Genomic DNA, 57,671 nt, shown 5'->3' on the forward strand with positions numbered 1-57,671 from the left:
GATACTTATCTTAGTATGAGAATTCGACATGGAACATTATTGGGTGAAATTAGAAGTGTATTTGAAAATTATTATCTCATTACAAAAAAAGAAGATACTTCTAAGGATTATAAGGATAATCTTTATTGGCAAAAGTTATTATCAAAATCTGAACTAGAATTATCAACATACTTTAATAAAACAATGTCTGATTTTTCCCAGAAAATTGATGCAATTTCAGATGAATTAAAAAATAAAAAGCTTCAAATTAAAACAGAAAAGAAAGAATCTGAAGGGTATTTTGATTACTCGTATGATAGTAAAGAGTTGTTGCAATTTTTCAAGAAAAGAATAGCTTCAATAGATAATTATGAGTTATTCTTCGAGGAAATTATTGCGATATTGTGGGAAAGGACAGAATCTAACCTAACTAGAATTAGAGAGGATATTTCAGAAAACATTAAGGAATTCATGGTTTCTTCATTGGTGAATTTATCAAAGGAAGTAGAGGCGATTTTTGATAAAAATGAGCATCCAGAAGTGAATGAACTAATTAGAAACATAACTCTTTGTCAAACAGACATTAAAAATGAGCTGGATAAGATTGCGGCATGGTTTAAAAGAACCAACAGCAAGACAATTAATGAATTCTATATTCAACTTCCTATTGATTCTACACTAACAACTTTAAAGAGACTTTTCAAGGAATATCAAAATTTAGATATTAGGTTTAATATTAATTGTAGCATTAAATTTGAAGGAGAAAACTTTCCGCATTTTTGCTATATTTTCCAAAATTTAATGCATAATATAATTGAGCATTCGGAATTGAACTGTGATGATTTAAAAGTAAATATTGCAATAAATGTATGTGAAAATGAAATATCTATTATCATTTTAAATAACTTCTCTTCAAATATTAATTTGGAAAGTAGGAATATAGAAATTCAAAAAACTCGTGACTTATTGCTTCAATCGCATGACAATGATAAAATTCGTGCTGAAAAGGGAACAGGATACTTAAAAATTCAAAAGACTTTAAAATCTGATTTATTAAGAGAATCCTTCAATATAATAATTGACCCTGTTGATGAGTCTAGAACTTATAGAACTGAAATAAATTTCAATTTAAACAATCTTCAAAAATTAGAGCAATGAAATTAATATTAATAGAAGATGATCAACATAAAGCAAAACAGATAATTCAGTTTATTAGTGAAAGTTTTACTGAGGCATCTATTGAACTAAAGAAATCATACCAATCTGGATTAAAGGAACTATTAACGCATGACTTTGACTTAGTATTATTGGATATGCAACTCCCAAATTTTGATATTAAACCAGGCGAAGATGGTTATAAATTTCGAAAATTAGCAGGAATTGATATTATGAGGGAGCTAACCAGAAAAAGAAAAAAATGTAAAATAGTAGTTATTACTCAATTTGAAACCTTCGGTGAAGGAGAGTTTTATATTGATTTAGCAAATTTAAAACAGATGCTAAAGTCCGAATTTTCAGCAATGTACATTGACACTATTTTTTATAGTCCTGATAATTCACTTTGGCAGAAAGAGTTATTAGAATTAATCCAAAATAAAATATCATGTTAAACATATTAGTTGTAGACGATAATCCGCTTAAAATTAAAGCTCTGAGAACACTTTTGGAATTTATTCCAGAGGTTACTCTATTAGAAACAGCAATGAATATAATAGGTGCAAAAAAAATATTATCAGAAAAGCACTTTGATCTATTAATACTTGATTTAGGACTACCGATGAGGGATGGTGATGATGCAAGTCCAGAAAATGGAATAAATTTTTTAGATGAAATAAACAAAAATAGAAGGTTAATAAAGCCATTCCATATTATTGGATTTTCTGAAGTAGATGACTACATAGATAGATTTAAACGTTCCTTTGAAGATGAACTATGGGCTCTAATAAAATATGATGTAAGTTCTACTAATTGGGAGCGACAAATAAAAAATAAACTTAATTATCTTATTCGGTCAAAATTAGATTTACAGAATCCCAATAACTTTGGATTCCAATATGATGTGGCTATCATTACAGCATTAAGAACTCCTGAATTGGATAGTGTTTTAAATCTAAATGCTAACTGGGAGTCATTTAAACTTGACAACGATGCTACTGAATATTTTAAAGGTATACTTATAAACGGTGAAAAAAGAATAAAAGTAATTGCAGCAAGTGCACCCCAAATGGGGATGGTAGCGTCTTCTACCCTTACACATAAGATTATTTTTAATTTCAGACCAAAATATATTGCTATTACGGGTATTGCTGGCGGTGTTAAAGGTCTCGGTAATCTTGGAGATATACTAGTAGCTGATATTTCATTTGATAGTGGAAGTGGAAAAATTAAGACTGATAAAGATGGAAATATTAAATTTGAACCAGATTTTAAATCAATTGAATTAGAGCCAGACCTTAAAGAATTATTTATTTCCTGTAAAGGAAAACGTGAATATTTAAATGAGATAAAATCTAAATGGCCAATTAAAGATATATCATATGAATTGAATATGCATATTGGTCCTTTTGCATCAGGAGCAGGGGTAGTAGAAAACAAAAAAGTTATTGAAGAAATTAAAGGACATAGCAGAAAACTCATAGGTATTGACATGGAAACCTATGGAGTTTTTTATACAGCAAAGAATTGTTCAAGACCTAAGCCAATGGCAGTCTTTTCCATTAAATCTATTTCCGATTTTGGAGACCCTGACAAAGATGACAAATTTCAACCTTATGCTGCATTTACAAGTAGTAGTTTCCTTTATCATTTTATCATTGAAAAGCTAAACTTTGATTAGCATTAATATTAAATAGACCCTGTGCAATCTGCAAGCACAATTAAAAACTGCACAAGCCAACACACGAGCATAGTTTTTAATAGAGCTTGCAGAGCAGACCCAAAAGAAAAATTGTTTTTAAAAAATTTCCAACGCTTCAAAAAAAAATAAAACACCCGACACACAGCCCGACAAAAAAACACTCGACAAATGACAATAACAGACGACACAAAAATGGTTGTAACCCACGACAGACAAGAACGCCAGCCTATAACAGCACCTACCCAAAAGGCGGGGTTTCGTGTTCCAAAGACAGTTTTGTGGTTAATCAAACATTAGTTTTTCAAATCAAGTTTTGTGGTAAAAGTCCCGCCCTTCGGGTAGCTGCAAAACGTTGGAGGTAATTGGACCGTGCCACTTAGACTACGACGTTTTTTTACAATGAATTTTCGGGATATTTTTTTGGGATGTTTAGAAGAATAAAGCATTTAGGCTTCAAGTCTTTCGATTGGGAATCGTAGAAAGTTCACTTTCAATACGTTTGACAACGTAAAAGACTTGGCTAAGTTATCGAAAATAAATGACAAAGTCAATACTATATTTATTTTTGCTAACTTAAACATCACCAAAAAAATAGAGCCCTAAAACCCCTATTATTGACTTCGCCTAGCAGGCTTGCTAAGCGCAATAAATAATTGGTTTCATTGAATAGCATTGTGTTGAAAAAAAAAGAGAGGAGTAGTCTATCCAACTCCGTTACTTAATTAAGCGATGGTTGTGCATAATTAAGTAACTACCCCAACAGCGGCTATGCAAAATGCCTTCCGCTTTTTTAGATAAAAATAGTACAAATTAAAAAATTTGGCTATTTTAGCTATCATTAGTGAAGCGGCGAAAGAAGGCACTTCGCATAGCCGCAAACGTTGGCGGTCAGTTTAGCAGTAAATCAGAAACTTCGCGTATGAAAAGAATAATTAGTATTTTAATTTTGTCATCTTTTTTGAGTTTCATTGCTTGTAAAAATTCGACAGAAAACGAAATAAGAAATAAATATATTGCTGAATGGAAATCGACAAAAAAACCAATTCCATATACTGCTACTTTAAAGATAAATAATGACAATACATTTGACTTTTTTAGTGGAGCTTGTATGTCACGCTCAAATTCTAAAGGAAAATGGAGAATTGAAAATGACACAATTATATTGAATAGTTTTAAACCCAAAAACTGTTGTTTTTTAATTGTTTTTGGTGGAAACTGCGAAAAATATGGAAAAATTGGCGAAAACTATATGTTTAAAAAATCATTTAAAGATTGCGATATAAAAACCGAAGATTTATATGATGTATTCGAAAACACTAAATTCTACATTAAAAACGAAAAACTAGTTTTTAAAAAGAGTAAGATAAATGATTGTGAAGATTTAGAAAAATGGAATAATGATTTTGTACTTGGAAAAACTAGTATGGAATAAAAAACCGAACCGCCAACACACGCTACAAGCAAGCTGGGCAATGGGTTTAATTTGAAAATAGTTTGTATTTGATACATTTGTTTTTAACTGAAATAATACGCATCTTTAATCCCAGCCTGCGTGTAGCGCGGGAACGTTATAGGGCAGTTGAGCCGAAATTCGTAAATTCAATAACTTAATGCAACATTTTTAATTTTTTAAATTTGTTGTATATGGAAAAGAAACGTAACAGATTAACCTTTGCAGAGCGTGTTATAATCGAGACTTTACTATCCGAAAAGAAGTCAATTTTATATATCGCTAGACAATTAGATCGTAACAGGAGTTCGATCCACAGAGAAGTCAAAAAATGGATTCGTATTCCTAGTGATAAATACCAAGCACATCTTGCCGATTTTTGCGCTAAAGAAGAGTATTTAAACAAAAGAAATCTTGACAAAATAAATACTCATTTTAGGCTAAAAGTGTTTGTATATAGAGGATTACTCAATGATCACTCACCGGAACAAATCGCAGGAAGTATCAAAGATTTATATCCAAATGACCCCATAATGTCTATTTCATATGAAGCAATATATAAGCATATTTACAAGCATAGACAATCTAGATTAGGAAGAAAATTAATCAAACTACTACCCTACAGCCATTCAAAAAGAAGAAATAATAAGAGATTTGGCTCTAAAAGATCTAGAATTAAAGATGCAATTAGTATAGAAATGCGACCAGATATAGACAACAGAAAACAGCTTGGTCATTGGGAAGGAGACCAAATTGTAGGTCTAGGACACAAAAGCGCAATTGCCACAATGGTTGAAAGAAAAACAAGATTTACTTATATCATTTTCCTAAAAGACAGAACATCAGAAACCATGACACAAGCCGTAGCAAAAACCTTAAACATCTTAATTCCAGAGGCAAGAAAAACAATGACGTACGATAATGGAATGGAAATGACTAATCATAAATGGCTTAAAGACAATACAGGAATGGATATCTATTTTGCTCATCCATATTCGCCTTGGGAAAGAGGCACAAATGAAAACACAAACGGGCTAATAAGACGATATTTTCCGAAGAAAACTGACTTTAATAACATTACCGAACAACAGCTAAATCAAGTTCAAAATAAACTTAATAATAGGCCAAGAAAAGTATTAGGATATAAAACACCAGCATACATGTTGGAACTAGAAATAAACAAGATCAAATACCTCAATTTAAAACCAAATTAGTATTTTTGATCATCACTAAAAAGACCAACTGTTGCATTAAGGTCTTGAATCCACCATTACGCAGGCAAATCCAATTAGAAAATAAACAGTTATTTCCGCCGCACGTTTACAAAGCAGAAGCGTGAAAATTGGAAGCGTGAAAATTGGAAGCGCCAGCAAACGTTGAAAATTGGATTCTAACGACAAGCATACGAAAAACGGAAGTGTGAAAATTGCACTTTGCCAACAGAAGCGTGAAAAGCTGAAGTGTGAAAAACGAAACTTACCAAGCGAAACTTTAAAAACAGACTCTAAAGAAAGTGAACAGACAAAGCAAACCTAAAATTGGGTCACTCCTACTCTAACGTAAAAAAATGAAAAAGTGTGAAAGCTGGAATTGGCCAACAGAAGCGTGAAAAATTTGCGGTTTAATAGTAATTTCGACTAAACAACCGCCCTATAACACACGCTACAAGCAAGCTGGGCAATGGGTTTTATTTGAAAATAGTTTGTATTTGATACATTTGTTTTTAACCGAAAGATTACGCATCTTTAATCCCAGCCTGCGTGTAGCGCGGGAACGTTGGAGGTAATTGGACCGTGCCACTTAGACTACGACGTTTTTTCACAATGAATTTTCGGGATATTTTTTTGGGATGTTTAGAAGAATAAAGCATTTAGGCTTCAAGTCTTTCGATTGGGAATCGTAGAAAGTTCACTTTCAATACGTTTGACAACGTAAAAGACTTGGCTAAGTTATCGAAAATAAATGACAAAGTCAATACTATATTTATTTTTGCTAACTTAAACATCACCAAAAAAATAGAGCCCTAAAACCCCTATTATTGACTTCGCCTAGCAGGCTTGCTAAGCGCAATAAATAATTGGTTTCATTGAATAGCATTGTGTTGAAAAAAAAAGAGAGGAGTAGTCTATCCAACTCCGTTACTTAATTAAGCGATGGTTGTGCATAATTAAGTAACTACCCCCAACAGCGGCTATGCAAAATGCCTTCCGCTTTTTTAGATAAAAATAGTACAAATTAAAAAATTTGGCTATTTTAGCTATCATTAGTGAAGCGGCGAAAGAAGGCACTTCGCATAGCCGCAAACGTTAGGCGTCATTGTACCGAAAAACGAAGGAAACAGAAAAATAAAAAATAAATAAATGGGAATATTTGACAAAATATTTGGTAAAAAAACAGAAAACAATTCTAACGAGATAATTACAATAATTCCTGAAAGGTGGAGTGTTTTAAGTGGGGAAAACAATGGAAATCAAATGTTGATTAGAAAAAATTCAGGACTTGATAAAATAGCGGGAAATACAAACTATTCTATGAGCTGTGGAATTGCATTCAAACTATTATTTCCTGATGAAAATGGATTGCCAAATATTGGAAACGAGCCAGAATTGAATGATTTGGAAGATGATATTTTTGAAATGTATGAAACTGATTTGAATTCAATTGTCGCTACAATAATTACAACTTCAGGATTTAGAGAGTTTGTTTTATATACAAAAAATGTAGAAGAATTTAATTTGAGATTAGAAAAGTTAAAGGCTAAATATCCAAAATACGAATTAACTAGCTATAACAGAAAAGATGAGAATTGGGAAACATACAAATCATTCTAAATAAAACAACGACGCCTAACAGCTAGTAAGCAATAGTCGGGAATCAGGCTTAATGGAAAAATGGTTTTGTATTTGGGAAATTAGTGATAATCCGAAAATAATTGCTTTATTTAGCCCGACCATCGCCTACTAGCAAGACGTTAGGGTGTATAGCTCCGTTGAAAAGACACAGCCGACATCAACCAGACGTTTTGCAACTGAAAAAATAGTAATGAACTAGCTAGCGTGCCGACGCAAATCAAGCTCAGAATCTGACATCGAAATGCGAAAGACAAGCAAATGTGAATCACTTTTCGGAAAACAGAAAGCGGAAAAATTTTTCGTTTTTATTTTGAGTTTTAATGGAAAAACATAATTCCGAAGACAAACAGAAAACTGAAAAGTTACCGAAATTGAAACATGGAAAAGTTGCCGACATTGGACTGGAAAATTGGAACGGATGAACTTTGGTGCTTTTCAAACGTGTCGCTACACACCCTAACACACGCTACAAGCGATTTGGGCAATTGGTTTAATGGGAAAATTGGTTTTGTATTTGGAAGTTTTGGCTTATCCGAAAATTAACGCTAATTTAGACCCAAACCGCGTGTAGCGCGGGAACGTTAGGGTGTATAGCTCCGTTGAAAAGACACAGCCGACATCAACCAGACGTTTTGCAACTGAAAAAATAATAATGAACTAGCTAGCGTGCCGACGCAAATCAAGCTCGGAATTTGACACTGAAATACTAATGACAAGCAAATGTGAATCACTTTGCGGAAAACAGAAAGCGGAAAAATTTTTCGATTTTTTTTTTGAGTTTTAATGGAAAAACATAATTCCGAAGACAAACAGAAAACTGAAAAGTTACCGAAATTGAAACGTGGAAAAGTTGCCGACATTGGACTGGAAAATTGGAACGGATGAACTTTGGTGCTTTTCAAACGTGTCGCTACACACCCTAACACACGCTACAAGCGATTTGGGCATTTTGGCTTAATGGGAAAATTAGTTTGTATTTGGAAGTTTTGGCTAATCAGAAAAATAACGCTAATTTAGGCCCAAACCGCGTGTAGCGCGGGAACGTTGGCGGTCAGTTGAACGCCGAACGTACGCAGAAAATATTCTAGCAAATTTGAATTTCTTTACGCACCAAAATTGAAAAAATAAAAATGGAATTTTAAATCCTAAATTACAGAATGAGCAAATCATACAAAATTCAAATATATTTTTATTCAATACTTATAATTAGCATAATTTGGTTATTTATATTTCCAAAGCCTATTAAAAATTTCGCTCCAATTATTTTTGGAATTCCAACTTTTCCCTTTTTTATATTTAATTTTCGTGATAAATTAGAAGATTTTAGTAGGACTCTTAAAAATACGCTCCCTGATTTATTCCAAAAATATGTTGTTGATTATGGAGTTTCAGCCGATAAAGGAGAAATCGTTGACATAGGATTATTATCAAAGAATGCAGATTTTGACAATTTAAAAGATGTGAAACTTTACGAAATGTATACTTTATGTAAACAATCAATAAGATTAGCTTTCCTCTCTTTTTGGATTATAGCATTATTAGGAATTGCAACAGTTTATCTATAGGAAAGAAAAAATCAGAAATATAAATATTGGAACTTGAAAATTAGATTTTGCCTGCAGAAACGTGAAAAGCAGAAACTTATTAATTGGTTTGAAATCGTAATTCCGACTAAAAACAACCGAACCGCCAACACACGCTACAACGGATTTGGGCAATTGGCTTAATGGAAAGTTGGTTTTGTACTTGGGATGATTTGGCAAATCCGAAAAATGGGCTTAATTTAGTCCCAAACCCGCTGTAGCGCGAGAACGTTGTAGGCAATTTTAAAAAACGATGTACAAGAAATTAACATATAGTGGAACAGAATGCAATAACTATTTGTATTTTTCATTTGATGCCGAATACTTCGACACAAAAGAAATTACGGAAAAACTAAATATTGAACCAACTTCTGTGATGATAAAGAAAGAACCTGTACCGAAATCTACAGCGTGGAAATATCAAATTGATGCAGGAAATGAAATTGATTTAGAAACTTTCCTTGAAAAGCTGATTGACATATTTGAACCCAAAATAGAAATCATAAACAATCTAAAAGACAAGTTGAATTTAACTACAAGAATACAGTTTGTGATTGACATAGATATTAATCCTGATTCGTCAACACCATATTTCGGACTAAATAAAAGAACTATCGATTTTTTAGCCAAAACCGAATCTAAAGTTGACTTCGACCTTTACAAAGCTGACACAATTGGAATATTGGAAAAACGGAATGAATAAAAAAACTGCCTACAACAGCTAGTAAGCAATAGTCGGGAATTAGGCTTAATGGAAAAATGGTTTTGTATTTGGCAAATTAGTGATAATCCGAAAATAATTGCTTTATTTAGCCCGACCATCGCCTACTAGCAAGACGTTAGGGTGTATAGCTCCGTTGAAAAGAAACAGCCGACAGCAACCAGACGTTTTGCAACTGAAAAAATAATAATGAACTAGCTAGCGTGCCGACGCAAATCAAGCTCAGAATCTGACATCGAAATGCGAAAGAAAAGCATGTGTGAATCACTTTGCGGAAAACAGAAAGTGGAAAAATTTTTCGTTTTTATTTTGAGTTTTAATGAAAAAACATAATTCCGACGACAAACAGAAAACTGAAAAGTTACCGAAATTGAAACGTGGAAAAGTTGCCGACATTGGACTGGAAAATTGGAACGGATGAACTTTGGTGCTTTTCAAACGTGTCGCTACACACCCTAACACACGCTACAAGCGATTTGGGCATTTTGGCTTAATGGGAAAATTGGTTTGTATTTGGAAGTTTTGGCTAATCAGAAAAATAACGCTAATTTAGGCCCAAACCGCGTGTAGCGCGGGAACGTTAGTGGCAAGCAAACCGAAAAAACTCAGAATACCGAAATATGAAAATTAGACTCTTAATACTTTTTACCTTTGTTTTTATTTCTTGTAAAAAGGAAGCAAAAGAAGCCACCGAAAAAAACCAAAATAAAGAATCTAATTCAGTAATAATAAGAGAAACCGAAGTTAAAAATAGAGATACAATCCAAATTTCTGAAAAACACAAAACAAACAAAATTCTGTGTGATTTAGACGGTGATAATCTGAATGACATTGTTGAAATTGTAAGGAGTACAAAAAACGGAAAAAGCGGTTTAAGAATAATCTTTGGGAACGGAAATAGAACTGATTATTTCGGAATGGGAAATAATATATTAGAACAAGGTTTTGATGAAATTGATTGGGCTGTAATTTTTAAAAAAGCACCGAAAAATGAAATCTATTGGAATAATGTGAATGAAGATGGAGAGATTTTATCCGAAGAAGAAATAAATGACGTTGATAAAATAAAACTGTTAAATGACGGTATTTATATGCACGCTGAAGAAAGTTGCGGAGGCGGAATAATATATCTAAAAAATGGAAAATATGAATGGATACAACAGGAGTAAATTGCCAGCCACTAACAGCTACTACAACGGATTTGGGCATTTGGCTTAATGGGAAAATGGTTTTGTATTTGGATGTTGAGTGATAACCGAAAAATAAATCTTAATTTAGAACCCAAACCCGCTGTAGTACCAGAACGTTGTGCGTAATTTTACCGAAAAACGAAAAAAAACCTAAAAATTACTTTAATTTGAGAATTGAACAATTAACATTTACTCGATTTATAGCTTCGATATCAATAGTTATTTTCCATTACGGACAAAATAGCTTTTTATTTAACAACCAATATGTTTCCTTTATTTTTAAACAAGCAAATGTTGGCGTCAGCTATTTTTTTATTTTATCTGGATTTGTAATGATTATTGCATATAAAAATCAGGAAAAAATAAATTTTGTAGAATACATTAAAAACAGATTAGCCCGAATTTATCCAGTATATTTATTAGCTATTTTTCTTATACTTGGAATTAAAATCTTTAGAAATGTAAATATTACAGATTTATTCCTAAACATATTTATGATTCAATCTTGGATTCCTCAAAAAGCACTAACAATCAATTATCCAGGATGGTCTTTATCCGTAGAATTATTTTTTTATATTACTTTTCCATTTTTAATAAACAAAGTATATTCTACACAAAAATTAAAAAATAACACGATTTGGATAATTTTATTTTGGATAATTAGCCAATTAGTATATCATTTAATTACACATAATAATCTTAAAATTCCTTATTATGAAATAAAAGATATTTCATATAATCCATTTATGCATCTCAACGAATTTTTGATTGGAAATTTAGCAGGTTTGTTTTTTATAACAAAACTAAAAAATAACCAAAATAACTATCTTCCTTATATATTATTAACAATCTTATTTCTAATATTTCTATTGAAATTTCCAATTGGTTTAAACTTTCACAATGGATTTCTTGCTATAATATTTGTTCCTTTAATATTCCTGATTTCTTTAAGTACTGACAAGATTACTAAAATATTCACCAATTATAAATTTGTTTTTTTAGGCGAAATTAGCTTTGGCATTTATATTTTACAAGCCCCTGTTTGGACAATATTTTCAGACTATAGAATGGAAAAATATTTTTCTATTCATAAAGAATCCGACTTTACAAGTTCGTTTATAATTAGACTTTTTATTTTAATTATATTGTCATCTTTAAGTTATGTATACTTCGAAAAACCATTAAGAAATAAAATAAAAAAAACTACGCACAACAGCTAGTAAGCAATAGTCGGGAATTAGGCTTAATGGAAATATGGTTTTGTATTTGGCAAATTAGTGATAATCCGAAAATTTGTTTTTACTTAGCCCGACCATCGCCTACTAGCAAGACGTTGTAACTAATTTTATGAGAAACCAAAAATTAACATTCATCTTTTTACTTTTAAATACATTTCTTGTATTGTCTCAAACTTCTATTCCTTCAGAGTTAATGAATAAACCAAGAACTGAAGAATTATACAGAACCAACGACAGTAATGTTAAAAATATGACTGTAAGTGAAACAAATTTTTTAAAAAATGAAACTTACACGAATAAATGGATTTATAATTATTCCAATGACTCCATAATTAATGGACGCCTTTTTAAAAATGAAGAGCTGAAATCAATTTTTGAATATATTATTGACGATAACAAAGAAATTATTGAGTCTAAAGTTGTTTTTTACCATAATTCACTAATAAATGATATATTACATATAAAGTATAAAATAACTGATAGTTCAAAAACATTAACCTTCATAAATGATAATTTAAATATAGTCTCCAAAATGATAGTTGAAATTGATAGTCTAAAATCTCCGACCAAGATAACTTCAGTAAGAAATGGGGAAATTCAAGCTATAGAAACGGCTGATTATAATTATAAATCAAACACCTATAACTATAAAGTTTACAATTATTCAAATGAAATAGTTTTAAATAAATTAGAATACTATAATTATAATTTTATAATTGATAAAAATGATTTTGGTGATATTGTAAAAATGATTTGGCCTCTTTCAAAAAATAAATCAATTACAATATTTGAATATAAATATGACAAAAACAATAATTGGATTAAGAGAATAAAAAAGATTATAGAAAATGACAAAGAAATTACAACAACGATTGTAAAAAGGAATATTATATATAAAAACTAGTTACAACAGCTAGTAAGCAATAGTCGGGAATTAGGCTTAATGGAAAAATGGTTTTGTATTTGGGAAATTAGTGATAATCCGAAAATAATTGCTTTATTTAGCCCGACCATCGCCTACTAGCAAGACGTTAGGGTGTATAGCTCCGTTGAAAAGAAACAGCCGACATCAACCAGACGTTTTGCAACTGAAAAATAATAATGAACTAGCTAGCGAGCCGACGCAAATGAAGCTCAGAATTTGACATCGAAATGCGAAAGAAAAGCAAATGTGAATCACTTTGCGGAAAACAGAAAGCGGAAAAATTTTTCGATTTTTTTTTTTGAGTTTTAATAGAAAAACATAATTCCGACGAAAAACACAAAACAGAAAAGCTACCGAAATTGGAACGTGGAGAAGTTGCCGACATTGGACTGGAAAATTGGAACGGATGAACTTTGGTGCTTTTCAAACGTGTCGCTACACACCCTAACACACGCTACAAGCGATTTGGGCATTTTGGCTTAATGGGAAAATTGGTTTGTATTTGGAAGTTTTGGCTAATCAGAAAAATAACGCTACTTTAGGCCCAAACCGCGTGTAGCGCGGGAACGTTAGGGTGTATAGCTCCGTTGAAAAGACACAGCCGACATCAACCAGACGTTTTGCAACTGAAAAATAATAATGAACTAGCTAGCGAGCCGACGCAAATCAAGCTCAGAATCTGACAGTGGAAGGCGAAAGATAAGCAAATGTGAATCACTTTGCGGAAAACGGAAAGCGGAAAAATTTTTCGATTTTTTTTTGAGCTTTAATGGAAAAACATCATTCTGACGACAAACAGAAAACAAAAAATTTACCGAAATTAAAACGTGGAAAAGTTGCCGACATTGGACTGGAAAATTGGAACGGATGAACTTTGGTGCTTTTCAAACGTGTCGCTACACACCCTAACACACGCTACAAGCGATTTGGGCATTTTGGCTTAATGGGAAAATTGGTTTGTATTTGGAAGTTTTGGCTAATCAGAAAAATAACGCTAATTTAGGCCCAAACCGCGTGTAGCGCGGGAACGTTGGCAGAGATTTTGGAGCAGAAAAAACGAAAATAAATAATATGAAAAAAAGTCTTTTAATTTTTATTTTATTACAAAGCCTAAATGTATTTTGCCAAGATAGTTTGGAAATTAATAAAAATTGGACGAAATTAAAACAACAACTAAAGTTACGAACGGAAATTACTTTGGAAATAACTAAACTACTTCAGAAGTCGAAAAAGATTGATAAAGTAGAATTAAAAAACACCGAACTTTATGCACAAGAATTAAAACTTATTTGTGGAAACAACATCTTAAATAAAAGTAAAGTAGATTTAACCAAAGAAAAGAATGGAAAATTAACTACATCGCTAACTCATACTTTAGTTAATTTAGAATTTGACACCAAACTTAAAAACAAGGAAGAAACGCAATCGCTAATTGACCAATTACTTATGATTGAAACACAACTTTGTATTGAAACTAATAAGTATAATAAAAGTTGTAAAGAATATAGTAAAGAAGAATTAATTTTCGACATTCACTGTGAAAATGAACCTCCAAAAGTAACACAAGAATAAAAACCATCTGCCAACACACGCTACAAGCAATTTGGGTATTTGGCTTAATTTGAAATTAGTCTTGTATTTGGAAGATTGGGCAAATCCGAATAATGGGCTTAATTTAGTCCCAAACTGCTTGTAGCGCGGGAACGTTAGGCGTCATTTTAACTAAAAACCGTAAATAAAATATAACTTCAAAAAAATGATAATGCTTTTTCAAACAAAAAATAAGCTAAATCCAAAAATATTAATAGCGATTACTATTACTATATTCCTAATAAATTGTTCGAAAAAAAAGGAAGAATTTGAGAATATGGAAATCGAATATAAGACTCAAGAACTCAATCTTGGTCATTACTTAATAACAATCCCATTCTCCTGGCAAAAATTAAGTGATGGCAGAATAATGAAATATTTAACAAGTGAAAAAGATACAATTATTATAAATTTAGGTCCAACAAGTCCTAAATATATGGAAGGATTTATGACTAAAGAAGTAGGAGATAGTATATTTTTAGTTGACCAAAAAAATCACAGCAAATTAGAGTTTGTATCATTAAAAAAAGATTACACCCCACAAAAAGCTGATAAAGTAGAACGCAAGAACCTTTTGATAAACAATTTAAGAGCAGCAATTTCAGTTACAAAAATAACTGGGATTGGAGTTACTGAAATGTCAATAGATGAGGACAAAAAAAATAATGTGAAAAAAATCGACATTTATGGAGAAAACTTAAAAAGAAATAGTGAATATGAATTAATTCACGCTTTTAAAACTCTAAGAAAAAATGAATAAAAAACGAACGCCTAACAGCCACTACAACGGATTTGGGCATTTGGCTTAATGGAAAGTTGGTTTTGTATTTGGGATGATTTGGCAAATCCGAAAATAGGGCTTAATTTAGTCCCAAACCCGCTGTAGTGCCAGAACGTTAGGCGTCAGTTTGCCAAAAAACGAAGAAAAACATAAAATTAAATGATAATATTTCTAATTGCTGGAATTCTAATTTTAGTTGCAATAATAATTGGAATAGTTTGGTTATGTTTTTGGATTCCGAAAAAATGTGGATATCCAAAATTCGGTAAATATTTCTCAATCTTAGTTGGAACTCTAATTGCAATATTTATTCTAACTGGAATTTTTGAAGATGAACTTTTTTCAAAAAATGACGCCAAAGAACTTTTGAAAGAGCAAAACATTGAATTAGTTGATGAATTTGAACTAACAGAAAACAAATCAATGTCTGGAATTGGAGATTATTATCACACTTTTACTTTGAAGATTACAAATCGAGATAAAAACAAAATAATTGAAGAAATTCAAAAGGCGAAGAATTTTAATAGCGATTTAAAAACTGAAAACTATTTCGAAAACCGAGATGATTATTACAACGGGCCAAAAAGGATAAAAAATTATGAAACTAAAAATCAATTTGTGAGAGAACTTTTTCAACCAAATGGAGATAATTATGCGCCAACTTGGAGAAAAATAGAAATCGACAAAAAAAGTAATTTACTAACATTTGAAGATATAGACAACTAAAAAACCGAACGCCTAACACACGCTACAAGCAAGCTGGGCAATTAGCTTAATATGAAAATAGTCTGTATTTGATGCATTTGTTTTTAACTGAAATATTACGCATCTTTAATCCCAGCCTGCGTGTAGCGCGGGAACGTTATAAGCCATTTTATGAAAAATCTGCATAAAATAACATTTTTCTTTTTCTTACTTCTTATTTCTTGTAAAGAAGAAACGAATTCTGTATTTCCTTTAACTGATTATGACACTGAGATGGAAATGGAAAAAGTATCAAAAGAAATGAACATTTTTGATGATATACTGAATAAGTTATACAGAGAATCTGAAAAAAATCCTAAAAAAACTTTACAGAAAATCGATAGTTTATTTAAAGCTAATGAAAATGAAAAAGACAAATATAAATCTCAAATAAAGGAAAACATTGCAGATGATTTAAGAATGTTTAAAGCTGAATTGCTTTATAATATTGGCGAATATGAAAAATCAATAGAAATTCTAAAAATTGGAACAAGTGGACACGATGAAATTGGATTAGTTTGTAATTATGTAAAACTTAAAAAGTTTGATAAAGCAAAAAGAATTCTTGACAGTATTCCGAATTACACTTTTAATACATTTATTTATGCTAATTTTTATGAATCAATTGGAAAAAAAGATGAAGCATTAAAAATTTATAAAACCATACAAAAAGATAAAGGAATTAATCATTTTGTGTATTATAAACTAGCTGTTGAAAGAATAAATGAATTACAAAAGCAAAATCCAATTTTATTAAATAGTATCTATTACGAAACTGGAAGACCCGATTTCGAGGTTTGTGACGCAGACAATGAAAACAGAACTAAAGTTATTGAATTAGTTAGAGAACTTCCAGAAGTAAAAGACAAATTTGAAAAAAATGCAGGAATTGGAATTGTGGAAGCGCCAAAAGATAATGATAAAAATTATTATTGGGTAAGATTTTATGAAGACAATTCATTGATTTTCAAAACAGAATACAATTTCTTTATTTATCAAAAAACTTTTGAAATCAAATATTTTGACAAAAAAAATAATAAAGTTTTAAGTTTAGCGGAATGGAGAAAAACCAAATAAAAAAAACGGCTTATAACAGGCGTTTGGCAAGATTGCGAATTTTGTAGTAAATTCACGTATATTTCTCGCAAGAAATTTTATCTTTAACAGAAAATAATCGGTTCCGAAGTTCGCAACATCGCCAAGCGCCGGGACGTTATGCCTAATTTAACAACCAACGATGAAAATAATAACCTCAATATTTATAATCCTTACTTTTTTTGGTTGTCAAAAATCATATGAAAAAGAAGAAGTCAAAGCAATTGAAGACATTACAAATGATTATCTTAAAAAAAATCATTTAGACAAATATTATTTAAATCCACCCGATTTCTTTGGAAAACCAACACCTAAAGCAAATATTGACACACTTGATTTTAAAGTGTATTTATCAGATGCTTTAATGCCAATAAACCAAATACGAGAAGACAATAAATGGATGTTTAAAAATAATGATTTGAGCAAATCTGATTCGATCATTTTTTATGGCATTATGAATTCAAAAAAATTTAAAGAACTTGAATATCGTGAATATGATAAATCAAAAATAAAGCTTATAAAACCATATAAACAATTTAACGAAGATGTTAAGCCAGAAGATGATTATTCGAAAATACTTTTTTCTAGAGTTTGCTTCGATGAGAAAATGGAAAATGGAATTGTAGTAATAGATTATTTAATTGGAAATGAAAGCGGATATACAAATGGCTATAATATGTCTTTGCTTATAAAAAAGAAGAACAATAAATGGAGCTATGTAAGCAGAAGATAAAATAAACTAGGCATAACACACGCTACAAGCAATTTGGGTATTTGGCTTAATTTAAAAATGGTTTTGTATTTGGGATGATCTTGCAAATCCGAAGAATAGGCTTAATTTAGTCCCAAACTGCTTGTAGCGCGAGAACGTTAGCAGTAATGCACCCGCTGAATCAAGAATCTAATAAATTATTATGAACTTAAGATTGTTTTTTCTTTTAGTTATTATTGAATCGCTTTGTGTGATTGTTGGATTTTTTGGACTTATTTTATTTTTCTTTCTTTATTTTGGTTCCGGCGCTGGAGCGACTTCTGATAAAGCTATGTTGACGGAAAATATTGCGTTTGTAATCCTATTTTCATTGCCACTGCTTTTTGGAATTTTTAAAGACAGAACTTTAACAGAGAAATTTAAATCCAAAAGTTATTTATACTCAGGCTTGCTCGTAACAATAGTTAGCGGAATATATTTTGGACTGAATATTTAATTGCACTTTTTCTAACAGCTAAAAGTGGACGGAATACATCAATAAAATTGAAATAAAACTGAAATGAAATTTAACTTTGTCAAACCTACTTTAATTTCTTGCGCCATTGGAATTTTTATTCCAGGTTTTACAGCAATTTTATTTTTTTTGTTTCAACTATTGACTGACAAAATCGGCATTGATTGTAGCACTTCTTGGAAATCAATATGGATTTTAACAAGTCTTATTTCTGTAGCGTTGCCATTTGTTTTCATAGAAAATATTAAGAAAACTAATAATCCAACTTTGACAAAACTGACATTATTTAATTTTATCGAATATATTAGTCTACAAGCCTGCTTAGCTCAATTTTTTACTGACTCAAAAACAATATGTTATGGTTCTGGTGGGCAAAATGGAATTGAACTCGTGTTTACAGCTTGGATTGCTTTACCTATTTTGGTTTGCATAAGTTTTGTATTTAAGCATAAATTGGAAAATCATATTGAATAAATGCACTACTGCTAACACACGCTACAACGGATTTGGGCAATTGGCTTAATGGAAAATTGGTTTTGTATTTGGGATGATTTGGCAAATCCGAAAATAGGGCTTAATTTAGTCCCAAACCCGCTGTAGCGCGGGAACGTTGTGCGACACTTTCGAGCGACAGAAAACCGAAAATAAGAACTAAAAATGAAAGAGAATATTTGGGATTTTTTAAACATTATTTATGTTGATTTTTTTATTGGTTTTGGCTTATATTCAATACTTTATTTAATTGTTTCGCTATTTATAAAAAACAAAGCTAAAATTAATTTTGTGGATAAGATAGCGACCAATTTGGTTGTTTTTGCTGGAATTATATATTTTACAAGCTGGATAATTGGAATATATTTTACATTTCAAGAAATAACTGAAGAAGAAAAACAAAGTGTATTAAACAGAATGTTTGGAAAGTATTGGTTTGGTTATTGGTTGCAACCAATATTATGGATTTTTACAACACAAATTTTAAGAATTGACAAAATAAGAGATTCAAAAATATTACGCTTTATTTTTAGTTTAATATTCATACTTTCGATTGAGCGATTCATAATTATTCTAACTTCAATTCATCGAGATTATATAGGAACGAGTTTTGAAATGGAAATTTTTACCTTTTTAAATGTTGAATATGTCTACCAAATTTTAATCAAAATTATAATGTATTTATTATTTGCAGTAATTCTACATTTTACAACTGAACAATTAAAAAAAATAAAATATCATAAAAATGGAAAAGAGAAGTAATAAATGGAAAGTTGGATTTTGGATTTATTTTGCAATTTCAATAATTTCAATTCTTTATTTATTTGTAAAAAATAATAGTAATGAAGTTACTTTGGCATTTACAAAAATGGATAAAATTCTAATTGAACAGGATTTTAAAATGATTTCTGAAATTGTTAATAAAACAGATTTATCAAAAACAGAAATTTTGAACGAAATTGTAAAAGACAAATTATATAAAATAGAAAATACAGAAAATAACAAAATTGAAGTTGGAAAAGTAATTTTAAACTTTGAAAAAGAAAAATTAGTAAAAATTGAAATTAAAAATAGTGAAGTTGATCTTTTACTAAATGGAAAATAGTAGTAAATAAAAAAGCGATCGCACAACAGCTAGTAAGCAATAGTCGGGAATTAGGCTTAATGGAAAAATGGTTTTGTATTTGGCAAATTAGTGATAATCCGAAAATAATTGCTTTATTTAGCCCGACCATCGCCTACTAGCGGGACGTTATGTGCAATAAAAACGAAACAACGAATGGAAATAACAAAAAATCAGAATGACGCAGTTAACGACATTGTAGAAATGGTAGTTGATGTAATTGGAAACGGATCGAGAGAGCTAGATACAACTGAAGCAATTTCAAGTACAGCAAGACTAGCTGGAAGCTTCCTATTTAGGTCATTTGATTTCAACATAGCTGATGCAAAACCAGGCACAGTTATGCTTTCTGAAGAAGCAAACATTAAAGGACCACAACTTGTTAATATTACTCATGCTGTTCTACAAAATTTTGGAATCCAAATTGACAATGACAAAATGTCCAATGGAAGTCAAAAACATGCAGGAAGTAATTTTGTTGACGTTATTGGTAAAATTCAAAACCCAGCATTAACCATTATGAAAATGAGGGAATTGAGTTTCGAACAAATGGCACAATCTACAGCAATTGTAACAGCCTTTATTATACAACAAAGTGGTAATATTGCTCCCGAAGAAGGGTTTGGAATTGCCATATACCATTATATTGAAGGTTCAAAGACCTTCCCCCAGAATTAGGAGAAACAATAAAAAATAGTGACTTAAAAAATGGAGAAGATCAAAAAATAAGTGAAACTCAACCAAAACCTTGGTGGAAAATATGGTAAAATTTACTGCACATAACAGCAGTTACACAAGATGCAAGGATTTAGTGGAATTGCCGTTTCGCATAGAACTTTTTACTTAAATAGAAAATATGCAGTCACGAAGCCTTGCACCTCGTGTAGCTGCGGGACGTTAGTGGCAAGCTTACCTCAAAATCGATAAAAAATTAAAGAACCGATATTTTAATTATTCAATAACATTATTCTCGTTATAATTTTTAAGAAATTCCCTCGTATCTAAAATAGGCAAATAAAATTTATTTATAAATGACCCAGCTGTTTTTGCTATAATTATGCCTCGACCAGAAGATATTGAAATGCCAGCTACAGTTTCCAAAATTACGTTAGGAAAATTAATACCATCGTTTTCAATTTTAACTAAATTTTTAAGATTTTGAATATGGAAATCAAAAGAACCCTTATAATCTAATAATGAAGTTTTCATATCACCATCATCTTTTTGATAATCATATAAAACATTTAAATTTACCGTCATAACTTCTTTCTCAAGATTATGAGAAAACTTTAATCCAACAGAAATCTTTAAAAAGTTTTCATCGAAATTATTTATAAAATCTTCATCAGGTTCTTTAAAGTTAATTTCTTCAATTTTTACCTTAATCAATTTTAATGCAAATTCTAAATCAGACATAACTTTTAATTATAACATTTATCTTTTTTCGTAAAACTAACATCGTCAAAAATGTTTAGTTTTCCACTATATTCCCATATTTTTGAGAAATCATCATCATTGTTATTTGAATTTATTTTTCCCTTAATTTGATATGGAATCGAATAATTTAATTCAATGTTTACTTGTTTTGTTAATTCCGTTTTTAATCCAATAGAGTCATTCAATATGTAATGATTTACATTTTCATACTCTAAAAGTGGAACTTTATCAAATGCTAAAGCTAAATCGACTAATTTACTTATTTTATGGTCAAAATTTCCGTTTAAGATTTGACTAATGTATCCTTTAGAAACTCCTAATTTTTCTGCTAATTGCGTCTTTGTAAGGTTATTTTCTTTTCGGTAATTTTCAATCATTTCAAATAAATCTAATTGAATTTTTGAAATCCAATACTCTTTACTTTTAATTAATTCTTTTCTTTTCATAATTTCTGATAACGTTTCTCCTATTTGAATAAATATAACAAATCTGAAACTTAATCTTTAGTAATTAGACTACTTTTTTTTAGGTATTAAAGAATCTAAATACTGCTTTTTTAACGAGCGAAACCTATTTATATCGTCCTTTTGATTATTTTTGAATCCACCTAAAACTATTATTTTACCATTAGTTTGTTGGATTGCATAAACTCTTAAGTGCTTACTTTTAAATTCATACTCCTTAACTTGTTGTTTTTTTGGCGTAATATCTTTAAACTTAGTTTGTGGTAAAGTTTTATTATTTGCAACATATTCCATATAAGTTAGTAATGTTTTAAATTCACTAATATACGTTGTATCACTTAAATCAGCTTCGAACTTGTCAAGTTGTTTTTGACCATTTACTTCAAGCTGATTAAATGTTTGTTTACCATTTATAGACTCAATATCTTTAAGTGCAAATTTAGACATAAATATGTTTAGCTACAACTAAACTTGTGTTTTTAATAAAATTTTATATTACGCAAGATAAAAAATTAAATCTTACAGAAAAACAATATTAAAATAAAAAGCCAGCCACTAACACACGCTACAAGCAAGCTGGGCAATTGGCTTAATTTGAAAATAGTTTGTATTTGATACATTTGTTTTTAACCAAAAGATTACGCATCTTTAATCCCAGCCTGCGTGTAGCGCGGGAACGTTACCAGCAATATTCCCAAAAATGACGAAAAATTATTATAAATACTTACCGATTTCTAGATTAAGTTACTTGGAGGACGAACTTTTAAGATTTACGCAACCTGGGGATTTAAACGATCCTTTTGAATGTTTACCCAAAAAACCGTCCGCAGAAGAATTAAATAATTTGATTAATTCATTAATTCCCAAAAATGCAAGTAAAGAAGCCGAACTAATAGTTAGAACAAAATTCGATTCTCATTATTTAGATGAACTTTACAAAGCACAATGCGAAAAAGTAAATGAAGATATAGGAATTTTTTCATTATCCAAAGATTGGAAAAGTTCTCTTATGTGGGCTCATTATACTGAATCTCATAAAGGATATTGCGTTGGTTTTGATTCTGATAATATTTTTTTTAGTGATTATTTAAGTGAAAACAAAGAGAACTTTAAATCAATAAAAGAAGTTATATATTCTGAAAAAAGGGTAGAAATTCCAATGATTTTAGGTCAAGTACAAGATTATTACGAACCTTACATTACGAAAAGTGTAGATTGGATTTACGAAGAAGAAATTAGATTATTAACTAATCTAAAATCACGTGATAAATTTGAAAAAAAGAAACCTTTCGACCTTTATCTTTTTAAAGTTCCTCACTCTGCAATAAATGAAATTATTTTAGGAGCAAATATTGAAAGTGACAATGAAAAGGTTATAAAAAAGTTTGCACTAGAAAATAACATACAAATATTCAAGTCGAAAGTATCAAAAACAACTTTTGATATGGAAAGAGAATAAATACTGCTGGTAACAGGCGTTTGGCAAGATTGCGAATTTTGTAGTAAATTCACGTTTATTTCTCGCAAGAAATTTTATCTTTGAAAGAAAATAATCGGTTCCGAAGTTCGCAACCTCGCCAAGCGCGGGAACGTTAGCCGTCATTTTAACAGATTAAGGAGAAAATGAATCGATTTATTTCATATGAAGGATTACCAATTAACTCTGGAGGAGCTCATAGTTTGGGCAAACAAACAGCATTAGAAAACTACACCCAAACTATACAATTTCTAAATCGATTTGCAGATACAAATAAACCTATCAATATTGAGTTGGTTTTATATCAATCAGAAAAAAAACAATACGATACTTTAAAACTTATAGCTAAATTAAGTTGGAAGTTTGGGATACCAAAATTCAAAAATGACGGCTTATTAAATAGCTGGAGTTGGAAATTATCCGAAAACGAAATTGAAAAAGGTTTTGAAATTTTTAAATTAAATAAAGAATTTCCAGAAAACTCAAAAGAACCGTTAGTTTTGAGTTTCTTGTGGTATTTTAGTTTTATTGACCCAAAAACAAAGCAAATTTTGCCTAACCAAGAGAAAATTCCTGAACTAGATTTTAGACTTAAAAATTCTCGTATATATTTAAGAACATCAAATAAATCGACAATATCTGTTTGGTTTGCTTTTCCATTCGAACAACTTGGTAAGTATGAAACAGAATATATTAACGACTTAAAATCCTGTTTGCCTTTTAAACTTTCTGAAAAACATTGGAGAATTTGGAAAAAATCAGAAAAGGGAAATTGGATTCCAAACAAAACCGACATAAAAAACGCCGGCTAACACACGCTACAAGCAAGCTGGGCAATTGGTTTAATTTGAAAATAGTTTGTGTTTGATACATTTGTTTTTAACCGAAAGATTACGCATCTTTAATCCCAGCCTGCGTGTAGCGCGGGAACGTTATAGGGCAGTTGAGCCGAAATTCGCAGGCAAATCCAATTTGAAAATAAACAGTTGTTTCCGCCGCAAGTTTACAAAGCAGAAGCGTGAAAATTGGAAGCGCCAGCAAAGGTTGAAAATAGTATTCTAACGACAAGCAGACGAAAAACGGAAGTGTGAAAACAGAAGTGTGAAAAACGAAACTTACTAAGAGAAACTTGAAAAGCAGACTCTAAAGAAAGTGAACAGACGAAGCAAACCTGAAATTGGGACTCTCCTACTCTAACGTGAAAAATGAAAAAGTGTGAAAGCTGGAATTGGCCAACAGAAGCGTGAAAAATTTGCGGTTTAATAGTAATTTCGACTAAACAACCGCCCTATAACACACGCTACAAGCAAGCTGGGCAATTGGTTTAATTTGAAAATAGTTTGTACTTGATACATTTGTTTTTAACCGAAAGATTACGCATCTTTAATCCCAGCCTGCGTGTAGCGCGGGAACGTTGTAGTGCATTTTAAAAATAACGATGAACCAAGAAATAACAATTTGTGATGAATGCGAATCTGAATATCATAAGGATAGTTCGGAAATGATGGGTCTGTGCCCCGATTGTGCTCATAATTTATACGGATATCCGAATTGTGAACACGAATTTGAGAATGGGAAATGTATCAAATGTGGTTGGAATGGAAAGACATCGGAATACTTGAAAAATAGAGAGACGAAAGATGGAAATTAAATATTGCTGGAGATGCAAAATGGATATTCCAATGCTTGATAAAGAAGAGTTCGCAATCGCATCTAAATTATACTCCAAAGGATTTAGAATTGGAAATGAGAATATACAAGACAGATTTCAAGAATTATTGGATTATTATAACGACCTAACTGGATTTGGAGAGACTGAGCCGAATGCAATAATGCATCACGCAATTGAACAGATTGGACCCGATTGCAAAAATTGCGGAAAGCCATATAGAACACCCAAAGCCATTATTTGTGTTGCGTGTGGGAATAAAAGAAATATTGCGGAATAAAAAAACGCACTACAACACACGCTACAAGCAATTTGGGTATTAGGCATAATTTAAAATTGGTTTTATATTTGGAAGATTTGGCAAATCCGAAAAATGGGCTTAATTTAGTCCCAAACTGCTTTTAGCGCGGGGACGTTGGAGGTAATTGGACCGTGCCACTTAGACTACGACGTTTTTTCACAATGAATTTTCGGGATATTTTTTTGGGATGTTTAGAAGAATAAAGCATTTAGGCTTCAAGTCTTTCGATTGGGAATCGTAGAAAGTTCACTTTCAATACGTTTGACAACGTAAAAGACTTGGCTAAGTTATCGAAAATAAATGACAAAGTCAATACTATATTTATTTTTGCTAACTTAAACATCACCAAGAAAATAGAGCCCTAAAACCCCTATTATTGACTTCGCCTAGCAGGCTTGCTAAGCGCAATAAATAATTGGTTTCATTGAATAGCATTGTGTTGAAAAAAAAAGAGAGGAGTAGTCTATCCAACTCCGTTACTTAATTAAGCGATGGTTGTGCATAATTAAGTAACTACCCCCAACAGCGGCTATGCAAAATGCCTTCCGCTTTTTTAGATAAAAATAGTACAAATTAAAAAATTTGGCTATTTTAGCTATCATTAGTGAAGCGGCGAAAGAAGGCACTTCGCATAGCCGCAAACGTTAGCGGTAATGCGCGAGCAGAATCGTAAATTCAATAACTTAATGCAACATTTTTAATTTTTTAAATTTGTTGTATATGGAAAAGAAACGTAACAGATTAACCTTTGCAGAGCGTGTTATAATCGAGACTTTACTATCCGAAAAGAAGTCAATTTTATATATCGCTAGACAATTAGATCGTAACAGGAGTTCGATCCACAGAGAAGTCAAAAAATGGATTCGTATTCCTAGTGATAAATACCAAGCACATCTTGCCGATTTTTGCGCTAAAGAAGAGTATTTAAACAAAAGAAATCTTGACAAAATAAATACTCATTTTAGGCTAAAAGTGTTTGTATATAGAGGATTACTCAATGATCACTCACCGGAACAAATCGCAGGAAGTATCAAAGATTTATATCCAAATGACCCCATAATGTCTATTTCATATGAAGCAATATATAAGCATATTTACAAGCATAGACAATCTAGATTAGGAAGAAAATTAATCAAACTACTACCCTACAGCCATTCAAAAAGAAGAAATAATAAGAGATTTGGCTCTAAAAGATCTAGAATTAAAGATGCAATTAGTATAGAAATGCGACCAGATATAGACAACAGAAAACAGCTTGGTCATTGGGAAGGAGACCAAATTGTAGGTCTAGGACACAAAAGCGCAATTGCCACAATGGTTGAAAGAAAAACAAGATTTACTTATATCATTTTCCTAAAAGACAGAACATCAGAAACCATGACACAAGCCGTAGCAAAAACCTTAAACATCTTAATTCCAGAGGCAAGAAAAACAATGACGTACGATAATGGAATGGAAATGACTAATCATAAATGGCTTAAAGACAATACAGGAATGGATATCTATTTTGCTCATCCATATTCGCCTTGGGAAAGAGGCACAAATGAAAACACAAACGGGCTAATAAGACGATATTTTCCGAAGAAAACTGACTTTAATAACATTACCGAACAACAGCTAAATCAAGTTCAAAATAAACTTAATAATAGGCCAAGAAAAGTATTAGGATATAAAACACCAGCATACATGTTGGAACTAGAAATAAACAAGATCAAATACCTCAATTTAAAACCAAATTAGTATTTTTGATCATCACTAAAAAGACCAACTGTTGCATTAAGGTCTTGAATCCACCAATCAGAGCATAGAACAACTATCTTTAACAATGAAAACAAATAGTAATAAAATAAATTCAATTATAAGCGAAGAAGATCACTTCCGCATTGAATCTATTTGCGAAAGATTGAAAGGTTCAGTCTCTATTGTTGAAATTATTAATTGGTTGAAAAATTTTAAAGAATTTGAAGTAAACAAAGCTTTATCTATTCTTGAAAAACTTGAATACATTTCAGAAAATGAAATAATTGAATTTTATGATGTAGGGCTAAAAAAAATATTAGAAGATAATAATGATGATATAATATTACATGCGGTTTCCGAATATGGAAAAAGCAGTACTTTAATGGTATATTATTTTAAAAAAACTCCTACATTCAAAAAATTTGAAAGCAGAATAGATTTCTATTTTCACTATAACAATTTTAAACATAAATTAAAAAAAATTAATACAAATACAAGTATAATTTTTCTTGATGATTTTTCTGGCTCTGGAAAACAATTTAATAATTATTATAAGACTTTTGTTAAACCACAAATAACTAATAATAAATATATCAATAAACTTTTTTTTCTCACTCTCTTTTTTTTACCAAAAGCAAAAAATGCTATTTTTAAATCACATCCTGAAATAAATCTAATTGGTGAGATTAGAAATCCCGCTTTTCTTAATAATGGTTCCGTATTTGGATATAGAAATTCTATGTTGCCTTTTAGAGATTTATGTTATAAATATGGCAAAGATTTATTTTCAACTTATAATAAAGAAACTAAAACTAATGAATTACACCCACTAGGATATGGAAACAGCCAAGCTTTGATTGTTTTTGCATATAATGTGCCTAATAATACACTTCCAATTATATGGTCAAGTAGAAATTGGATTCCATTATATCCAAGAGTTCCGAATCTAAAGATTTCCAGATCTAAAACTATTAGAAAAGAATTAGCTCACGAAATGGGATTAATAAAAAATTCAGAAATAGCTAATGTATTATATTCAGGAGAGAATGATTTAGGTTGGAAGACTGTTAACTTTATAACCAAAACTGATTTTGTAACTTACTCGATAATTAAAATGTTAAAACAGAAAAGAACAATTCCTGTAATTTGTCAAATTTTAGGTATTACAGAAAATGATTATGTCGATTTAATTACAGAAAAAAAAGATCTATTCGAAGACAATAAAACTTTGACTGAATATGGAAATAGTGTATATTTAGAAATTAAAAATCAATTAAAACTTGTAAAAAAAGAAATATCAAAAAATGATTTATCATTTGAAATAAAAAATTCAGAATATTTACCTAAAAATTTTAAAGGAGTGACATAATAGATTTAGCTATTTTTTTACTTTATGTAAAAGCTGTAGACTAGTTGTCTATAGATGTTTTTAATGTTAGCTTATATCGTTTAAATAGTGAAACACTAAAGGTTCCACTACTCAAAGCAGAGCTTTGTCAAATGAAATCGTAAATTCCGTTATGTCCACTTCTTTATACAAAACCGTAGAATTAATTAATAATAGCGACCATAGTTTAGAATATAAAACTCTATTAATTAATTATTCCCAAGATTTAACTTCTAAAAACTTACCAATAATCTTTGATGCATTTCATTTAGCAGTTATGATTGGTATTCAACCCTATAGAATAATTAATCTAATAAGAGATAGAGATGCTCTTTATCATACATATAAAATTAGAAAAAAAAGTGGTGGATATCGTTGGATTATGAGTCCCCAAAATGATTTGAAAAATATTCAAAATTGGATAAAAACAAATATTCTAGAAAAAGTAGAAATTCATGAATCAGCTAATGGATTTACAAAAGATAAATCAATTATTACCAATGCAAATGAACATATAGGAAAGGAAATAGTACTAAATATAGATTTATACCGTTTTTTTGACACAATTACAGAAAAAAGAGTTTATGGTTTGTTTAAAATGCTGGGTTATACAGAAAAACTATCTTACGACTTAGCTAGACTTATGTGTGTTAATGCACCAAAAAAATATTGGAAGGAAATCAAAAAAGAGAATAAACTAAATAAAAAAATAATAAAATTAAAATCTCCTGTTTTACCTCAAGGAGCGCCAACAAGTCCTATAATTTCAAATTTATTGGCTAAAAACTTAGACATTTCAATATTTGAATATTGTAATAAATCAAATTTATCATACACAAGATATGCAGATGATATGACGATTTCTGGCGATAAAAAAGATTTGCCTAATTTGAAACTTATTAAAGGTATTATTCGAAAAAATGGATTTACAGTTAATATAAAGAAAATAAAATACATTTCAAATCATAAAAAGCAAACCGTAACAGGTATAACCGTCAATAATGGCCTCTTCGTAGATAAAAAAATATTAAAAGAAGTAAATCAAGAGTTATATTATTGTATAAAGTTTGGTTATATAAATCATTTGAAATTTAAGTTTCAAAATTCAAAAATTAAATCAAATTATAAGGATTGGCTATATGGCAAGATCTGTTTTATATATTCTGTCGAAAATAAAACTGGAGAAGAATTATTTAAAAAATTTAATCTGATTGACTGGAGTATATAAAAGCACTACCGCTAACACACGCTACAAGCAAGCTGGGCAATTGGTTTAATTTGAAAATAGTTTGTATTTGATACATTTGTTTTTAACCGAAAGATTACGCATCTTTAATCCCAGCCCGCGTGTAGCGCGGGAACGTTATGCCGCATTGCTCCGTTGAAAAGACACAGCCGACATCAACCAGACGTTTTGCAACTGAAAAGATAATTATGAGCTAGCGAGCGTGCCGACGCAAATCAAGCTCGGAATCTGACAGCGAAATGTGAAAGACAAGCAAATGTGAATCACTTTGCGGAAAACAGAAAGCGGAAAATTTTTTCGTTTTTTTTTTTGAGTTTTAATGGAAAAACATCATTCTGACGACAAACAGCAAACGGAAAAGCGACCAAAATTGAAACGTGGAAAAGTTGCTGACATTGGGCTGGAAAATTGGAAAGGATGAACTTTGGTGCTTTTCAGACGTGTCGCAACGCTGCATAACACACGTTACACGCGATTTGGGCATTTGGCTTTATCTGAAAATTGGTTTTGTATTTGGAAGTTTTGGCTTATCCGAAAAATAACGCTACTTTAGACCCAAACCGCGTGTAGCGCGGGAACGTTATAGGGCAGTTGAGCCGAAATTACGCAGGCAAATCCAATTTGAAAATAAACAGTTATTTCCGCCGCACGTTTACAAAGCAGAAGCGTGAAAATTGGAAGAGCCAGCAAACGTTAAAAATAGGATTCTAACGACAAGCAGACGAAAATCTGAAGTGTGAAAACGGAAGTATGAAAACGTAAGTGTGAAAATTGGACTTTGCCAACAGAAGCGTGAAAAGCTGAAGTGTGAAAAACGAAACTTACCAAACAAAACTTGAAAAGCAGGCTCTAAAGAAAGTGAACAGACGAAGCAAACCTGAAATTGATTCACGCCTACTCTAACGTGAAAAATGAAAAAGTGTGAAAGCTGGAATTGACCAACAGAAGCGTGAAAAATTTGCGGTTTAATAGTAATTTCGACTAAACAACCGCCCTATAACACACGCTACAAGCAAGCTGGGCAATTGGTTTAATTTGAAAATAGTTTGTACTTGATACATTTGTTTTTAACCGAAAGATTACGCATCTTTAATCCCAGCCTGCGTGTAGCGCGGGAACGTTATAGGGCAGTTGAGCCGAAATTCGTAAATTCAATAACTTAATGCAACATTTTTAATTTTTTAAATTTGTTGTATATGGAAAAGAAACGTAACAGATTAACCTTTGCAGAGCGTGTTATAATCGAGACTTTACTATCCGAAAAGAAGTCAATTTTATATATCGCTAGACAATTAGATCGTAACAGGAGTTCGATCCACAGAGAAGTCAAAAAATGGATTCGTATTCCTAGTGATAAATACCAAGCACATCTTGCCGATTTTTGCGCTAAAGAAGAGTATTTAAACAAAAGAAATCTTGACAAAATAAATACTCATTTTAGGCTAAAAGTGTTTGTATATAGAGGATTACTCAATGATCACTCACCGGAACAAATCGCAGGAAGTATCAAAGATTTATATCCAAATGACCCCATAATGTCTATTTCATATGAAGCAATATATAAGCATATTTACAAGCATAGACAATCTAGATTAGGAAGAAAATTAATCAAACTACTACCCTACAGCCATTCAAAAAGAAGAAATAATAAGAGATTTGGCTCTAAAAGATCTAGAATTAAAGATGCAATTAGTATAGAAATGCGACCAGATATAGACAACAGAAAACAGCTTGGTCATTGGGAAGGAGACCAAATTGTAGGTCTAGGACACAAAAGCGCAATTGCCACAATGGTTGAAAGAAAAACAAGATTTACTTATATCATTTTCCTAAAAGACAGAACATCAGAAACCATGACACAAGCCGTAGCAAAAACCTTAAACATCTTAATTCCAGAGGCAAGAAAAACAATGACGTACGATAATGGAATGGAAATGACTAATCATAAATGGCTTAAAGACAATACAGGAATGGATATCTATTTTGCTCATCCATATTCGCCTTGGGAAAGAGGCACAAATGAAAACACAAACGGGCTAATAAGACGATATTTTCCGAAGAAAACTGACTTTAATAACATTACCGAACAACAGCTAAATCAAGTTCAAAATAAACTTAATAATAGGCCAAGAAAAGTATTAGGATATAAAACACCAGCATACATGTTGGAACTAGAAATAAACAAGATCAAATACCTCAATTTAAAACCAAATTAGTATTTTTGATCATCACTAAAAAGACCAACTGTTGCATTAAGGTCTTGAATCCACCATTACACAGGCAAATCCAATTTGAAAATAAACAGTTGTTTCCGCCGAATGTTTTCAAAGCAGAAGCGTGAAAATTGGAAGCGCCAGCAAACGTTGAAAATTGGATTCTAACGACAAGCAGACGAAAAACGGAAGTGTGAAAACGGAAATGTGAATATTGCACTTTGCCAACAGAAACGTGAAAAGCTGAAGTGTGAAAAACGAAACTTACCAAGCAAAACTTGAAAAGGAGACTCTAACGAAAGTGAACAGGCGAAGCAAATCTAAAATTGGGACTTGCCTACTCTAACGTAAAAAATGAAAAAGTGTGAAAGCTGGAATTGACCAACAGAAGCGTGAAAAATTTGCGGTTTAATAGTAATTTCGACTAAACAACCGCCCTATAACACACGCTACAAGCAAGCTGGGCATTTGGCTTAATTTGAAAATGGTTTTGTATTTAATACATTTGTTTTTAACCGAAAGATTACGCATCTTTAATCCCAGCCTGCGTGTAGAGCGGGAACGTTAAGCGGGAGTTGAAAGCCGAAATTACGCAGAAGAAATCCATTAGAAAACAAGCATTTGTTTCCGCAAGAAATTGACAAAGCTGAAGCGTGAAAATTGGAAGCGCCAAAAGAAGCTGGAAAGTTGAAACCTGAAAAGCAGAAGTGTGAAAATTGGAGTGGAAAAACAGAAACTCGGAAAACAGAAGCGTGAAAATTGGAAACGTGAAAATTGGAATCTGACAATAGAAACTTGGAAAAAAGAAGCGTGAAAATTGGAACCAAATAACAGAAAACTAAAAGCAAATGTGGAAGTTGAAAATAGCAAACCGAAATACAGAAGCGTGAAAAATTTGCGGTTAAATTGTAATTCCGACTAAACAACCCCCGCTTAACACACGCTACAAGCAAGCTGGGCAATTGGCTTAATTTGAAAATAGTTTGTATTTGATACATTTGTTTTTAACCGAAAGATTACGCATCTTTAATCCCAGCCTGCGTGTAGCGCGGGAACGTTGTGCGTCATTTTACCGCAGAAGCGAGGAGAAAAAAAACAAATTATGGAAATTACTCTACATAAATTATCAGTTGATACTGATTCTTTACCTTACGATGAACTAATTAAAGCATTTACAAATTTTGAGTTCACAAATGAATCTTATTATACGGAAGAAAAAATAAAAGGTGGTGGTGGATATAACTGTGTTGAAATTAAGATTATTGTTGAAAATAAAAATCCTAATTATGGCGCTTTGAGACTTATTTGGGAAGTTTCAGATAAAGAAATTTCAATGGAATTTTTTGACGCAATTGTTTCTACAATTAAAAATATTTCAAAAGATTGCAATAATTCTTTAGTTTTTAGAATTGTTGGAGGTTCATATGATATAGTAGATGGTAGTAGAAGAAAGTTCGAATATGCAACATTTAACGCAATTGCTAAATTAATTGATTTCAAATAAAAAAACGAACGCACAACAGGCGTTTGGCAAGATTGCGAATTTTGTAGTAAATACACGTTTATTTATCGCAAGAAATTTTATCTTTGATAGAAAATAATCAGTTCCGAAGTTCGCAACCTCGCCAAGCGCCGGAACGTTAGGCGATATCTTACCAAAAACACTCAAACTATGGAAATAATTGTACTAGAAGGGCATTCAAACAAAGGAAAAACGACAACGATCGGTTTATTACACCAAATATTATTGCAAAATGGAGGGACATCAACTAATAAACAACCTCTTGGTGGAGATCAAAATGATTTTTCTGACATTGTAGTAAACTATAAAAATCTAAAGATTGCAATTTTTACTATGGGAGATAATTCGACTTCCATATCCCAAGCAATTGTACAATATGACAGTTTAGGCTGTAACTTCTTTATCTGTTCACTAAGTACCGGAACTCCAAAAATAAGAGCTCATAATAGAATAAATCAATATCAAAATACTAGAATTCAAAAGACGCTTTCATCTCAAAATATATCTGAAAACCAAGCTAACAATAATGATGCGAATCAATTATTTCAATTGATCTAATATGGTATTAACAAATCTAAAAGAACTATACAAAAATTTAAAAATAAACAACGAAACATACTATTTATTCCATTTTACAAAAAACAGTGTTCGCTTTGAAATTCTATTTGATATTTTCCAAGTACCATTTCAATTGCATTTTTTACAAAAAGATACTAGTTTTTCTTTTTATGTAATAGTTGAAAAAGGATTTACAATCAATGAAATTTTAAATAGAGGAACTTACAAAGAACTCTGTGAAACTTTAAAATTAAAATTTGAGACAGGTAATCCATTCAGTCCTAAATCTTTCTTTGAAGAATTTAATTTAAAAATCCCTATCTATCAAAATAGAGAAAAAAAAGAACGAGAATTATTTCCATTTTATCAGAATAATATTGAGGAATCTGAAAAACTCTATTATGATGGAACTATCGAATGGAACAAAATAAAAAACGGCAAAACTGTAACCAATAAAAATCTCGAAAAAACGAGAATTCTTTATCCTGAACTTTATGAATGGAGCAAACGAGAAAATATTAGTATAAGATATACACACACGAGAAAAAATAATGAAAAAAATCTTATAAATATGATAAAAAAAGACATCGCCTAACCGCCGTTTGGCAATATGGCGGGTTTAGGTTTAATTTTAAAGTTGGTTTTGTGTCTGAAAGTTCAGTCATTAACCGAAAGTTTAGGCTTCCTTAATCCGCCACATCGCCAAGCGGCCTAACGTTAGGGTATATAGCTCCGTTGAAAAGACACAGCCGACATCAACCAGACGTTTTGCAACTGAAAAAATAATAATAAACTAGCTAGCGTGCCGACGCAAATCAAGCTCAGAATCTGACATCGAAATGCGAAAGAAAAGCAAATTTGAATCACTTTGCGAAAAACAGAAAGTGGAAAAATTTTTCGCTTTTTTTTTTGAGTTTTAATAGAAAAACATAATTCCGAAGACAAACACAAAACCGAAAAGTTACCGAAATTGAAACGTGGAAAAGTTGCCGAAATTGGACTGGAAAATTGGAATGGATGGACTTTGGTGCTTTTCAAACGTGTCGCTACACACCCTAACACACGCTACAAGCGATTTGGGCAATTGGTTTAATGGGAAAATTGGTTTGTATTTGGAAGTTTTGGCTAATCCGAAAATTAACGCTAATTTAGTCCCAAACCGCGTGTAGCGCGGGAACGTTAGGGTGTATAGCTCCGTTGAAAAGAAACAGCCGACATCAACCAGACGTTTTGCAACTGAAAAAATAATAATGAACTAGCTAGCGTGCCGACTCAAATCAAGCTCAGAATCTGACATCGAAATGCGAAAGACAAGCAAATGTGAATCACTTTTCGGAAAACAGAAAGCGGAAAAATTTTTCGTTTTTATTTTGAGTTTTAATGGAAAAACATAATTCCGAAGACAAACAGAAAACTGAAAAGTTACCGAAATTGAAACATGGAAAAGTTGCCGACATTGGACTGGAAAATTGGAACGGATGAACTTTGGTGCTTTTCAAACGTGTCGCTACACACCCTAACAAACGCTACAAGCGATTTGGGCAATTGGTTTAATGGGAAAATTGGTTCGTATTTGGAAGTTTTGGCTAATCCGAAAATTAACGCTAATTTAGTCCCAAACCGCGTGTAGCGCGGGAACGTTAGCAGCAACCACAAAACGACAATGACACAAGAAAAGATTTCCGTTTTTTTTGATACAAATTCTTATCGACAGATTGTTTTAGAGAAAACTGAAACAGAAATTGTTAGTCTATTCAAGGAACTAAATGTTGCCGAAAAAGGAAATAATATTGAGGCAATTTCTACTTTCACAGTAAATTTGGAATTAATGGCAAATTTGGTCGAAGATGAAAGTGGTTTGAATCATAAAAATTGTTTAAACAGTTTACAATTTTTAAGTAATCACTGTTACGATTCAGAGAAAGATGAAATTAGAATTTGTGCAATCCCTTTTTTCCAAGTTTCAGCAATGATGTTCGGAGCTTTGCCGATTGACTTCGACAAAAGTTCAAAAAAGTTCTCAAAACTTATAGAATCGTTTAAATCATTTGAAAATAAAAAACCAAAGATTAGTAAAGAAGTTTATGAATTCGTGAAAAATAATTTACAAAAGCACGAATTGGGTTTTGCTACTACTTTGTCCGAGTTGCTTTCTGCTGCTAACCTAGCAATGAAAAAAAATTATCCAAATTTAAATTCAAAAACTAGACGGAAAAAACTTATTGATCATTTTAAAGCTGATTCTTATGCTCAACATCTAGCTTTACAAACATTGAAAATTATTTCTGAAAATTTAGAAATAAAATTATCTGACGAAGAACTCCAAAATCGTGCATACTTCTTGAGAACAGAATTACCAATCTCTTCAGGATTTTTTCAATGGATTCTCTGTAAAATGATTGAAGACAACATTGATATTTTTTCAAAAAGTTCGAAAACTAAAAGATGGAATTGGTTATGGGATTATCAAATCTCATACGTGATTTCAAACAATACAATAAACGAAGGGAAAATGTTAATTATAACATCAGACAAAGAAATGATTGAAGTTTTAAAATTAAACAATTTAGAAAATAATGTAATGACCATCTCTGAATATTTAAAATTTCTAAACATAAACAATGGCAGCTGCTAACAGGCGTTTGGCAAGATTGCGAATTTTGTAGTAAATTCACGTTTACATTTCGCAAGAAATTTTATCTTTGATAGAAAATAATCGGTTTCGAAGTTCGCAACCTCGCCAAGCGCCGGAACGTTAGGGTGTATAGCTCCGTTGAAAAGACACAGCCGACATCAACCAGACGTTTTGCAACTGAAAAATAGTAATGAACTAGCTAGCGTGCCGACGCAAATCAAGCTCAGAATCTGACATCGAAATGCGAAAGACAAGCAAATGTGAATCACTTTGCGGAAAACAGAAAGCGGAAAAATTTTTCGTTTTTATTTTGAGTTTTAATGGAAAAACATATTCCGAAGACAAACAGAAAACTGAAAAGTTACCGAAATTGAAACGTGGAAAAGTTGCCGACATTGGGCTGGAAAATTGGAACGGATGAACTTTCGTGCTTTTCAAACGTGTCGCTACACACCCTAACACACGCTACAAGCGATTTGGGCAATTGGCTTAATGAGAAAATTAGTTTGTATTTGGAAGTTTTGGCTAATCAGAAAAATAACGCTACTTTAGACCCAAACCGCGTGTAGCGCGGGAACGTTGGAGGTAATTGGACCGTGCCACTTAGACTACGACGTTTTTTCACAATGAATTTTCGGGATATTTTTTTGGGATGTTTAGAAGAATAAAGCATTTAGGCTTCAAGTCTTTCGATTGGGAATCGTAGAAAGTTCACTTTCAATACGTTTAACAACGTAAAAGACTTAGCTAAGTTATCGAAAATAAATGACAAAGTCAATACTATATTTATTTTTGCTAACTTAAACATCACCAAAAAAATAGAGCCCTAAAACCCCTATTATTGACTTCGCCTAGCAGGCTTGCTAAGCGCAATAAATAATTGGTTTCATTGAATAGCATTGTGTTGAAAAAAAAAGAGAGGAGTAGTCTATCCAACTCCGTTACTTAATTAAGCGATGGTTGTGCATAATTAAGTAACTACCCCCAACAGCGGCTATGCAAAATGCCTTCCGCTTTTTTAGATAAAAATAGTACAAATTAAAAAATTTGGCTATTTTAGCTATCATTAGTGAAGCGGCGAAAGAAGGCACTTCGCATAGCCGCAAACGTTGGCGGTAATATTATCCGAACGAAACAGAAAAAATGAAATTTGATAGAAACTTAACTTTTAAAATTGGAATAACACTTGTCATTATTAGTACATTTTTTATTTCAATTCTTCCTGGCTCACTTTATTTTTATGGAATACCATTTTTTGTTTTTATTTTAGGTCTAATTTTAGTTTGGTTAGGTAAAAGAAAAATTATTTCTAAGATTTTATACACAATTACTCCTATCCTATTCTTTTTTACATATCAATATTTTTGGAAAGAATATAAAACTATTGAGCCAGAAACATTTTTAATTCCTGAAAATTATCGTGGATGTGTAAGAATCAGATTCAATTCAAAATGTGGAGAAGAAATACAATATGAAAATAAGCGTAGAATATACAAAATCCCAAAAGACGGAATATTATTAACAAAATTTAAAGATGAACAAGGTTTTATAAATTATGAGTTTTATCTAGTAGACAAAAATGGTAAACGTCTAAAAATTGAACAACTTGATGTAAGAGATTTTAACGAAGAATGGACAACCGAAAAAAACCCAAAAGAACCATCAAGAAATAAATTAGCAATTTTTCACGCAGGTAGAACTTATAGTGATGGTAGTTCTGAATTTTATGTTTCAACATACAAAGATTTAGACTCACGCTTTGGGTTTAATTATACACAGAAATTTGACAGTATAATGACAAAGAAAATATCGAATTGTAAATAAAAATACTACCGCCAACACACGCTACAAGCAATTTGGGTATTAGGCTTAATTTAAAATTGGTCTTGTATTTGGAAGATTTGGCAAATCCGAAGAATGGGCTTAATTTAGTCCCAAACTGCTTGTAGCGCGGGAACGTTATAGGGCAGTTGAGCCGAAATTACACAGGCAAATCCAATTTGAAAATAAACAGTTGTTTCCGCCGAATGTTTTCAAAGCAGAAGCGTGAAAATTGGAAGCGCCAGCAAACGTTGAAAATTGGATTCTAACGACAAGCAGACGAAAAACGGAAGTGTGAAAACGGAAATGTGAATATTGCACTTTGCCAACAGAAACGTGAAAAGCTGAAGTGTGAAAAACGAAACTTACCAAGCAAAACTTGAAAAGGAGACTCTAACGAAAGTGAACAGGCGAAGCAAATCTAAAATTGGGACTCGCCTACTCTAACGTAAAAAATGAAAAAGTGTGAAAGCTGGAATTGACCAACAGAAGCGTGAAAAATTTGCGGTTTAATAGTAATTTCGACTAAACAACCGCCCTATAACACACGCTACAAGCAAGCTGGGCATTTGGCTTAATTTGAAAATGGTTTTGTATTTAATACATTTGTTTTTAACCGAAAGATTACGCATCTTTAATCCCAGCCTGCGTGTAGAGCGGGAACGTTGGCGGTCAGTTTAGCAGTAAATCAGAAACTTCACGTATGAAAAGAATAATTAGTATTTTAATTTTGTCATCTTTTTTGAGTTTCATTGCTTGTAAAAATTCAACTGAAAACGAAATAAGAAATAAATATATTGCTGAATGGAAATCGACAAAAAAACCAATTCCATATACTGCTACTTTAAAGATAAATAATGACAATACATATGACTTTTTTAGTGGAGCTTGTATGTCACGCTCAAATTCTAAAGGAAAATGGAGAATTGAAAATGACACGATTATATTGAATAGTTTCAAACCCAAAAACTGTTGTTTTTTAATTGTTTTTGGCGGAAACTGCGAAAAATATGGGAAAATTGGCGAAAACCATATGTTTAAAAAATCATTTAAAGATTGCGATTTAAAAACTGAAGATTTATATGACGTATTTGAAAACACTAAATTCTACATTAAAAATGAAAAACTAGTTTTTAAAAAGAGTAAGGTAAATGATTGTCAAGATTTAGAAGAATGGAATAATGATTTTGTACTTGGAAAAACTAGTATGAAATAAAAAACCGAACCGCCAACACACGCTACAACGGATTTGGGCAATTGGCTTAATTTAAAAATGGTCTTGTATTTGGGATGATTTGGCAAATCCGAAGATAAGGCTTAATTTAGTCCCAAACCCGCTGTAGCGCGAGAACGTTACCAGCAAGTAGCCAAAATTGCACAAAAAAAAACAACTAAATTACTATGAATCTTTATAAAAGTATTTGCAAAATATTTGGTATTGAATTCGACAAGACCGAAGTATTTGAGCTTGTTAAAAATGCTAAATCCAAATATCTTGATACGTTGAAAAACATAGAAACAATTCTTAGAAAAGGGGAATTATTTGGTCAAGCAAACGTAGTGGAAAACTTAATGCAGAATTTAGAAACAGAAGATTACCAAATTTTTATAGATGATATTAATAGTGTGAATATGTGGGGTGGATCAGGTGCAGTGTGGGAAGTTTATTTTGAAAATAAAAATCTACAACGAAAATTTAATTTTGAAATGCTTGAACTAATAAATATAATGGAAAAAACTATGGTTTTAGGAAGCGGAATCAAACCTTTGAAAAAACTATTCGAAAAAGAACTTTAAATAGCTATGGAAAATAGAAATGAACTAATTACAAAGTACGAAAGAAACTTAAATCTTATTGCAGAATTTAAAATTGTTTACCGAAGCTTTCTAGACAAAACCAAAACATGGGATAAAGTTGCTTTTCCTGACTCTAATATTACAAACAGACAATATCTAGAAACTCTTAATCAGGTTTCTGAACAAGAATACTCCGAACAACAACACCAAGCAATAAAAACAGTTTTTATTCATGATGATGCAATTAAAGATTACATTATCAATCTTGAAACTCAATATAAAAATCTAAAAGCTCTTTTTGACGAAATATCCATTAGGAATAAAAACCTAATTGAATAAATAACCAGCTGGTAACACACGCTACAAGCAATTTGGGTATTAGGCTTAATTTAAATATGGTTTTGTATCAGCAATATTTGGCAAATCCGAATAATGGGCTTAATTTAGTCCCAAACTGCTTGTAGCGCGGGAACGTTAGCCGTCATTGTACTGCAGAAACCAAAAAAATAAATGAACATACTAAAAAAAGGAGAATTTTTCGGAACACATTACCAAAAGTCAACTTTTGAAAATATCATTATAACTGACACAGAATACACACATAGTAAAGTAGATTGGCATTATCACGAAAATCCATATTTTACTTATTTACTTCAAGGCAAACTCTTTGAATCCAACAAAAAAGAATCCTATTATTTAGAACCTGGAAGTTTGTTATTTCACAATTGGCAAGACGCACATTACAACTTAAAACCACCCGAATATACAAGAGGATTTCATATTGAATTGAATGAAAATTGGTTTTTAAATTACGATATTAAAATAACTGACTTTGAAGGAAGCATAAATATAAAAAATCCTTTGGCTAAAAATTTGATGAATAAAGTATATGTTGAATCCAAAATAAAAGACCAATATTCAAATTTAGGCATTGAAACATTAATGATTGAAATTTTTACAAACATAAAAGAAAACAAAAAAATAAGTGCTAAAAAACCTGATTGGGCAAATAAACTTCAGGAACTTTTAATCGAGGAACGAATGGATTACTCCTTAAACAATCTAAGTTCCATTTTAGGGATTCATCCCATTCACTTATCCAGAGAGTTCAACAGATATTTTGGCACAAGCCTAAGCAATTATATTAGGTTATTAAAAGTCAATAAAGCTTTTTGTTTAATTGCTTCCAATAAAATTTCGATGACAAAAATCTGCTATCAATGCGGATTTTATGACCAAAGTCATTTTATTTCAAGTTTTAAGCGAATCTATAATACAACTCCAACAAAATTATTTAGAAAAATGTGATAATGTTAATTTTATACAATTTTGATAAAATTCAAAAACTCATCTTTGCAAATCATCATTAATCAATCAAAAAATGAAATTTCAAAACATCATCATCTTTTTCTTTATTCTTTTTTCGTTTTCTGTCAATGCACAAGATATGGCAGAATATACAGATAATTGGGAAGGAAAAATCGAAAATTCCAAAACTTTCAATTTAAAAGTTGAAATAAATAATTTAGGATTTGAAAAAGCTATTTTCAAAATTTATAACAATAAAAATATTATTGATTTTCCATTTAATGCGACTACTATTAATCAAATAAAAATTCCATTTGCTGAAAATTTATTTTTTGAAGGTATTCTGTCTAAGGATAACAAAGAAATTAATGGCTTTATTAAATCTGGTTTATTACTTTATCATTTAAAACTAACAAAGTCAAACAACAATTCTTATATAGGAGATTGGAATATTTTGATGGTAACCGAACTAAAATCACAAGATTTTTATTTAAGTGTAGAAAATGGTTCTAAAAATGAATATCAAGCGTATCCCATTTTAGGCGACAATCGTTTTACAGGAACTTGGTGCGATAATTTCCAAAAAGAAAATGATGTTATATCCTTTTCTGATTTTAAAACCGGATTACAATTTAAAGGAAAATTAGAACCTAATACAATTCAACTAGGTATATATTTAGGAACCCATTTAATCACAGAAATAGATTTAAAAAAATCCAAAGCCGATTGGAAAATTGGTGGTTTTGAAACAGATAATAAAACTTCTATTCTAAAACTTACCGAAATGGAGAATCTTATTTTAAAGGATTCATTACCCAATACTCATTCGGTTTTAATTTCGAGAAATGGCAAACTTATTTATGAAAATTATTTTGATGGTTATACCGCAAATATACCACACGATATGCGTTCATCAGCAAAAAGTATTTCATCAGCCATAGTTGGTATTGCTTTAGATAAATCATTATTCAAAAGTGTTAATCAATCTGTTTTTGATTTTTTACCCACAAAATATCAAGCTCAAAAGGACAGTTTAAAAGCGAAAATAAATATCCAAAGCCTTTTAACAATGAGTTCAGGATTAGACGCCATTGATTATGGTATAAATGCAAATTCAAAATCTCCTGCAACTGAAGAAAATTTTCAAAGAGCAAAGGATTGGATAGCAACAATATTATCTGTACCAATGATAAATACCCCAAATACAAAAGCAAATTATGGTTCTGCAAATCCTTATTTACTGGGAATTGCTATGGATTCAATAATTACAGAGCCTTTAGAATTATTTATGGATAAATATCTGTTTCAAAAACTAGATATTTCAAACTATATCATACAAGCTGATTTGAATGGAAATCCATATTTTGGCGGTGGAATGTATCTTACTTCTAACGATATGCTGAAATTTGGAGAACTATATCTTAATTATGGTAAATGGAACGCAAAACGTATTATATCTAGTAAATGGATAAAAAATTCCTTGAAAAATTATCGAGTTTTAGAAAACACCAAAGACAAAAATGGATACGGATATTTATGGTGGCACAATACCTATCAAGTTAATGGAAAAAGTTTTGAATCTATTGAAGCTAGAGGAGCTGGTGGTCAATATATTTTTGTTATTCCCAGTTTAAAAACCGTTGCAGTTATCACATCTGGAAATTTCAGAAACGGAAAAACACAACAGCCAGAAATGATTTTTGAAAATTATATCTTGCCTTATCTTAAAAAATAAAAAACAACGAACGGCTAACACACGCTACAAGCAATTTGGGTATTAGGCTTAATTTGAAATTGGTTTTGTATTTGGAAGATTTGGCAAATCCGAAGAATAGGCTTAATTTAGTCCCAAACTGCTTTTAGCGCGGGAACGTTGGTGGAAAGTGTACCGAACCGACGCTGACAAACAAACTGACAAAAAATGAACATAGACAAATCGAAAATTTTGAACAACATTTGCTATACAGAACTTGTTTATGGACGAATAAATAAAAAACTGAAAACAACCTTTTCAAAAAGCGAAATTGAAAGAATAATTTACAAATTACTTGCCGAAACAGATGAAGGTAATTTTATGAAAATTGGAAAAAACTATTACGCAACAAACCCAGAAAAACAAATAAGAGTAACCATAAACTCAAACAATTACAGAATAATTACAGTAGATAAAATATGACAAACGGATTTAAAATAATTGGAATTTCGACAAGAACAACTAATAAAGGCAATCAATCCCAACAAGACTTGACAAATCTTTGGGGACAGTTTTATGCTCAAAATATATTTGACAAAATACCAAACAAGGTTTCTGACAATGTTCTTTCAATTTATACAGACTACAAAAGTGATTTTACAGACGAATACACAACAATAATAGGAGTTCCTGTTTCGACACTTGACGAAATTCCTTCCGAACTTATTGGACGAGAATTTAATGCTGACAATTTTCAAAAATTTGTTGCCAAAGGAGAAATGCCAAATGCTGTGGTAAACGTTTGGCTTGACATTTGGAAAAGAGACAAAGAATTAGACCGTAAATATTCGTATGATTTTGAAGTTTACGGACAGAAATCTCAAAACGGACAAAATTCGGAAGTAGAAATTTATATAGCGAAAAAATAACACCAGCCACCAACAAGGTATTGCCAAAAGCGGGGCTGAAGTTCTTCGATTGAACTTTTGTTCAAGGTTCAAGATTAGTAATTCTATTGAACTTTAGTGCTAAAAACCCCCGCCTTCGGCAATACCCGACCGTTGTATGCTATTTTACAGAGAAACTTCGAAAATAAAGAACATTTACTAAAAACAAAAATGAATAAAACACTACTCTTATTATTTAGCTTTTTATTATTTAGTTGTCATTCGAAATCTCAAAATAACATTGTGGTAAAAGAACCCGAAAAACATCAAGAAATAACCAAAACTAAACTAACTGGAAACCAAATTGTATCCGAATTAGAAAAACTCAATTTTTTCAATCTTACCGAAAAAAAAGATTTGAAAGAAACAAAAGCTGAATTTGAGAAATCGTATAATGAATTAAATTTCTTTGAAGGCAAAATGAAAGGCGAAAGCTTAATATTTACCGACAATAGGTTTTATTTTATTGATGCAGAAACTCTATTTGAAGGTGGTGGTTTAATTCAGTATTTAGAAACTGTAAAAAAATCATTTGACAAACTAAACTTGAAACTTGAAATTTCAGATGAATTTAATAATCAAACTGAAAAACACTGGACCCATACAATAAAACTGAACGGAAAAGAATACATTGCCTATGATGATGACTTTGGAGACAAAGATTGGGGAATTTCGTATGTCAACTTTATAGAAATGCTGAACGACCAGCTAAAAACACAGAAAAGTAACGAAAGATTTTATCCAATTAGTTCTGGAAATGACGGCAGAATGGTTTTGCTAACAAAAGAACAATTTGAATTTGTAAAGGCAAATTATCCAATTGACAAAGAACACCCGAAAGAAATAAATGAGTGGAAAAGTGGTTACGGATTATAAAAAACAGCATACAACAGCTACTACAACGGATTTGGGCATTTGGCTTAATGGTAAAATGTTTTTGTATTTGGCAGTTTGGTGATAACCGAAAAAAAAATCTTAATTTAGAACCCAAACCCGCTGTAGTACCAGAACGTTAGTGGCAAGGCTAAACCAAGCCGCTGTCTAAAACTTTGAAATCAATCCAATGTCTGTAATCATCTGAATCAACCCAAATTTCTAATTCAACTTGGTACATTTTACCACTTTCCATTTTTTCAATAAGTTCTATTAAACAACTACCTTCTTTTTTAAATAAAAAATCTTCGAGCATTTGCCAATTTGGCAACCATCCGTTGATGAAAATAGAATTTGGGTCGACTAAATAATCATCATCTAAACTAATCATTTCAAAGGTTAATTTTGTGTTTCCTTTTTTCATATCATTAAATTCTGTTAAAAGCCCAACCACTAACAGCTAGTAAGCAATAGTTGGGCATCGTGATTAATTATTAATTGTTTTGTACTTGTTGTTATTTTTTCTAGCCTGAATAATTAGGATTTCTAACCCCAACCATCGCATACTAGCGGAACGTTGGAGGTAATTGGACCGTGCCACTTAGACTACGACGTTTTTTCACAATGAATTTTCGGGATATTTTTTTGGGATGTTTAGAAGAATAAAGCATTTAGGCTTCAAGTCTTTCGATTGGGAATCGTAGAAAGTTCACTTTCAATACGTTTGACAACGTAAAAGACTTGGCTAAGTTATCGAAAATAAATGACAAAGTCAATACTATATTTATTTTTGCTAACTTAAACATCACCAAAAAAATAGAGCCCTAAAACCCCTATTATTGACTTCGCCTAGCAGGCTTGCTAAGCGCAATAAATAATTGGTTTCATTGAATAGCATTGTGTTGAAAAAAAAAGAGAGGAGTAGTCTATCCAACTCCGTTACTTAATTAAGCGATGGTTGTGCATAATTAAGTAACTACCCCCAACAGCGGCTATGCAAAATGCCTTCCGCTTTTTTAGATAAAAATAGTACAAATTAAAAAATTTGGCTATTTTAGCTATCATTAGTGAAGCGGCGAAAGAAGGCACTTCGCATAGCCGCAAACGTTATGTGATACCAAACCAAAAAACAACTAAAATAAGATATAAGATATATGAGTTTTTTCAAAAATTTATTCGGTGGAAGAAATAAGGAAGTTGAATTGTCGACAAAAGAATTTACCGAAGAGGAATATAATGTCGATTACGAATTAAAAGAACAAGGATTAGAAAGTGTATTAGGTAAAATGCACGGAATTGTTGGTCACGCAATAATTCCATTTTCAGTTGGAGGTGCAGTTGATATGTATTATTTCAAAAATCATATTAAGGGGACTGGATTCGCAACAATGGAATTACTAAATCCTGATGGATATGGACCAAAACCGAACAGAATTGGAACTTATGAATTAGTTGGTTTTACAAAATTGGATTATAACGAAAATGAAGAAAACCAAACTGAATTTAATACAATCGAAAGACGCTTTTGTGGAATATTTACCACTATTGAAAATTATGCTTCGCAAGCAATTTTAAATCCTAAAGAAACAATTGAAGTTCCAAATGGAACTGATGAAAATAATTGTCTGATTTTAGATAATTATAGACCTGACAACAAAGAATTTAAAATTGGGGAAAGAAGCCATCATTTACTGTTATGCTTAGAAGTTTTTAGAAGCGAAATGGAATTTGCTAGAAAAAATGGAAGTGACAAATTAATCAATTTGCTAAAAGAAAAAGGATTTTATCCCTACAGCGATTTAGATAGGAACCCCGTTGTCTAAATTGGCATCACATAACACACGCTACAACGGATTTGGGCAATTGGCTTAATGGGAAAATGGTTTTGTATTTGGGATGATTTGGCAAATCCGAAAATAGGGCTTAATTTAGTCCCAAACCCGCTGTAGCGCGAGAACGTTATGCGTCATTATGAAAAACACGACCGACATAGAAAACGCAATTGAAACCATTAGCGAAAATTATTCGCACTTGACTGTAGACTGTAAAAACGACTTAAAAAACTCGTGCAAATTATTATGTTTTGACAAATTATCACTAATTGTAAAAGAAGGACAGTTTGCGGACAAAATGTATTTTATTGTTAGTGGTTGCGTAAGAGCATTTTACTATAAAAACGACAAAGAGATTACAGATTGGTTTGCTTTTGAAGGCGATTTTATGAGTTCTATAAACAGTTTCTATCAAAACGTATCAAGCAAACATAATATTGAATTACTTGAAGAAACTACTTTTTTAGAAATAACAAGAGAAGCTATTTTCACACTTACAGACAAACACCATTGTTTTGAGCGATTAGGGAGAATTGCGGTAACAAAAACAATGCTTCAACTACAAGAAAGAATAGTTTCTATACAATTTGAGACGGCACAACAGAAATATGAAAGTCTTATAAATATGCGTCCAGATATAGTTCAAAGAGTACCGTTAACATATATCGCATCTCATTTAGGTATAACACTTGAAACTTTAAGTAGAATTCGTAATCCCAAAAATCGAATTTGATTTACATCAAATAGATTTCGTTACTTTTTATAGAACTTTGCAAAAAAATAAATGAAATGAAAAAAATAAACATTCCAATTCTACTTGCAAATATTTTGACTGGGTTAGCCTTTTTAGCCCACACAATTGGTGGAGATATAGAATTAACAAGCATTAGACCTGACATAAATATAAATAATTGGGCAGAAAAGCAACAAATTTGGACGATGGCAAGGTGCGGTTGGCATTGGATTTCTTTTGACTTACTTTTTGCTTCTATTGCTCTTGCTCTCATAAATTTTACCAACTATTTTGAGAATAAAAAGACAATTTTACAATTGCTTTCAATCTATTTTTTTGGGTATGCAATAGTTTGGTTCATTGTAATTATAATTTCACCATCGTTTCCAAGCAATTTTATAAATCTTGGTCAATGGATACTCCTATTAACAATTGGAGGACTTATTAAATATGGAACAAAGAAATATTATGTTTAAACTAGGCGGATATATAAACATTTTAATTGCTGTCGGACATTTAGTTGGACTATTTTGGGCAGACAAAATGTTTGAAGTAACAGGTATTGGAAAAGAAATGACCGAACTTGCTCAAACTCATTCTACCTTGCCATATTTACTAACCATTTCTGTATCAGTCGTATTTTTTGTTTTTGGTTTATATGGACTTTCGGCTGCCAATAAATTTAGACAATTACCTTTTTTAAAACCTGTAGTTTTCACTATAGCAGGAATTTATTTATTGCGCGGAATTGGGGAACTAGTATTTGACTTGGAAAGACAACAAGCAAACCAATTTTGGGAAATAACCTATTCACTAATTGCAGTCTTTATTGGACTTTTGTTTTTAATTGGAGGACTTCAAAAATGGAAACTGTTGATACCGAAAAAATAACGAACGCATAACATGCGTTTGGCAAGATTGCGAATTTTGTATTAAAATCACGTTTACATTTCGCAAGAAATTTTATCTTTGATAGAAAATAATCAGTTCCGAACTTCGCAACCTCGCTAAGCGCCGGGACGTTGGCAGAAATGCTAAGTAAACGAAGACACGAAAAATGAAAAATAAAGTTATAATCTTTCTTTTATTAATATTTACATCAGTTTGTAATGCTAAATATTCACCACTTCTTATTAGTCAACTAATCGATAATTCAAAAGTAATTGGAATTGGTGAAATAAAGAATGTTGAAGGAAAACAGATATCGGTACTTTTTGTAGAACTAATTAAAGGAAAGCTAGCTAACCGAACTGTAAAAATTAATCAATTTGAAAATTGGACTTGTGCTTCTCGTTGGACAAATTACAAGAAAGGGCAAAAAATAATATTTTTTTTGTCAGCTGAAAATGGAGTTTATAAAATTTTAGGATCGGGAAATGAAGGAGAATTGCCAATTCAAGGTAAAAAAACGTATTATAAAAGTCTATACGGAGGATTAGACAAAGATTCAAATAAATATATTGTTTATGGGGCTGAATTATATGGATATGTTTACAATATGTTAGACGTGAAAAATGGAATTTTAGAATATATATCCAACAAATTGTCTTTTCATAAAATCGCAAAACAAAAAAACACCAAAAAGGCTAAAATTGAAAACCCATTTTTAAAAAGATTAGTATCGGAATTATATACAGAAATATATCAATATCAATAAAAGCACTATCTGCCAACACACGCTACAAGCAAGCTGGGCAATTGGCTTAATTTGAAAATAGTTTGTATTTGATACATTTGTTTTTAACCGAAAGATTACGCATCTTTAATCCCAGCCTGCGTGTAGCGCGGGAACGTTGTAGGTAAGTTTACCTAGCGTTTCGTTTAAATACTCATTTCTATATTTTCTTTGTGAATTTTAGACATTTTAGCAGTAATAAAAATCAATGATATACCCATTACAAAAACAATTACCATTAATATTGTCATTGTGATTACTAATAAATCTCTCATTGTTTCTAGTTTTTCTATTTCAGTAGTCATAATCTTTAGTGTTAAAAACCCTACCTACAACATCTAGTACAACTCACTAGGGTATTTAGGCTTTTAGTTAATATTAGTTTGTATTTGTTATCATTGTTTGCATCCGAAGTCAATCGGCTTGCTTAGTCCCTAGCGAGCTGTACTAGAGGGACGTTAGTGGCTAGTGTACCGCAGAAAACAGAAAAAATGACAAGATTTAATACTCTAATTTTAATATTTACAATGGAAATATTTGGAAACTTATTCGGGCAGAATAAACACGTTGAAAATTTTGAATTTTTCATTAGAATTGAAAATAATTTCAAACAATTTATTGTTGTAGATACAGGATTAGATAAAATCGCACCAATAAATGCTAAACCAAATATTTTAAAACTATCATTTCAAATGAATAATGTAGATGAAGAAGGATTATCTTCTTCAGAAGAGGAACTAAAAATTTTTGGAGAAATTGAAGACAAACTAATCGAAACATTAACTAAAAACGAAGTATTTGTTGGTAGAATAACTTCAAATGGACTTCGAGACTTTTATTTTTACACTAAAGACAATAAAATTCAAACTACGCTTGACGAAACTTTAAAAAAATACAATCAATTTAAATACACTCTCAATTTTGAAGTTGATGAAAAATGGAATAAATATTATAAACTTTTATATCCAACAGACGAAGAATTTCAAAAGATTGGAAACAGAAGTGTGTTAGATAATTTAGAAGAAGGTGGAGACAATTTAACTTTGGAACGAGAAGTATTTCATTGGATATATTTTAAAACCGAAAAAGATCGTGAAAATTACTTAAATGAAACAAAAAAACTTGGATTTACAGTCGTATCTAAAGAAAAAATAAAAGATGAATTTCCTTATCAATTGCAAATTAAAAGGATTGATAAAGTAGATGAAGAAAGTGTAAATAATTATGTAATTCAATTGTGGAAACTAGCACCAAAATACAGTGGAAATTATGATGGGTGGGAAACTAGTATTGAAAAAGAACAATCTACTAAATAACAACACCAGCCACTAACACACGCTACAAGCAATTTGGGCATTTGGCTTAATGGAAAAATTGGTTTGTATTTGGAAGATTTGGCAAATCCGAATAATGGGCTTAATTTAGTCCCAAACTGCTTTTAGCGCGGGGACGTTAGGGTGTATAGCTCCGTTGAAAAGAAACAGCCGACATCAACCAGACGTTTTGCAACTGAAAAAATAATAATGAACTAGCTAGCGTGCCGACTCAAATCAAACTCAGAATCTGACATCGAAATGCGAAAGACAAGCAAATGTGAATCACTTTTCGGAAAACAGAAAGCGGAAAAATTTTTCGTTTTTATTTTGAGTTTTAATGGAAAAACATAATTCCGAAGACAAACAGAAAACTGAAAAGTTACCGAAATTGAAACATGGAAAAGTTGCCGACATTGGACTGGAAAATTGGAACGGATGAACTTTGGTGCTTTTCAAACGTGTCGCTACACACCCTAACACACGCTACAAGCGATTTGGGCAATTGGTTTAATGGGAAAATCGGTTTGTATTTGGAAGTTTTGGCTAATCAGAAAAATAACGCTAATTTAGTCCCAAACCGCGTGTAGCGCGAGAACGTTAGGGTGTATAGCTCCGTTGAAAAGACACAGCCGACATCAACCAGACGTTTTGCAACTGAAAAATAGTAATGAACTAGCTAGCGTGCCGACGCAAATCAAGCTCAGAATCTGACATCGAAATGCGAAAGACAAGCAAATGTGAATCACTTTGCGGAAAACAGAAAGCGGAAAAATTTTTCGTTTTTATTTTGAGTTTTAATGGAAAAACATATTCCGAAGACAAACAGAAAACTGAAAAGTTACCGAAATTGAAACGTGGAAAAGTTGCCGACATTGGGCTGGAAAATTGGAACGGATGAACTTTCGTGCTTTTCAAACGTGTCGCTACACACCCTAACACACGCTACAAGCGATTTGGGCAATTGGCTTAATGAGAAAATTAGTTTGTATTTGGAAGTTTTGGCTAATCAGAAAAATAACGCTACTTTAGACCCAAACCGCGTGTAGCGCGAGAACGTTAGTGGCAACTCTAAAAAGACGACAGTGAAACTATTCAACTTCATAAAACGACAACCGAAATTGGACTTCTCACCTGAGCAGACCATAAAGCGTATAGTTGACTATATGCCTGACTTTTATAAAACACACAGACAGTTTATTAATTGTGTTGAATTTTTAGACAACAGAGAATGGGAACTTGCACTTGATAGTTTAATCGAACTTTCGGATGAAACAGAGCATTACTTTGCAGAAGACTTTTGGCTTGGACTTGAAGACTCTGCCAAAAAAATGGGTTTAACAGATAAAGTAAAGTATTGTCGAAAACAAATCAAGCGAAACGAACGAGACATAAAATCAAAGACACCATTTGGTTGGACAACAATAAAATTTGACGACACACATTTTCAAAATCATATCTCGGAGAAACTTAAAGAAGAATGGGCAACTGAAAGACGTCAAAACGATAAAGTTCAAGAATTGATAGTGAAAGAAGGAGTGCATTTAAAATCACACGGACGAAGCGGATTTTTATACATTACCGAAAATAGTAAAATTGCCGAAGTTGAATTTGAATTGGGATTTAACGGACTTATACTTTACTTCAAAAGTTTGTCAAGTTGGTCTTTACCAACAAAGCAAACACTGACAGTTGACGAGAAACAGAAAATAAAAATTGATATTAATAACTGGGCGACAAATACAAAAAATGCAATTGAATTTGACGACTGAAACAAGAGCAGCCACTAACAGGCGTTTGGCAAGATTGCGAATTTTGTAGTAAATACAAGTTTATTTCTCGCAAGAAATTTTATCTTTGATAGAAAATAATCGGTTCCGAACTTCGCAACCTCGCCAAGCGCCGGAACGTTGGTGGCAAGTTGCCCGTGTTGGAACGTAAAAAAGGATGATTAAAACATTTTTTAAGCAAAAAAATTGTGTTAAATTTAACTTGCTTCATAAGTTTTATTAACATTTTTTAAGCCGAAATAATATATGTTTGCCGTGAACAATAAAACTTATATTATGAAAAAAAAGTACTTAATCATTGCAATGTTATTTTCGTTTTTTGCTGTTAATGCGCAAAATGATATCCCACAAAATAAAAAACAAAATGAAGTGAAAGTGAATGTATTGTCGCCTTTAGCTGGAACTTTCGAAGCTACCTATGAAAGAAACTTAAACAATAAGTCATCATTAGGTATCACTGGATTGTTTGTGTTTAATAACAAAAATTCAAATGAAGACACAAATTATATGATTACACAATATTACAGAAGATACTTTGGTAAAAAATACGCTTCAGGTTTTTTTGCAGAAGGATTTGGAATGTTAAGTTCAATTGATGGAAAAAAAATATATGATACAAACGATAATTTGACATTTACTAAAGGGTCTGATGTAATTGACTATTCACTTGGTATAGGTTTAGGTAGTAAATGGGTTACCAAAAGAGGCATTATCATTGAAGTTAATGCTGGTTGGGGAAAACTCTTGTTTAATGCTGATAAAACTGACCACGATCAAGTTGCAAGATTTGGTCTTCAATTAGGTTATAGGTTTTAAAAAACAACTAAATTTGGAATAGACAATTGAAATATATTGGAATGGACATACGGAATAAATAAACTGCCGAACCGCTAACAGGCGTTTGGCAAGATTGCGAATTTTGTAGTAAATTCACGTTTATTTCTCGCAAGAAATTTTATCTTTGATAGAAAATTATCGGTTCCGAAGTTCGCAACCTCGCCAAGCGCCGAAACGTTAGGGTGTATAGCTCCGTTGAAAAGACACAGCCGACATCAACCAGACGTTTTGCAACTGAAAAATAGTAATGAACTAGCTAGCGTGCCGACGCAAATCAAGCTCAGAATCTGACATCGAAATGCGAAAGACAAGCAAATGTGAATCACTTTTCGGAAAACAGAAAGCGGAAAAATTTTTCGTTTTTATTTTGAGTTTTAATGGAAAAACATATTCCGAAGACAAACAGAAAACTGAAAAGTTACCGAAATTGAAACGTGGAAAAGTTGCCGACATTGGGCTGGAAAATTGGAACGGATGAACTTTCGTGCTTTTCAAACGTGTCGCTACACACCCTAACACACGCTACAAGCGATTTGGGCAATTGGCTTAATGAGAAAATTAGTTTGTATTTGGAAGTTTTGGCTAATCAGAAAAACAACGCTACTTTAGACCCAAACCGCGTGTAGCGCGGGAACGTTATGCCTAATTTTAAAAACCGAAAGTAAAAAATGACGAATTTAATCAAAGAAAATAAATTTGAAGATTTAAAGGAAATTTTAAAAAATTCAACAGAATTTCAAATTCACACATATTTATTAGACATTTTAAACTATAAAACAGTTAAAATTGATGCTGAGAGTTTTTCGGCAAAAAGATACCAAGAAGAATTTTTGGAAGGACTAACAATATTTGAAGCACTAAAAGAATCTGATATCGACAAAATTCAACTCACTAATTTTTTAAATATTTTAATTGAACTTGGTTTTAAAATGGGTGGATTTATACAGTTAATGGCGCAAACGGCAATGAATAAGGGTGTTTACTTATCTGATATTGAAGATTTGTACAAAGTAAATCCAATAATTAGACAAAAATTACAAGAATTTATTGAGCATTTGAAAAATTTTGAGAATCAAGATAAATCAATTGCAAATCTTAGTGCAACAAAAGCACAAATAAGTAATTCAATTGGAAATTTATTACAGAAACACGAAATTGGAGAAGATATGCTTCAATTTGCTCAATCATATGAAAAAGTTGAACAAACAGAAATGGCTGCGAGAATTTATCAAGGTATTATGAATGATTTTGAATCTGAATCAGTGAAGTCTAGTAGTGGTTTATTTCCTGAAATTTCATATGTTGATGACAGGCCCGAAGACGAAATTAATATATTCGAAACTGCTAAAACAAATTTTGAAAGACTAACTGGACAAATTGTACAAGAACCAAAAAGAGTTCACATAAACGAAAGTAAAAAAGCTAAAGAAATAGTAGCAGAAATGGAAAAAAGTGTTAAACAAACAGAGAATGAAAACGAAAGTGGATTTTTAAATAAACTAAAACGACTATTTAAGAAAAACTAGGCATAACAGCAGTTACACATGATGCAAGGATTTAGTGGAATTGCCGTTTCGCATTGAACTTTTATCTTAAATAGAAAATATGCAGTCACGAAGCCTTGCACCTCGTGTAGCTGCGGAACGTTGGCAGTAATTCCCCATATTCGCACCCAAATTGACTCCTTCAGCTAACGGAAGAAAGTGAAAATTTAGGCAAATACTAAAGATACAAATAACATAATTTCAGAACATTTAAAAACGTTAGTTAGAATTTTACCGAAAAACAAAAAAATAATGAACCATTACGAACAATCAGGAATAATATTTTTAAAAGAAAATAATTTTTTTACTGCAACAAATTTTTTTTGTAGAGCAATAGAATTTGAACCTCAAAACGCTTTGACTTGGTTTGCACTTGGTCAAAATTTCATGAAACTTCGGGAGTTAAGTCAAATAGATGATTTATACTGGTTAGGCATTTCTTGTTTAAAAAAGTCATATGAACTTGATGGTAATGAGTTTTCGAATAAAATACTGAAAAACCATAATTCAAGTGATTTAAGTAAAATTTCGGTTGCTAACTTAGGAATGATATTAAAATTCAAAGTTGAAATAGAAACCAAAAAAATGATTGAAGATTTTTCTAAATTTCAATCAGAAGATAATAAAATTGCTTTAATTATGCATATTGGAGAAACAAAAGATAAATCTTTTTTTGAATTCCTAAAATATTGTATTTCTAATGAATTGAATCAACATATAAGATTCGCAGCTTTGAAAAGAATTCAATTTTATAAAGATCAAGGTTTACAACAATTTTTTGAAGATTTAATTTCAAAAAAAATGCAAGAAAAATTGGAGCCATATTTTAGTATTACATTATCTACTTTGAATGAAGATTGGGCTAAGAAGTATATTAATTCTGAATATGCAAACCCAAATGAAATTAAAAATACTTTTACGAATGAAGAAATTGAGAACTCATTAAAAAATGATGAAATAAAAGCTACTATTGCTTTATCACTAATTGAATTTGACAAAAAAGAAATTGAAAAGTTGTTTGAAGAAAAAAACCATAAAGTTTTGGCTTTTTATTTGTCTAAAAAAATGAATGATGAAGGACTAAACTTTTTAATTAAAAATAACATTTTAGACATTAGAGGTAATATTTTAGAAATTGGTTGGAAACATATTGGAGAATTTTTAAAAGTCGATTTCAATAAAAATAATAATGAAAAAACAGAATTAATTACAAATGCTTCCGAAGTTAATGATAAAAAATGGTGGGAGTTTTGGAAATAAAAACTACTGCCAACACACGCTACAAGCAAGCTGGGCAATTGGCTTAATTTGAAAATAGTTTGTGTTTGACACATTTGTTTTTAACCGAAAGATTACGCATCTTTAATCCCAGCCTGCTTGTAGCGCGGGAACGTTATGCGGGAGTTGCGCCGAAATTACGCAGGCAAATCCAATTTGAAAATAAACAGTTGTTTCCGCTAGAAGTTTACAAAGTGGAAGCGTGAAAATTGGATTCGCCAACAGAAGCTAGAAAGTTGAAACCTGAAAAGCAGAAGTGTGAAAATTGGAAACGTGAAAATTGGAAACGTGAAAATTGGAAACGTGAAAATTGAAAGTGTGGAAATTGAAAGTGCGAAAATTGGAACTCTCCTACTCTAACGCGAAAAACTGTGAAAGTTTGAGTCAGCCAACGGAAAACCAAAAAATAGCCAAAATTTAAACGATAAATAAACAATAACTAGTTGAAAACTGCAAACCAAAAAACAAAAGCGTGAAAATTGGATTTTGCCAACAGAAGCTTGAAAAATTTGCGTTTTAATAGTAATTTCGACAAAACAACCCCCGCATAACACACGCTACAAGCAAGCTGGGCAATTGGTTTAATTTGAAAATAGTTTGTATTTGGAAGTTTTGGCTAATCAGAAAAATAACGCTAATTTAGTCCCAAACCGCGTGTAGCGCGAGAACGTTAGGCGACAGCAGTAACGAAAATCGAAAATTCAAGACTATAAAGCTAAATCAACAGAAAATTTCAGTAAATTTGGAATATTAAATCTGAAAAAAATGTCACAAATCATATCTATAGAATTTCCAGACTATTTAGCAAACTCAATGCGAATGAATAAAAGTGAATTTGGAAAAGAAATTAAAATTTCTGGTCTTGTAAAACTTTTCGAATTGGGTAAAATTTCATCTGGAACTGCCTCAAAAGTTTTGCAATTGTCTAGAATTGAGTTTTTAGAATTATTAGCCAAATATAACGTTGGTTTTTTGAATGTTGAAGACTTAAATGAAGATTTACAAAATGCTTAAAGTTGTTTCAAACACCACTCCTATTATTTCACTTTTGAAGATTGGTAAACTCAAAATCTTTAAAGATTTGTATGGCGAAATTTTTATTCCTCAAGAAGTATTTAATGAAATCGAAGCAGGGAAGAATAAAGAATTTTATACTGATTTATCTAAAATCGATTGGATAAAAATAGAAAAAATAAACAATGAAAAGTCTTTGTCATATTTTTTAGATTTAGATAAGGGAGAAGCCGAAGCAATTGTTTTAGCAACTGAAAAAGAAGCTGATTTAATAATTCTTGATGAATCTTTAGGAAGATTTCACGCTAAACATACTGGACTAAAAGTTACTGGAACAATTGGAATACTTTTAAAAGCTAAACAACTTGGGCATATTAATGAACTAAAACCTTTGCTTTTTGAACTAAGAACAAAAAACGTATGGTTAAGTGATGGTTTCATTGAAAATGCACTAAAACTCGCAAACGAAAAATAAAACCGGATAATCTACCGTCGCCTAACACACGCTACAAGCAATTTGGGGATTAGGCCTAATTTGAAGTTGGTTTTGTATTTGGAAGATTAGGCTAATCCGAATAATGGGCTTAATTTAGTCCCAAACTGCGTGTAGCGCGAGAACGTTGTAGGTAATGCAAGAAAATTGGAACGTGCCACAAATCGTTGAATAGATTTTTATTAATTTTAAGGCTTTAGTCTGAATAATCATATGTTTAAATGCGCG

General features: G+C 31.4%; 59 protein-coding genes. 54 read left to right on the plus strand and 5 right to left on the minus strand.

The window, feature by feature from the left end; genetic code table 11:
- From BXU11_RS15905 to BXU11_RS16010, 21 genes are all read left to right on the plus strand, one after another.
- Positions 1 to 1,137: hypothetical protein (locus BXU11_RS15905; protein WP_223253755.1), on the plus strand; the 1,137-nt coding region annotated here is incomplete at its 5' end.
- Positions 1,134 to 1,589 (plus strand): response regulator, encoded by a 456-nt coding sequence (locus BXU11_RS15910; protein WP_078213249.1) that lies wholly within the window; start codon positions 1,134 to 1,136, stop codon positions 1,587 to 1,589. The genes BXU11_RS15905 and BXU11_RS15910, both read left to right, overlap by 4 nt.
- Positions 1,583 to 2,815, plus strand: coding sequence for a response regulator (locus tag BXU11_RS15915; RefSeq protein WP_078213250.1), 1,233 nt, complete (start codon positions 1,583 to 1,585; stop codon positions 2,813 to 2,815). Before BXU11_RS15910 ends, BXU11_RS15915 begins: the two co-directional genes overlap by 7 nt.
- A gap of 940 nt (positions 2,816 to 3,755) precedes the next feature.
- A complete protein-coding gene (locus BXU11_RS15925) occupies positions 3,756 to 4,268 on the plus strand; it encodes a hypothetical protein (protein WP_078213252.1) in 513 nt (170 codons plus the stop codon).
- Between the two features lie 212 nt (positions 4,269 to 4,480).
- Positions 4,481 to 5,500: an IS30 family transposase gene (locus BXU11_RS15930; RefSeq protein ID WP_078213003.1), complete on the plus strand. Its 1,020-nt coding sequence runs from the start codon at positions 4,481 to 4,483 to the stop codon at positions 5,498 to 5,500.
- A gap of 1,146 nt (positions 5,501 to 6,646) precedes the next feature.
- Positions 6,647 to 7,117 carry a DUF695 domain-containing protein gene (locus BXU11_RS15935; protein ID WP_078213253.1) on the plus strand — a complete coding sequence of 157 codons (471 nt, stop codon included), beginning with the start codon at positions 6,647 to 6,649 and terminating at the stop codon, positions 7,115 to 7,117.
- Between the two features lie 1,178 nt (positions 7,118 to 8,295).
- The gene (locus tag BXU11_RS15940) at positions 8,296 to 8,703 is read left to right on the plus strand and encodes a hypothetical protein (protein ID WP_078213254.1); all 408 of its coding nucleotides are present in this window, start codon (positions 8,296 to 8,298) and stop codon (positions 8,701 to 8,703) included.
- A 271-nt stretch (positions 8,704 to 8,974) separates the two neighbouring features.
- Positions 8,975 to 9,424, plus strand: a complete 450-nt coding sequence (locus BXU11_RS15945; RefSeq protein ID WP_078213255.1) for a DUF4279 domain-containing protein — start codon at positions 8,975 to 8,977, stop codon at positions 9,422 to 9,424.
- 638 nt (positions 9,425 to 10,062) lie between these two features.
- Positions 10,063 to 10,611 (plus strand): hypothetical protein, encoded by a 549-nt coding sequence (locus BXU11_RS15950; RefSeq protein WP_078213256.1) that lies wholly within the window; start codon positions 10,063 to 10,065, stop codon positions 10,609 to 10,611.
- Between the two features lie 188 nt (positions 10,612 to 10,799).
- Complete coding sequence (locus BXU11_RS15955; RefSeq protein WP_078213318.1) at positions 10,800 to 11,852, plus strand: acyltransferase; 1,053 nt, start codon at positions 10,800 to 10,802, stop codon at positions 11,850 to 11,852.
- 127 nt (positions 11,853 to 11,979) lie between these two features.
- Positions 11,980 to 12,774, plus strand: coding sequence for a hypothetical protein (locus tag BXU11_RS15960; RefSeq protein ID WP_078213257.1), 795 nt, complete (start codon positions 11,980 to 11,982; stop codon positions 12,772 to 12,774).
- Positions 12,775 to 13,866: 1,092 nt separating this feature from the next.
- Positions 13,867 to 14,367, plus strand: a complete 501-nt coding sequence (locus BXU11_RS15965; protein ID WP_078213258.1) for a LemA family protein — start codon at positions 13,867 to 13,869, stop codon at positions 14,365 to 14,367.
- Positions 14,368 to 14,557: 190 nt separating this feature from the next.
- On the plus strand, positions 14,558 to 15,145 hold the full coding sequence (locus tag BXU11_RS15970) for a hypothetical protein (RefSeq protein ID WP_139363528.1): 588 nt from the start codon (positions 14,558 to 14,560) through the stop codon (positions 15,143 to 15,145).
- A gap of 180 nt (positions 15,146 to 15,325) precedes the next feature.
- Complete coding sequence (locus tag BXU11_RS15975; protein ID WP_078213260.1) at positions 15,326 to 15,892, plus strand: hypothetical protein; 567 nt, start codon at positions 15,326 to 15,328, stop codon at positions 15,890 to 15,892.
- A 150-nt stretch (positions 15,893 to 16,042) separates the two neighbouring features.
- Positions 16,043 to 16,987, plus strand: coding sequence for a lipopolysaccharide assembly protein LapB (locus BXU11_RS15980; protein WP_139363529.1), 945 nt, complete (start codon positions 16,043 to 16,045; stop codon positions 16,985 to 16,987).
- A 160-nt stretch (positions 16,988 to 17,147) separates the two neighbouring features.
- The gene (locus tag BXU11_RS15985; protein WP_078213262.1) at positions 17,148 to 17,738 is read left to right on the plus strand and encodes a hypothetical protein; all 591 of its coding nucleotides are present in this window, start codon (positions 17,148 to 17,150) and stop codon (positions 17,736 to 17,738) included.
- A gap of 181 nt (positions 17,739 to 17,919) precedes the next feature.
- The gene (locus BXU11_RS15990; RefSeq protein WP_139363530.1) at positions 17,920 to 18,213 is read left to right on the plus strand and encodes a hypothetical protein; all 294 of its coding nucleotides are present in this window, start codon (positions 17,920 to 17,922) and stop codon (positions 18,211 to 18,213) included.
- Positions 18,214 to 18,276: 63 nt separating this feature from the next.
- A complete protein-coding gene (locus BXU11_RS15995; RefSeq protein ID WP_078213264.1) occupies positions 18,277 to 18,705 on the plus strand; it encodes a hypothetical protein in 429 nt (142 codons plus the stop codon).
- A gap of 183 nt (positions 18,706 to 18,888) precedes the next feature.
- The gene (locus BXU11_RS16000; RefSeq protein ID WP_078213265.1) at positions 18,889 to 19,485 is read left to right on the plus strand and encodes a hypothetical protein; all 597 of its coding nucleotides are present in this window, start codon (positions 18,889 to 18,891) and stop codon (positions 19,483 to 19,485) included.
- A complete protein-coding gene (locus BXU11_RS16005) occupies positions 19,469 to 19,828 on the plus strand; it encodes a hypothetical protein (RefSeq protein ID WP_078213266.1) in 360 nt (119 codons plus the stop codon). The genes BXU11_RS16000 and BXU11_RS16005 overlap by 17 nt, the downstream gene beginning before the upstream one ends.
- A gap of 174 nt (positions 19,829 to 20,002) precedes the next feature.
- Positions 20,003 to 20,524, plus strand: a complete 522-nt coding sequence (locus BXU11_RS16010) for a hypothetical protein (protein ID WP_139363531.1) — start codon at positions 20,003 to 20,005, stop codon at positions 20,522 to 20,524.
- A 273-nt stretch (positions 20,525 to 20,797) separates the two neighbouring features.
- Here BXU11_RS16010 and BXU11_RS16015 read toward each other — a convergent pair whose 3' ends face one another.
- The 3 genes from BXU11_RS16015 to BXU11_RS16025 form a co-directional block, all read right to left on the minus strand.
- Positions 20,798 to 21,262, minus strand: coding sequence for a hypothetical protein (locus tag BXU11_RS16015; protein WP_078213268.1), 465 nt, complete (start codon positions 21,260 to 21,262; stop codon positions 20,798 to 20,800).
- A 5-nt stretch (positions 21,263 to 21,267) separates the two neighbouring features.
- Positions 21,268 to 21,729 (minus strand): helix-turn-helix domain-containing protein, encoded by a 462-nt coding sequence (locus tag BXU11_RS16020; protein WP_078213269.1) that lies wholly within the window; start codon positions 21,727 to 21,729, stop codon positions 21,268 to 21,270.
- 69 nt (positions 21,730 to 21,798) lie between these two features.
- Positions 21,799 to 22,194 (minus strand): hypothetical protein, encoded by a 396-nt coding sequence (locus BXU11_RS16025; protein ID WP_078213270.1) that lies wholly within the window; start codon positions 22,192 to 22,194, stop codon positions 21,799 to 21,801.
- Between the two features lie 253 nt (positions 22,195 to 22,447).
- Between BXU11_RS16025 and BXU11_RS16030 the strand changes: the two genes are divergently transcribed.
- The 21 genes from BXU11_RS16030 to BXU11_RS16155 all read left to right on the plus strand — a co-directional run bounded on the left by BXU11_RS16030 (position 22,448) and on the right by BXU11_RS16155 (position 44,937).
- A complete protein-coding gene (locus tag BXU11_RS16030; protein ID WP_078213271.1) occupies positions 22,448 to 23,206 on the plus strand; it encodes a DUF2971 domain-containing protein in 759 nt (252 codons plus the stop codon).
- 164 nt (positions 23,207 to 23,370) lie between these two features.
- Positions 23,371 to 24,036 (plus strand): hypothetical protein, encoded by a 666-nt coding sequence (locus BXU11_RS16035; RefSeq protein WP_078213272.1) that lies wholly within the window; start codon positions 23,371 to 23,373, stop codon positions 24,034 to 24,036.
- Positions 24,037 to 24,906: 870 nt separating this feature from the next.
- Positions 24,907 to 25,173, plus strand: coding sequence for a hypothetical protein (locus tag BXU11_RS16045; protein ID WP_223253756.1), 267 nt, complete (start codon positions 24,907 to 24,909; stop codon positions 25,171 to 25,173).
- Between the two features lie 741 nt (positions 25,174 to 25,914).
- Positions 25,915 to 26,934, plus strand: coding sequence for an IS30 family transposase (locus tag BXU11_RS16050; protein ID WP_078213003.1), 1,020 nt, complete (start codon positions 25,915 to 25,917; stop codon positions 26,932 to 26,934).
- An 85-nt stretch (positions 26,935 to 27,019) separates the two neighbouring features.
- Positions 27,020 to 28,303 (plus strand): hypothetical protein, encoded by a 1,284-nt coding sequence (locus BXU11_RS16055; protein ID WP_078213275.1) that lies wholly within the window; start codon positions 27,020 to 27,022, stop codon positions 28,301 to 28,303.
- 124 nt (positions 28,304 to 28,427) lie between these two features.
- Positions 28,428 to 29,549 carry a reverse transcriptase family protein gene (locus BXU11_RS16060; protein ID WP_139363532.1) on the plus strand — a complete coding sequence of 374 codons (1,122 nt, stop codon included), beginning with the start codon at positions 28,428 to 28,430 and terminating at the stop codon, positions 29,547 to 29,549.
- A gap of 1,214 nt (positions 29,550 to 30,763) precedes the next feature.
- Entirely contained in the window at positions 30,764 to 31,783 is a 1,020-nt protein-coding gene (locus BXU11_RS16065; RefSeq protein ID WP_078213003.1) for an IS30 family transposase, read from the plus strand.
- Between the two features lie 1,099 nt (positions 31,784 to 32,882).
- Positions 32,883 to 33,284: a hypothetical protein gene (locus BXU11_RS16080; RefSeq protein ID WP_078213279.1), complete on the plus strand. Its 402-nt coding sequence runs from the start codon at positions 32,883 to 32,885 to the stop codon at positions 33,282 to 33,284.
- 168 nt (positions 33,285 to 33,452) lie between these two features.
- Positions 33,453 to 33,860 (plus strand): hypothetical protein, encoded by a 408-nt coding sequence (locus BXU11_RS16090; protein ID WP_078213281.1) that lies wholly within the window; start codon positions 33,453 to 33,455, stop codon positions 33,858 to 33,860.
- A 1-nt stretch (position 33,861) separates the two neighbouring features.
- Positions 33,862 to 34,455 carry a DUF6037 family protein gene (locus BXU11_RS16095; RefSeq protein ID WP_078213282.1) on the plus strand — a complete coding sequence of 198 codons (594 nt, stop codon included), beginning with the start codon at positions 33,862 to 33,864 and terminating at the stop codon, positions 34,453 to 34,455.
- Between the two features lie 375 nt (positions 34,456 to 34,830).
- Entirely contained in the window at positions 34,831 to 34,953 is a 123-nt protein-coding gene (locus tag BXU11_RS18435; protein WP_255373954.1) for a hypothetical protein, read from the plus strand.
- Between the two features lie 570 nt (positions 34,954 to 35,523).
- Positions 35,524 to 36,495 carry a hypothetical protein gene (locus tag BXU11_RS16105; protein ID WP_078213284.1) on the plus strand — a complete coding sequence of 324 codons (972 nt, stop codon included), beginning with the start codon at positions 35,524 to 35,526 and terminating at the stop codon, positions 36,493 to 36,495.
- A 1,143-nt stretch (positions 36,496 to 37,638) separates the two neighbouring features.
- Entirely contained in the window at positions 37,639 to 38,319 is a 681-nt protein-coding gene (locus BXU11_RS16115; protein ID WP_078213286.1) for a hypothetical protein, read from the plus strand.
- A gap of 700 nt (positions 38,320 to 39,019) precedes the next feature.
- A complete protein-coding gene (locus BXU11_RS16120) occupies positions 39,020 to 39,532 on the plus strand; it encodes a hypothetical protein (RefSeq protein ID WP_078213287.1) in 513 nt (170 codons plus the stop codon).
- 185 nt (positions 39,533 to 39,717) lie between these two features.
- On the plus strand, positions 39,718 to 40,113 hold the full coding sequence (locus tag BXU11_RS16125; RefSeq protein WP_078213288.1) for a hypothetical protein: 396 nt from the start codon (positions 39,718 to 39,720) through the stop codon (positions 40,111 to 40,113).
- Between the two features lie 6 nt (positions 40,114 to 40,119).
- Positions 40,120 to 40,452 (plus strand): hypothetical protein, encoded by a 333-nt coding sequence (locus BXU11_RS16130; RefSeq protein WP_078213289.1) that lies wholly within the window; start codon positions 40,120 to 40,122, stop codon positions 40,450 to 40,452.
- Positions 40,453 to 40,623: 171 nt separating this feature from the next.
- The gene (locus BXU11_RS16135) at positions 40,624 to 41,421 is read left to right on the plus strand and encodes a helix-turn-helix transcriptional regulator (RefSeq protein WP_078213290.1); all 798 of its coding nucleotides are present in this window, start codon (positions 40,624 to 40,626) and stop codon (positions 41,419 to 41,421) included.
- Positions 41,422 to 41,494: 73 nt separating this feature from the next.
- On the plus strand, positions 41,495 to 43,156 hold the full coding sequence (locus tag BXU11_RS16140) for a serine hydrolase (RefSeq protein ID WP_078213291.1): 1,662 nt from the start codon (positions 41,495 to 41,497) through the stop codon (positions 43,154 to 43,156).
- A 186-nt stretch (positions 43,157 to 43,342) separates the two neighbouring features.
- Positions 43,343 to 43,597 (plus strand): DUF3781 domain-containing protein, encoded by a 255-nt coding sequence (locus tag BXU11_RS16145; RefSeq protein ID WP_078213292.1) that lies wholly within the window; start codon positions 43,343 to 43,345, stop codon positions 43,595 to 43,597.
- Positions 43,594 to 44,043: a GyrI-like domain-containing protein gene (locus tag BXU11_RS16150; protein ID WP_078213293.1), complete on the plus strand. Its 450-nt coding sequence runs from the start codon at positions 43,594 to 43,596 to the stop codon at positions 44,041 to 44,043. The genes BXU11_RS16145 and BXU11_RS16150 overlap by 4 nt, the downstream gene beginning before the upstream one ends.
- 189 nt (positions 44,044 to 44,232) lie before the next feature.
- Positions 44,233 to 44,937 carry a hypothetical protein gene (locus BXU11_RS16155; protein WP_078213294.1) on the plus strand — a complete coding sequence of 235 codons (705 nt, stop codon included), beginning with the start codon at positions 44,233 to 44,235 and terminating at the stop codon, positions 44,935 to 44,937.
- 148 nt (positions 44,938 to 45,085) lie between these two features.
- On the opposite strand, the gene BXU11_RS16160 is transcribed toward BXU11_RS16155, so the two are convergent.
- Positions 45,086 to 45,358: a hypothetical protein gene (locus tag BXU11_RS16160; RefSeq protein WP_078213295.1), complete on the minus strand. Its 273-nt coding sequence runs from the start codon at positions 45,356 to 45,358 to the stop codon at positions 45,086 to 45,088.
- Positions 45,359 to 46,088: 730 nt separating this feature from the next.
- On the opposite strand from BXU11_RS16160, the gene BXU11_RS16165 reads away from it, so the two are divergent.
- The 5 genes from BXU11_RS16165 to BXU11_RS16185 all read left to right on the plus strand — a co-directional run bounded on the left by BXU11_RS16165 (position 46,089) and on the right by BXU11_RS16185 (position 49,156).
- A complete protein-coding gene (locus tag BXU11_RS16165; protein WP_078213296.1) occupies positions 46,089 to 46,757 on the plus strand; it encodes a suppressor of fused domain protein in 669 nt (222 codons plus the stop codon).
- Positions 46,758 to 46,905: 148 nt separating this feature from the next.
- A complete protein-coding gene (locus BXU11_RS16170) occupies positions 46,906 to 47,499 on the plus strand; it encodes a Crp/Fnr family transcriptional regulator (protein ID WP_078213297.1) in 594 nt (197 codons plus the stop codon).
- A 56-nt stretch (positions 47,500 to 47,555) separates the two neighbouring features.
- Positions 47,556 to 47,975, plus strand: a complete 420-nt coding sequence (locus BXU11_RS16175; protein ID WP_223253757.1) for a hypothetical protein — start codon at positions 47,556 to 47,558, stop codon at positions 47,973 to 47,975.
- Complete coding sequence (locus tag BXU11_RS16180) at positions 47,950 to 48,390, plus strand: hypothetical protein (protein WP_223253758.1); 441 nt, start codon at positions 47,950 to 47,952, stop codon at positions 48,388 to 48,390. Before BXU11_RS16175 ends, BXU11_RS16180 begins: the two co-directional genes overlap by 26 nt.
- A 166-nt stretch (positions 48,391 to 48,556) precedes the next feature.
- The gene (locus BXU11_RS16185; protein WP_078213298.1) at positions 48,557 to 49,156 is read left to right on the plus strand and encodes a hypothetical protein; all 600 of its coding nucleotides are present in this window, start codon (positions 48,557 to 48,559) and stop codon (positions 49,154 to 49,156) included.
- A gap of 164 nt (positions 49,157 to 49,320) precedes the next feature.
- On the opposite strand, the gene BXU11_RS17900 is transcribed toward BXU11_RS16185, so the two are convergent.
- Entirely contained in the window at positions 49,321 to 49,479 is a 159-nt protein-coding gene (locus BXU11_RS17900; protein ID WP_189318543.1) for a hypothetical protein, read from the minus strand.
- Between the two features lie 222 nt (positions 49,480 to 49,701).
- On the opposite strand from BXU11_RS17900, the gene BXU11_RS16190 reads away from it, so the two are divergent.
- The 7 genes from BXU11_RS16190 to BXU11_RS16235 all read left to right on the plus strand — a co-directional run bounded on the left by BXU11_RS16190 (position 49,702) and on the right by BXU11_RS16235 (position 57,425).
- Complete coding sequence (locus tag BXU11_RS16190) at positions 49,702 to 50,490, plus strand: DUF695 domain-containing protein (RefSeq protein WP_189318544.1); 789 nt, start codon at positions 49,702 to 49,704, stop codon at positions 50,488 to 50,490.
- Positions 50,491 to 51,572: 1,082 nt separating this feature from the next.
- Positions 51,573 to 52,259, plus strand: coding sequence for a hypothetical protein (locus BXU11_RS16200; protein WP_189318545.1), 687 nt, complete (start codon positions 51,573 to 51,575; stop codon positions 52,257 to 52,259).
- A gap of 294 nt (positions 52,260 to 52,553) precedes the next feature.
- On the plus strand, positions 52,554 to 53,093 hold the full coding sequence (locus BXU11_RS16205; RefSeq protein WP_078213321.1) for a DUF3575 domain-containing protein: 540 nt from the start codon (positions 52,554 to 52,556) through the stop codon (positions 53,091 to 53,093).
- 689 nt (positions 53,094 to 53,782) lie between these two features.
- Entirely contained in the window at positions 53,783 to 54,640 is an 858-nt protein-coding gene (locus tag BXU11_RS16215; protein ID WP_078213301.1) for a hypothetical protein, read from the plus strand.
- A 270-nt stretch (positions 54,641 to 54,910) separates the two neighbouring features.
- Positions 54,911 to 55,918, plus strand: coding sequence for a hypothetical protein (locus BXU11_RS16220; RefSeq protein ID WP_078213302.1), 1,008 nt, complete (start codon positions 54,911 to 54,913; stop codon positions 55,916 to 55,918).
- Positions 55,919 to 56,701: 783 nt separating this feature from the next.
- Positions 56,702 to 56,950 (plus strand): UPF0175 family protein, encoded by a 249-nt coding sequence (locus BXU11_RS16230; RefSeq protein ID WP_078213304.1) that lies wholly within the window; start codon positions 56,702 to 56,704, stop codon positions 56,948 to 56,950.
- Entirely contained in the window at positions 56,943 to 57,425 is a 483-nt protein-coding gene (locus tag BXU11_RS16235) for a DUF3368 domain-containing protein (protein ID WP_189318546.1), read from the plus strand. Before BXU11_RS16230 ends, BXU11_RS16235 begins: the two co-directional genes overlap by 8 nt.
- The last annotated feature ends 246 nt before the right edge of the window (positions 57,426 to 57,671 follow it).

The organism is Flavobacterium sp. LM5, from assembly GCF_002017945.1.
Taxonomy (GTDB): Bacteria; Bacteroidota; Bacteroidia; order Flavobacteriales; family Flavobacteriaceae; genus Flavobacterium; species Flavobacterium succinicans.

Coding starts and splice junctions, on each gene's coding strand:
- BXU11_RS15910 (WP_078213249.1), top strand. CDS start 1,134: ATGAAATTAATATTAATAGAAGATGATCAACATAAAGCAAAACAGATA.
- BXU11_RS15915 (WP_078213250.1), top strand. CDS start 1,583: ATGTTAAACATATTAGTTGTAGACGATAATCCGCTTAAAATTAAAGCT.
- BXU11_RS15925 (WP_078213252.1), top strand. CDS start 3,756: ATGAAAAGAATAATTAGTATTTTAATTTTGTCATCTTTTTTGAGTTTC.
- BXU11_RS15930 (WP_078213003.1), top strand. CDS start 4,481: ATGGAAAAGAAACGTAACAGATTAACCTTTGCAGAGCGTGTTATAATC.
- BXU11_RS15935 (WP_078213253.1), top strand. CDS start 6,647: ATGGGAATATTTGACAAAATATTTGGTAAAAAAACAGAAAACAATTCT.
- BXU11_RS15940 (WP_078213254.1), top strand. CDS start 8,296: ATGAGCAAATCATACAAAATTCAAATATATTTTTATTCAATACTTATA.
- BXU11_RS15945 (WP_078213255.1), top strand. CDS start 8,975: ATGTACAAGAAATTAACATATAGTGGAACAGAATGCAATAACTATTTG.
- BXU11_RS15950 (WP_078213256.1), top strand. CDS start 10,063: ATGAAAATTAGACTCTTAATACTTTTTACCTTTGTTTTTATTTCTTGT.
- BXU11_RS15960 (WP_078213257.1), top strand. CDS start 11,980: ATGAGAAACCAAAAATTAACATTCATCTTTTTACTTTTAAATACATTT.
- BXU11_RS15965 (WP_078213258.1), top strand. CDS start 13,867: ATGAAAAAAAGTCTTTTAATTTTTATTTTATTACAAAGCCTAAATGTA.
- BXU11_RS15970 (WP_139363528.1), top strand. CDS start 14,558: ATGCTTTTTCAAACAAAAAATAAGCTAAATCCAAAAATATTAATAGCG.
- BXU11_RS15975 (WP_078213260.1), top strand. CDS start 15,326: ATGATAATATTTCTAATTGCTGGAATTCTAATTTTAGTTGCAATAATA.
- BXU11_RS15980 (WP_139363529.1), top strand. CDS start 16,043: ATGAAAAATCTGCATAAAATAACATTTTTCTTTTTCTTACTTCTTATT.
- BXU11_RS15985 (WP_078213262.1), top strand. CDS start 17,148: ATGAAAATAATAACCTCAATATTTATAATCCTTACTTTTTTTGGTTGT.
- BXU11_RS15990 (WP_139363530.1), top strand. CDS start 17,920: ATGAACTTAAGATTGTTTTTTCTTTTAGTTATTATTGAATCGCTTTGT.
- BXU11_RS15995 (WP_078213264.1), top strand. CDS start 18,277: ATGAAATTTAACTTTGTCAAACCTACTTTAATTTCTTGCGCCATTGGA.
- BXU11_RS16000 (WP_078213265.1), top strand. CDS start 18,889: ATGAAAGAGAATATTTGGGATTTTTTAAACATTATTTATGTTGATTTT.
- BXU11_RS16005 (WP_078213266.1), top strand. CDS start 19,469: ATGGAAAAGAGAAGTAATAAATGGAAAGTTGGATTTTGGATTTATTTT.
- BXU11_RS16010 (WP_139363531.1), top strand. CDS start 20,003: ATGGAAATAACAAAAAATCAGAATGACGCAGTTAACGACATTGTAGAA.
- BXU11_RS16015 (WP_078213268.1), bottom strand. CDS start 21,262: ATGTCTGATTTAGAATTTGCATTAAAATTGATTAAGGTAAAAATTGAA.
- BXU11_RS16020 (WP_078213269.1), bottom strand. CDS start 21,729: ATGAAAAGAAAAGAATTAATTAAAAGTAAAGAGTATTGGATTTCAAAA.
- BXU11_RS16025 (WP_078213270.1), bottom strand. CDS start 22,194: ATGTCTAAATTTGCACTTAAAGATATTGAGTCTATAAATGGTAAACAA.
- BXU11_RS16030 (WP_078213271.1), top strand. CDS start 22,448: ATGACGAAAAATTATTATAAATACTTACCGATTTCTAGATTAAGTTAC.
- BXU11_RS16035 (WP_078213272.1), top strand. CDS start 23,371: ATGAATCGATTTATTTCATATGAAGGATTACCAATTAACTCTGGAGGA.
- BXU11_RS16045 (WP_223253756.1), top strand. CDS start 24,907: ATGCTTGATAAAGAAGAGTTCGCAATCGCATCTAAATTATACTCCAAA.
- BXU11_RS16050 (WP_078213003.1), top strand. CDS start 25,915: ATGGAAAAGAAACGTAACAGATTAACCTTTGCAGAGCGTGTTATAATC.
- BXU11_RS16055 (WP_078213275.1), top strand. CDS start 27,020: ATGAAAACAAATAGTAATAAAATAAATTCAATTATAAGCGAAGAAGAT.
- BXU11_RS16065 (WP_078213003.1), top strand. CDS start 30,764: ATGGAAAAGAAACGTAACAGATTAACCTTTGCAGAGCGTGTTATAATC.
- BXU11_RS16080 (WP_078213279.1), top strand. CDS start 32,883: ATGGAAATTACTCTACATAAATTATCAGTTGATACTGATTCTTTACCT.
- BXU11_RS16090 (WP_078213281.1), top strand. CDS start 33,453: ATGGAAATAATTGTACTAGAAGGGCATTCAAACAAAGGAAAAACGACA.
- BXU11_RS16095 (WP_078213282.1), top strand. CDS start 33,862: ATGGTATTAACAAATCTAAAAGAACTATACAAAAATTTAAAAATAAAC.
- BXU11_RS16105 (WP_078213284.1), top strand. CDS start 35,524: ATGACACAAGAAAAGATTTCCGTTTTTTTTGATACAAATTCTTATCGA.
- BXU11_RS16115 (WP_078213286.1), top strand. CDS start 37,639: ATGAAATTTGATAGAAACTTAACTTTTAAAATTGGAATAACACTTGTC.
- BXU11_RS16120 (WP_078213287.1), top strand. CDS start 39,020: ATGAAAAGAATAATTAGTATTTTAATTTTGTCATCTTTTTTGAGTTTC.
- BXU11_RS16125 (WP_078213288.1), top strand. CDS start 39,718: ATGAATCTTTATAAAAGTATTTGCAAAATATTTGGTATTGAATTCGAC.
- BXU11_RS16130 (WP_078213289.1), top strand. CDS start 40,120: ATGGAAAATAGAAATGAACTAATTACAAAGTACGAAAGAAACTTAAAT.
- BXU11_RS16135 (WP_078213290.1), top strand. CDS start 40,624: ATGAACATACTAAAAAAAGGAGAATTTTTCGGAACACATTACCAAAAG.
- BXU11_RS16140 (WP_078213291.1), top strand. CDS start 41,495: ATGAAATTTCAAAACATCATCATCTTTTTCTTTATTCTTTTTTCGTTT.
- BXU11_RS16145 (WP_078213292.1), top strand. CDS start 43,343: ATGAACATAGACAAATCGAAAATTTTGAACAACATTTGCTATACAGAA.
- BXU11_RS16150 (WP_078213293.1), top strand. CDS start 43,594: ATGACAAACGGATTTAAAATAATTGGAATTTCGACAAGAACAACTAAT.
- BXU11_RS16155 (WP_078213294.1), top strand. CDS start 44,233: ATGAATAAAACACTACTCTTATTATTTAGCTTTTTATTATTTAGTTGT.
- BXU11_RS16160 (WP_078213295.1), bottom strand. CDS start 45,358: ATGAAAAAAGGAAACACAAAATTAACCTTTGAAATGATTAGTTTAGAT.
- BXU11_RS16165 (WP_078213296.1), top strand. CDS start 46,089: ATGAGTTTTTTCAAAAATTTATTCGGTGGAAGAAATAAGGAAGTTGAA.
- BXU11_RS16170 (WP_078213297.1), top strand. CDS start 46,906: ATGAAAAACACGACCGACATAGAAAACGCAATTGAAACCATTAGCGAA.
- BXU11_RS16175 (WP_223253757.1), top strand. CDS start 47,556: ATGAAAAAAATAAACATTCCAATTCTACTTGCAAATATTTTGACTGGG.
- BXU11_RS16180 (WP_223253758.1), top strand. CDS start 47,950: ATGGAACAAAGAAATATTATGTTTAAACTAGGCGGATATATAAACATT.
- BXU11_RS16185 (WP_078213298.1), top strand. CDS start 48,557: ATGAAAAATAAAGTTATAATCTTTCTTTTATTAATATTTACATCAGTT.
- BXU11_RS17900 (WP_189318543.1), bottom strand. CDS start 49,479: ATGACTACTGAAATAGAAAAACTAGAAACAATGAGAGATTTATTAGTA.
- BXU11_RS16190 (WP_189318544.1), top strand. CDS start 49,702: ATGGAAATATTTGGAAACTTATTCGGGCAGAATAAACACGTTGAAAAT.
- BXU11_RS16205 (WP_078213321.1), top strand. CDS start 52,554: ATGAAAAAAAAGTACTTAATCATTGCAATGTTATTTTCGTTTTTTGCT.
- BXU11_RS16215 (WP_078213301.1), top strand. CDS start 53,783: ATGACGAATTTAATCAAAGAAAATAAATTTGAAGATTTAAAGGAAATT.
- BXU11_RS16220 (WP_078213302.1), top strand. CDS start 54,911: ATGAACCATTACGAACAATCAGGAATAATATTTTTAAAAGAAAATAAT.
- BXU11_RS16230 (WP_078213304.1), top strand. CDS start 56,702: ATGTCACAAATCATATCTATAGAATTTCCAGACTATTTAGCAAACTCA.
- BXU11_RS16235 (WP_189318546.1), top strand. CDS start 56,943: ATGCTTAAAGTTGTTTCAAACACCACTCCTATTATTTCACTTTTGAAG.